A 56903-nucleotide genomic window follows, 5' to 3' on the forward strand; every position below is an offset into this window, starting at 1 on the left:
TCATGTGCATAGATTTTTGTGCATAATCATACTCACATGGGTACGGTGTACACTCATCAAATGCCATGACAATATCCGCACCTATGGTACGCTGGATATCCATAATAGACTCTGGAGTAAAAAAATGCTTACTTCCATCTTTATGCGACTGGAAATGTACTCCTTCCTCCACAATCTTACGATTCTCTGCCAGGGAATAGACCTGATATCCTCCGCTATCAGTCAAAATTGGGCGATCCCAACCATTAAATTTATGCAGCCCTCCAGCTTGCTCAATTATCTCCAACCCAGGGCGCATATAGAGATGATAGGTATTCCCCAAGATAATTTGCGCCTTGATATCATCCACTAACTCACGCTGATGAACAGCTTTGACAGTGCCTGCTGTACCAACAGGCATGAAAATAGGGGTTTGTATTTCTCCATGATCAGTCGTGATGGTACCGGCCCTTGCTGAAGATTTACTATCTGTATTTTTTAGTTCGAACTGCATGCGCCGCAAAAATAGGATTTAATGATCTCTGCTGTATTGTTCTTTTAACCTGAGCTCAATTAAAAACCTTGCCTCAGTTTGAAATGGTTTTGATTAGAAATTTTAACAAAATCTCGAAGGAATATCTGGATATTTCAAGAGGGTTTGGTGAAATTCATAGCAAAAGCAGTCAAATCCGTAGGATAAGCACTTTTCACGCCATCTTTGCTTCGAAAATTCATCAAAATGAAAGGTCATTCCTCATAATTTTCAAAACAAATCTGACGTAAACAATACTTACTGAAGCTAATATTTTTAATCGATCTCAGGTTTTAAGCTTTTCAGATTTGTATGTTATTTACGATCAGGTTTGCTTAATTCACCAAATGATTATGATCATATGTTTAATAATAGGATCAATACACCTTGGAATCGTTGTATTTCATGCACTCGTACTTATTCGATATAAGACGATTGATAGGCCTCATAGTTCTCCCCTTTTATCCATCATTGTTGCTGCTAAAAATGAAGAAAAAAACCTAAAAAAATTAATCCCAAGGTTACTAGAGCAGAAGTATCATGCATTTGAAATCATAATTGGATTAGATCAATGTACCGATGAAAGTTTAAACTATTTGAGAAGTATTAAATCTGAAAAGATCCAAATCATTGACATAGATGAGGTTCCTTCCGATTGGAACTCAAAGAAGTATGCACTGAATGAGTCCATTAGAAATTCAACCGGAGAATGGTTGGTTTTCATCGATGCAGACTGTGTCCCACATTCAAATCAATGGTTAAGCTCCTTCTCAAGTCAAATTCATATGAAAACGAATTTCATTATAGGCGTTTCTCCGTATACAGCCAATACTTCTTTATTATCTCAACACATCGCTTTTGAAGCATTTCAAACAGCATTTTTATATGTATCTAGAGCGCTACTTGGAAAACCGTATATGGCAGTAGGTAGAAATATGGCAATCAGGAAGTCCTATTTTGAGAAAATATCTGGCTATGAAAAAATTAGGTCAATCACTGGAGGGGATGATGACCTTATGATTCAAAATTATGCCTCAAAAGAGAATACAAGGATTCTCTTAGAAAAACAAAGTATTGTTTACACTTTTCCAGATAAACATTGGAAAAACTACTGGAATCAGAAAATCCGACATTACTCTGTTGGTAAAAAATACAAGCCAAAAGACCTATCATTTCTTAGTTTGTTTCATTTTTCCCATCTATTTTTCCTAATCTTCCTCTTTTTTAACCTTTCACACACATATTTCTTACCAACGCTCCTTTTTTACCTATTTATTAAATTAGTGAGTTATAGATTTGTTGCAGGTAAAATGGGAATGAACATTAACTATATGTTGTTTCCCATCGTTGACATGTTATATGCTTTACTCACTCCGGTGATTGCATTACAGTCAAAACTCAAAAAGGACATTAAATGGAAGAACTAAATCGTCAGTTTTCTGATAAGGCACTTCGCGATTTCAAGTTGATAGACTTAGCAACTGAAGGTAATGATGAGGCTGCCTATGCAGAGCTCATGCAACGCTACAAAAAGCCCGTTTACCATATGATCTTAAAGATGGTACGAAACGTTGATGACGCAGAAGACCTAACGATTGAAGCCTTTGCTAAGGCATTTAAAAATCTTAGCAGATTCAAAAAGGATTACACCTTCAGCACGTGGCTCTTTAGAATAGCTACAAACAATGCTATCGACTTCATCCGAAAGAAAAAGTTAAACACCTTTAGCCTGAATAGCACTTTTACTGACGATAGTGGCGAATCTGTCAATATCGATGTTCAAGACAAGAACCTTACACCTGATGAGGAGACGATAAAAGATCAAAAAATAGAATTAGTAAGAATGTTTGTAGACAAGCTTCCTGCTAAGTATCAGCGATTAGTCAAACTTCGCTATTTTGACGAGCTTTCTTATGATGAAATTGCGAAGGAACTTGAGGCTCCATTAGGTACGGTAAAAGCTCAACTGCATAGAGCTCGGGAGCTCATGTATGAGTTGGTAAAGGATAAAAAGAAGCATATCTAATCCTAACCTGTCATTCTGAATTTATTTCAGAATCTTTGTACTTATTTCTAATTGATGCTTAATGAGTTTAGCATCCCTTTAATTCTAGTCAGATCGAAATCATCCATAAATACTTTCCCAATCTTACTGATTCCCAAAAGGATCAGATTGAACAGCTATATCCATTATACGAAGAATGGAATGCCAAAATCAATGTGGTCAGTCGAAAAGATATCGATCAACTCTATGAACGACATGTTTTGCATAGTCTGGCCATCGCAAAATTTATTGACTTTACGAATGGGTCAACTATTCTTGATGTGGGCACTGGAGGTGGTTTTCCCGGAATTCCTCTAGCCATATTATTCCCGGACTGCACCTTCCATTTAGTGGATTCTATAGGCAAAAAGATCACCGTTGTTAATGAAGTCTCCAAAGCTCTCGCATTAACGAATATTACTGCTGAACATCAACGAATGGAAAAAGTGAGGGGAACCTTTGATTTTGTTGTTTCCAGAGCTGTCGCCCAAACCAAGCAACTTTTTATTTGGGCACATCAAAAAATCAGCAAAGAACAAAAAAATGATATTGACAATGGGATGATCCTCTTAAAAGGAGGTGACCTGAATCAAGAAATGAAAGAATTTGGAAGACGGTATGTCGAAAAAGACCTTTCCAATTATTTCAGTGAAGAGTTCTTCGAGACGAAGAAGATTATCTACGTGCCTGTTCATTAAAATGAAAAACCCTTCCTATTTAAAGGAAGAGTCTATTTTATATAATATCATTTTATTTTTTTAGAAATAAAGTGAAAAGCCAACATTCAAGCCAAACGTACTGCTGTCGATGATGTCGTCACCTGACCTCATACCGTAGTTCAATGAGGGCTCGATAGCCACATTATCCACTATCCAGATTGGATATCCTGCCTCAAATGAAAGTACTGTGAAATTTGTCGTAATCTCTGCCTTTGTTGGTGTTATCACCAACAAACCTAGTCGTTTCCATTGTGGTGACTCAAAAAAGGAAATCTATTCTTGGTTTTTAAATAAAATTCCGCTGATGAAAATGGATATTCCTCCGGCAACTCGCACAAGCCTGCTTTTACTGGATTCATGTGGATATAATCTAATTTTTGATTAAAAACATCTGATGAATATAAGTCAACAGATAATGCGTTTCTTTTCCAGAATTGATACTTTCGATCTTTCTTATTGACTTCAAAATATTCAAGAACTTTTGGATGATTCGCAATTAGATCGAATTTGATCTGCTGAGCCACATATTTCAAAAAATCCCGTTGTACAGCTTCTCGTTTATGGGGATCTTGAATTTGCCAAATGAGATGTATATGATTACTCATAATGACAAATCCAAAAACAGCTACTCTTTTTTCTCTGACTAAAAAAGTCAGGCTATCCAGAATGAGTAATTTATATTTATCTGGTTTTAGCAAGTGCCTCCACTCGAAAACAGTTATGGTAATAAAATGTGGATGCTCCAAGGGAAATTCCATTCACAAATTTAGGCAAACTCATATAGTCTTGTTGGTGATAACACCAACAAGGGCTCGGCTCGGTTCTCAACAACAAGGGCTTCAATATAACGAATTGTTACTCCGGTAAATAAATTCTATAAATAACGGATTTATATTCAAAATTTAATAATTTAACATAACGCTATGTTTAATTTAAAATTATTACTATGAAAAAAAGAACACTCACTATTTTCGCAGCATGTCTAATGCTATTTCCACTACTTTCATTTAGTCAGCCATCTGTCTGCGGTGGAAATGGCAGCCCAGATGGAGCACAAGTAAACCGAGATTATGCATTTTGTGTGGACGACCTACCTAGTTTTTGTGAATTACTAAGTTTTCGTGTTGTAAATCAAAACTCCACATCACTTCATCAATTAGTTGGAAATACATTATTTCTTGTTTGGAAACCATCATATGTTGGAACGACACAAACCATAGAGGTTAAATTTAGATGTCAAATAAGCTTTTTAGACTTTACCGAAACAGCAACATTCGATTACACACTTCATAATTAACCTTGACTAAGCATTACAGTTTATAAAATTGTTACTTCTTCAATAAAAACTCCCCTACAACGCATCCTTATTATTCAACATAACGCTATATTAAATTTAAAAATCAATAAAATGAAAAAGACAACACTCACCATTTTCGTAGCATGTATCATGCTACTCCCCTTAACCTCATTTGATTGGATATCTTCCGCTGATCAGGGATTTTTCTATATTCCTATCGATGTTACTGGAGGTAATGGCACTTCTGATGGAGAACAAGTAAATCGGGATTATGAATTTACTGTAGATATCCCTCTTGGGTGTACGCTAGCCAGCTTTAAAGTTTTAGATGGTAATTCAACTTCATCTCAGCAAGTTGTTGGTAATAAACTGTTCTTGGTCTGGAAACCAAGTTATGTCGGAACTACCCAAACTATTGAGGCTGTTTGTTCATGTCCCTATTATTTTCCACCCTCAATGCGCGTAGGAATAGGTTATGAAAATTATACTCTCCATAATTAACTGAACTAAGCTCCCAAAAAGGGTTACAATTCAATAAGGATAACAATTACTAGCATCAGGGGTACCCTTGATGCTATTTCATTTTGATTGTTTCTATTCTAACGCATTAGAAAGAGTAAAAAAAGAGTATGAATCTCTATGATTGTTGATTTACTCAACAACTATCGTTTCAAAAAGTATGGACACAAAAAAACCCTTCCAAATGGAAGGGTTTTAATTTTTTATTTACTTCTTAGAAGTATAGGAAGAATCCTACGTTAACACCAAAAGTAGAAGAATCTTCTAGAAGATCTCCACCTCCAAGTGAATAGTTAAGACTTGGTTCAAGAGCGACAGTTTCACCACCTATGAAGATAGGGTAACCAGCCTCTATATTTATCTGAGTCCCACTTACAGAATCGCCATCACCGAATTTGGCACTTACAGCATCAAATCCTAAACCCGCGTAGAATGTTCCGTTGAAGTAATATCTAGAAAAAAGACCTATTTCCGTAGTATTAAGGGCATCTTCTGATCCAACTTGCTTGATAGAGCTATAACCTAAATTCAGACCTCCGGCAAGATTATCAATAAGAAAATAACCAGCTTTTACATCAAGTATGAAAGTTGAACCATTTTCATCTACTCCATCAACGCTTTGAGAAGAGAATCCAAGGTTAGAAGAAGCTCCTACTACCCATCCACCTTGATCTGTTTGTGCATTAGCCGCAAATCCGAAAACTGCTACTAGCGCGATTGTTAGTAATACTTTTTTCATTTTAGTTTTTATTTTGGTTGTACAATGGATGCAATATAGGCATAGGAAATGAAGTAAAAAATACCCTTATCTGGGTATTTTGTCCATTTATGTAAAAAAATACCTCTCTCACTATCAATAAGATATGGAATGATCCTATATCTTCTACTTACAGTGCAAAAAACACATTAAAAGAAAGCGTATTATTCTTAACATCAGCGTTTCCAAAATCATACACGTTAGATAAACCCGCATTGTATCGCAAGCCTGCTGTCATCGTTGAAGAAAATGCATATCCAGCTCCAATTCCTACGGTAAGATTTACTGCATTTGCATCAGTATCATCGTCACCCAGAATAAGTCCAAGTTGTGGGCCAAATTCAAGCATTAGCTCTTCAAAATTGAGCTTGCCCATGACCCCAAGATTTAGGTTAGTGAAGCTAACATTATCATCTCCTTCAAGAGATAATCCTGCTTCTGGTTGTACAGCAAAGTCTCCTGTAAGCACTTTGTTATAGTAACCGCCAACGTTCAATCCTATTCTAGTATCAGAATCTCCAGCATCACCTCCAAAAGAGGATAGGTTCAAACCAGCACGTATACCGTATCCAGCTTGCTGAGCGCTTAAGCTTGTTCCTATTAGGACAAAAGCTGCGAGTAAAAAGATTTTTGTTAAATTTTTCATAATGTCTAAACTGTTTGAATTAAAATCAGCAACAAACTAAGTCACAATAACCGATATTTAAGTACTCGATTTAAAAAATATGGGTAAACGAAAAATTGTTGTGCTCACTGGCGCTGGAATAAGTGCTGAAAGTGGTTTAAAAACTTTCCGAGATTCGGATGGTCTTTGGGAGGGACATGATGTAACCCAAGTAGCAACACCTGAAGCCTGGAGAAAAAATCAATCTTTGGTACTTGAATTTTACAATCAAAGGAGAAAACAAGCACTCTCAGTGGAACCTAACAATGGGCACAAAGCTTTGGTGGAATTAGAAGAACACTTCGAGGTAGTCATCGTTACCCAAAACATTGACTCTCTTCATGAAAAAGCTGGCAGCACCAATGTACTCCATCTCCACGGTGAAATCACTAAAGTGAGAAGTACTGTAGATCCCGGGTTAGTCTATGAATTGGATGGATGGGAACTGAAAGAGGGAGATAAATGTGCCAAAGGCTCACAACTTAGACCACATATTGTCTGGTTTGGAGAAGCTGTACCTATGATGGATTCTGCAATCGAAGAAGTTCTTTCTGCAGACATCTTCATCGTGGCTGGAACTTCTTTAGTGGTATATCCGGCAGCTGGATTGGTGGATTTTGTGAGGAAAGAAGTCCCAAAGTACATCATTGACCCAAAGATTCCTGCTATTTCAGATAATCGTAATTTTAACTTTTATGAAGAACCTGCAAGCACGGGCCTTCCAAAAGTGCAGCAAGATTTAATTAAAAATCACCTATGAGCAAGACCACATTAGAAACTTTTTATACTGCTTTCCAAAATCATGATGCATCAAAAATGGCAGAATGCTATCACGAAGATGCAACCTTCAGCGATCCAGCATTTCAAAATTTAAATCATAGCGAGGTGACTTCTATGTGGGAAATGCTCATAAAAAGGTCAAAAGGAAAGCTCACAATTGACTACCATTCAGTCATAGGAGATTCAGAAGTAGCTCAATGCACCTGGGAAGCAACATATGAATTTTCGAAGACCGGAAAAAGCGTGCATAACATCATCCACTCTACGATGAAGTTTAAAGATGGACTGATTATCAATCATGAAGATCAATTTGATTTCTGGAGGTGGTCACGAATGGCTCTAGGTCTTCCTGGAATCCTGTTGGGCTGGTCTCCGATTATAAAGTCAAAAGTCAGGAAGACGGCACGGATGTCTTTGGATAAATACATGCAAGAGAATTAATTCTCTTGCATCAAAACATTTAAAAGCTCCTTGTCTTTAGACTCACTATACCCTAACCAATCTAATGTGGATTGAAAGAACATGTTATCTACATCCTTTTGAGGTAAATTCATCTCCGTAATAAATTTCCCAATCTCCAAGTCTCCCAGTGGGAAAGGATAATCCGAACCTAGACAAACTTTCTCAGAGCCTATTAAATCAATTACGTACTTAAGATAAGTCGGATCATGTGTGATACTGTCTACCCAAAATTTTCCCAAATATTCACGAGGATTCACATCGTTGTGGACAGCTACCAAATCAGGACGGCAATTAAACCCATGCTCTAAACGTCCAATGGTTGCAAGAAGCGAGCCTCCTGAATGTGCAAAACACACTCTCAATTTCGGATATCTCTCAAAAACACCTCCAAAGATCATTGAAGCAGCTGCTCTGGCAGTCTCGGCAGGCATCCCTACCAACCATGGAAGCCAGTATTTTTCCATGTATTCCTTGCCCATCATATCCCATGGATGAACTAAAATAGACATTCCTAAGCTCTCACAAGCTTCAAAAAATTCAAAAAAGCGAGGTTTACTCAGGTTATGATTGTTGATGTTGGATCCTATTTGTACTCCTGGGACACCTAAGCTCTTTAATCTTTCAAGTTCCTTAATTGCTAAATCTGGATCTTGCATAGGAACGGTACCAAGTCCGATGTAATTTTTAGGATTTTCTTCTACTACCTGAGCTATATGATCATTGAGAAACATGGAGAGGTCTAGGCAATCGTGAGCGTCTGCCCAATAGCTAAACATGACAGGAATAGTACATATCACTTGAACTTGCGTGTCAAACGCCTCGTATTCTTTTATCCTTCGTTTTTCATCCCAGCAGTTTGATTGTATCTCTCGAAAAAACTTATCTCCCTTCATCATTCTTGCTGCCTCTGGCTTATGGTGCAGCAAATGGATGAAATCGCCGTAACCGAATTTTTCTGCAAAATTCGGAATGCTGTGAGGGAGAATATGCGTGTGCATATCTATTTTCAAACGTGTAGACTTAGCCATTAGACAAAGATAACGAGAATAGGTTATTGACTACTGCAGTGCTTTTCAAGCATTGCTCTGGCTTGCTCCATCCCCAGTTTTTTGGCATTTTTTAGATATAGGCATGCCTTATTTTCTTCTTTAAGATTCAAATATGCCATAGCCGCATTAAACCAAACATTTTCATAACTTCTATCCACAGAAAGATACTGCTCATAAAACCCAATGGCATCTTTGTATTTCTTCTCATGAAACAATGAGTTACCTATCAGGTAGAATGCCTCGGATCGAGTTGGATTCAATTGCATCGCTTTAATAAAATCCCTTCTGGACTGAATGTACTCACCTATTCTCAGAAAAGCCTTACCCCTACTTACATACGCCAGATCATCAAAGGAATTAGCCTCTATTGCCTTGGTATGATAGGTAACAGCAAGGCTAAAGTCTCCACTTTCATAGGCATTAGCTCCAACCAGGTTGAGCATAGGTGTGAAGTTTTCATCTTCAAGCAAAAAAGAAGGTAATTGAGTTGTCTCATCGAGAACCGCGAGATTATACCAAGCATGATAATTTAATGAATCAATTTTTATCGCAATCTTAAGATCTGCAATTGCATCACTATCTCTTCCCATCTTGGCATATAATTGAGATCGGTTGATGAAAGAATCAACAATCGTATCATACTTCAGTGATGAAGAAAAGTCTTTCAATGCTGAGTCCCAATCTCCCGCTTTCTGATATGCCAGTCCTCTATATTGGTAAACTCTATTCAGCATCGATTGAAGCGTCGTTAAGAATGTCCCTTTTGCACCTGTTGGATCAGATGCATAGTAGATCGCCTTGGTTTCAGACCTTGATTGATTTTCGATCACATAAGTAAAATCCTTTATTGCCTGCTCGCTACTAGCGGAGTTATAGTAAATCAGTCCTTTTTGAAAGAAAGCTTCAAGGTTGTCAGGATCTCTTTGAATGACTGCTTCATAATCCGCAAGTGCTCGAAGGGGCTTGTTTTCAACTTCATGAATCATCCCGCTTAGAAAGTAGTCTTCCGCATTAGGCCTTCGTGCTAAATTTTTATTGATGTAAAACCTGGCAGAATCAACTTGATTTTGATTGAGTTTTTTTCTAGCCAGATCATAGTAATCCTGAGAAAAGGAATGACCTGCAGATAATAGTAGTAGGAAGAAAGATAAAAGCAATGCTTTCATAGGGTCAAGTTTCCTTAAGAAAAACGAGCCTTGGAGTATCTAGGTTATAGGACTCGTTGAATTTGCATGCTGCTTTCCTTGCATAGATGATCAAACTTTCCGCTCTCAAGCGTATAAAAGCTAACAGCCATAACAAGAAAAAGTCCAGTGCCCTCAGGTATGATTCGATTGTCGATTGAAATCATTCCTGTCATTGGCTCTGTAGGAATCTTAAGAAGTGGAAGCATCGAACTTTCATACGTTCCAAACTTCCCATGAAGCTCTTTATTGACAGGTTTATAACCTTGCTCTTTTTGATCGAACTGATAATCAGAAAGTGCGATTAGTCTTGCAGTAATTTTGAAATTTGTAGCTCCTTTAGGGCTTTGGAATGTTTTTTCAGGCACAAAAGCTGGAAAATGAAGAATTACTTGACCTCTTTGAGACCCAGGCTTCACAAAGTACTTCGCTCCAAAAATCTTTTCATACGGTGCTTTCGAATTAAATTCGAATCCATTTAGCAAATGTCCATGCTTACTTAAAAAAAGTGGACGAGTTCCTGTTTTCCCTTCTTCCATTTTAGCCAGGTTCCTAAATTGAGCCGTCAGTTTTCCAGAAACATATGTTTCGCATATCTCTGACATTCCTGAGGAAAGAGATTGTCTTAGCGTTTTCGCCATCATTGAAGCCACGCCAAATTCCTTCTGATTGTTTCTAAGTTCCTTATAAGATTCCTTGTTCTTAATTTGGGTAGCAGTGGGCCCACCTTTCTTGGCTATTATTTCTTTTTCTATCCCTTTCAATTTGTATCGTCTGTATCCTTTTGGAATCTCAATTTCAATAGGCGTTCTAGGTGAATCTTTCATTTAGCTGGAGCTATTTACGGTTTGACTTTCTCTTTTTTCGTGACTAAGGGGCGATGAATATAGTCATTTGACCCGTAACAACAAAATTTAACCTTCATCAAATGATTATAAAAGCTGAATACTACTACCTGATAACTACTGAGTTATAAAAACATGATTCTATATGTCAATCATAACGTATTTTGGCTGAACATTTTTTTACTCAAACCACGTTGTATAGCTTTCAATTTAATTATGCTCAAGAAGATTTTACTAGCCTTAATAATTCTTACTGGAAGTTTGTTCGCTTCCTCCTGTAGTAGCAGTTCTCATACGGTGCGAGTGGTGAAGCCTAAAAGGCATTTCTTCCCGTACAATCAGAAAAAACACAGAAAGCGTAAGCGTACCAAAATCGTTCGAATGAAATCCTAACCATGAAATATATCAAACTTGTCATTCTCGTTCTTTTAATAGTCGGATGTGAGGCAAAACAGTCATATTCACCTCCTAAACAAACTATTGGTCCTTTGGGTGAAGAGGCAATGGTATCATCTGCACATCCAATAGCCACGAAAGTGGGTGTAGAAGTTCTCAAAAGTGGTGGAAATGCATTTGATGCCGCTCTTGCCGTGAAGTTTGCATTGGCCGTTGTATTTCCTCGAGCTGGAAATATTGGAGGTGGTGGTTTTGCGCTGTATCGAACGAACGATGGCAGCACTGGCTCCTTAGATTTTAGGGAAAAAGCTCCTCTGATGGGAGATCGCGACATGTATCTGGACTCTTTAGGAAACGTGATAGCTGGATTAAGTACTGTCGGCCACAAAGCGGCAGGAGTTCCTGGATCTGTTGATGGAATTTTAAAGCTTCATGAAAAATTCGGAACTAAACCGCTAACAGAGCTCATACAACCTGCTATTGATTTAGCAGAAAGTGGATTTGCGATCACTCAAGATCAAGCAGATGAATTCAATGCCAAGCGCGAAGTTTTTATTGAAGTAAATGGATCAGATTTCTTCCTTGCGAAGAAGCAATCCTGGAAATTTGGTGATACTATAAAGTTTAATGAACTCGCTAGCACACTTACACGAATACGAGATTTTGGAAGGACAGGGTTTTATGAAGGGGTAGTCGCCGATCATATCGTCACAGAAATGAAAAGAGGTGCTGGTTTAATATCGAAAGAGGATTTAAAGAATTACACATCCAAATGGAGAGATCCTATTATGGGATCCTACAGAGGACATAAGATCATCTCCATGCCTCCTCCTTCGAGTGGTGGGATAGCTTTGATTCAACTCCTACAAGGAGCAGAGCAATATGACATCAAAAGTATGGGGCACAACACTGCCCAGACCATTCATTTGTTAACTGAACTTGAACGACGTGTATATGCTGATAGAGCCACTCATTTGGGAGATCCTGATTTCTATGAAGTTCCTATAAACATGCTACTTAGCCCCGAATATAACAGGGACCGTTTCTCCACCATTTCGCTGGATGAAAAAACAGATTCACAGGAAATCAAAGAAGGTAACGTGGAAATTATTGAAAGTGTAGAGACCACCCATTTTTCCATAGTTGATCCTGAAGGAAGTGCAGTTTCCATAACAACGACATTGAATGCTTTCTTTGGATGCAAGGTATATGTAAAGGGCGCGGGGTTTTTTCTGAATAATGAAATGGATGATTTCAGCTCTAAACCAGGAATTCCAAATCAATTTGGATTGGTTGGGGGAGAGGCCAATGCTATCGCTCCGCAAAAACGCATGCTCAGCAGTATGACTCCAACCATCATCGAGAAAGATGGAAAACTTAAGATGGTATTGGGTACTCCGGGAGGATCTACCATTATTACTTCCGTATTTCAAACTACACTAAATGTCATAGACCATGGCATGGGTATGCAAGATGCTGTGAATGCTACTCGAACACATAGCCAATGGCTTCCTGATAGGATTCTGATCGAAGAACGACCAATTGATAGCTTGGCAATTGAAGAGTTGAAGGAAATGGGACATTCTGTTGAAAGAAGAAGATCAATGGGTAGAATGGATTGTATCCTTGTGAGAGAAGATGGTAAACTTGAGGGTGGAGCTGATTCTTCCAGAGGAGATAATTACGCAAAAGGATTTTAACTAATAAATTTAACTCATGAGAAAAATTTCTTTCACTCTAATCGTGCTTCTTATTGCCGGAAGCATCCATGCTCAAAATGTCATAAAACCCGCCAAAGGGTATAGTGATGATATTGGCAACATGATCACCATGCTTGATGATTTAAAAGGAAGAGTAACCAGAAGTGTATCTAATCTAGATCAGACTGGAACCGATTTTTTGCTTGATGATAATGCCAACAGAATAGGCTCTATGATCATGCATTTAGCTGCAACTGAGGTATACTATCAGAAATACACATTTGAAGGTAGAGGCTTCAATGATGAAGAAAACAAAAAATGGGATGCAGCACTCAGCCTTGGGGATAAAGGAAGAGAAAATCTCAAAGGCCAACCAATTTCCTACTACTTGGAAATCTGGGATGATGTACGTTCAAAAACGAAAGAGCTTCTAAAAGAAAAAGATGACAAATGGTTCTCTAAAAAAGCTTTGAGCGGCTCAATGAACAATCACTGGGCATGGTATCATGTGATGGAACATCAAGCGAACCATATGGGTCAGATAAGGTTGATTTTAGGCCGAATACCTGACTAACACAAGAACGAGGTTCTCTTATTGAGAATCTCTTTTATTTCTTTCTTCCTCCATTTTCTCCCTTTCTATTTCCAAAATTTCATACATTCTATTTGCTTCTTCTACACCTATGTTTTCTGCTTCTAAAGCATTTTTGTATGCATTGGCATAGTCTGGGTATTCTCTATAGCGATACTCTATCCAAGAGTATTTCTCCAATGTAGAAATCCAGAGACATATGATTAAAACTGGAATAATTCTTATCAATGATCTTTTTGCAGATCCCATTTTTTTGTTAAGAAAAAGAATTAAAAATCCAACGGTACATAAGAATAGCCCTCCTTTACCAACAATGAGCATGATAGCACTTCCTGGCAAAACAAGGAGATAGAACATAACACCAACTAAAGCTATAGAAAGTGATAATCCTGCAAAAAATGTAATTATAACGTCAAGTGCATTTAAGTTGGTGTAATTAGATTTTTTAAAGATGTTTCTAAGTTCAAGCCCATTAAATAGAAGGAAACTAAAGTTGAAATAAATGGTGGCCAACATTGCAAGTGAAATTCCAATGAACAATGCCCCTCCGGGTAAAACCGATAATTGAAACACTATTCCAAGGATGAATAGAGCGATCATTACTTTTTCAAAAATTCTCATACTCAAAAGGTTAAAAAATCACATCACCAAAGCCGCGCTACCCAAAACAGCAGCGTCATTCAACGGAAGTCCAGATTTTAAAATCTGGATTTTATCTCTATACAGGTTGTGGATATTGAATTCCATTGTTTCTATTAATGAAGGAAAGAATAGATCACTGGCCGCTGCAATTCCACCAAAAAAAACATATGCCTTTGGGCTTGTGTAGGTAGCCGCATCAGCCAGTTTCAGGCCAAGCCAGTTTCCTGTTTTTCTGTAGACCTCTACACAAAGTTCATCTCCATTTTGAGCTCTAATCGCAATGTCCTTTGGAGTGGTTTCACCTGTTCCGCCAAGATCACGATACGTTTCCAGAATACCTCTGAGAGATACATACGCTTCTAAGCAACCTTTTCTCCCACAGGTACAATTTCGCCCATCTGGAACAAGAATAGAATGCCCCATCTCTCCAGCAAATCCATCGTGCCCATAAATAACCTCACCTCCTGCCACAATTCCACTACCTAGACCCGTACCCAACGTAATGTAGATAAAGTCTTTTAAGTCTTTGGCCACACCAAATTGCATCTCACCAATGGCTCCAGCATTCGCATCGTTTGTAAGTACAGCTGGACATGAAAGTCGTTTTTCAAGCACAGGAGCAATCGGATGCACATCTTTCCATGGCATATTTGGAGCATATTCTATCGTGCCGTTATAATAGTTTCCATTGGGAGCTCCTATTCCCACTCCTTGAATCTTACATTCATGCTTTTCTGCCAGCTTTTCTACCTCTAGGGCCATTTGCTCAATGAACAGATCTATTGAATCACTGGCAAAATCAGCAATCTGAATGATGGATCGATCGATTATGCTTCCCTCCTCCGAAACCAGCCCAATGGTCGTACTAGTTCCACCGATATCTATTCCTGCATAATGCTTCATTTGAACTAATGCTTATATCCTTTCCACCCATACCATGCGATGTAAACAAAGCAGACAATCGTAATCAAAAATGAATGATGAAGACCAATCGAGCTGTCTGCTAAGAGTCCTTGCAATGGCGGCATCAATGCTCCTCCAACAATTGCTGCAACCAAAACACCTGAACCTTTACTGGTTTGTGGTCCGAGATCAGCAATGGCCAACGTGAAAATATTACTCCACATGATAGATAAGAACAATCCAGTCCCTATCAATAGCCACATGGCTACATATCCTCCGGATAAATTGAATCCGATCATCAAAATCACGCATACGATAGCAGATATGCTTAGTAGCTTATGACTGTTGATGAACTTCAAAATGTATGATCCTGCTAACCGCCCAACCATCAAACCTCCCCAATAAAAAGGAAGATATCTTGCTCCTACTTCACGGAATTTAGCAATCTGATCTTTTTCTTCTGTTAGTCCGACAATGTAATTCTGAAATTCAGGAAGGCTGGGGAAAATGTTTTCACTCAAGTAAATCACCAAAAAAGAGGCAATGGTGACTTCAGCTCCTACATATAGGAAAATAGCAATTGCTCCTTTTACTAAATGTGGTCGCTTCCAGATGCTGAGAGTTTCTTCCTTTTCAGCAGCCTCGACTGTTTCTACTACTTCTGGTAATTTCAAAAATCGAAAGACTACTGCTAGCAAAAGTAAAAGCCCTCCTAGCACTAAATAAGGAAGCTGAACAGCTTCAGCCTGCTGCTCAGGAGATAATCCAGCAAGTCCTCTTAGAATAAAATAGCTTCCCGCTAGTGGAGCAATCATCTTTGCTACACTGTTAAAACCTTGCGCCAAATTCAATCGATTTGAAGCTTTATCTGAGTCACCTAAACGAGCCACATAGGGATTAGCTGCAACTTGAAGTAGTGTTACCCCTGAAGCCAAAACGAAAATTGCCCCTAAAAACAAAGGATATGAAATAACAGCGGCCGCTGGGTAAAACAACCAACTTCCGACTGCCATGACCATCAAACCAACAATGATTCCTTTGTGATAGCCAATTCGATTTAATAGCCAAGATGATGGCAAACTGACACAGAAAAAAGCAATGAAGAATGCAAACTGGACTAATGCAGCCTGAAAATTGGATAGCGAAAAAAGACCTTTGAGGTATGGTATAAGTGCTCCATCTAGTTCTGTTAGAAATCCCCAGGTGAAAAAGAGAATCAGCATGTAAAACATGGATGCTCCGTGATTTTGTTTAGCCATTCAGGTATGATTTAGCGTCTATCAATTCATTTTTACCATTAGCCATTTCCGCATAATTGAAGCCAGGGTGGATGGCAAAAGCACCTGTATTCCCGGCAATATCCATGGCGAGATACCCTACCTGAAATGATTTGTAATCTAGTTTGTCTACGATCCGCTGGATAGCATCTTCACATGCTTCCTGTGCTGAAGCCCCTTGTCTTATTAACTCAACTACCAAAAAAGAGCCCAGCGTTTTCATCATGAGCTCACCCATACCTGTAGCTACTGCAGCTCCATAATCATTGTCCACGAAAAGTCCTGCCCCAATAATAGGTGAATCCCCCACTCTTCCGTGCATTTTGTAGGCAAGCCCGCTTGTGGTGCAGGAACCAGAAAGATTACCCTCGGCATCCTGGCAGATCATCCCAATAGTGTCGTGATTTTCCACATTGATGATAGGATTATATTCGGCTGATTTCAACCATTCTTCCCAGGCTTTCTTAGAACTTTCTGTCAACAGATTTTCTTCTGCAAATCCCTGTGCTAGCGCAAAACGTCTGGCTCCCTCACCTGCTAGCATCACATGTGGTGTATCTTCCATTACTTTTCGTGCCACCGCAATGGGATGTTTAATATTCTGAAGAAAGCATACAGCACCAGCATTTCCTTGATGATCCATGATGCATGCATCTAATGTTACATTACCGTCACGATCGGGCAATCCGCCAATTCCAACAGAACTACCATTAGGATCAGCTTCTATAACCATCACGCCTTTCTCCGCTCCGTCCAGTGCCGAACCACCTCCGGATATTATGCGCATGGCCTCCTCATTGGCAGGTAATCCATGGACCCATGTGCTCAACGCTTTTGGTTTGCTTGCACGGACTAATGCAGTGGGTTTTTTCTCCGCACAGCTTGCTCCAACAATACCCACTCCTGCCGTGACGGCAAGAGAATTTTTCAGAAACTTTCTTCTTGATGTCATGATTAGTTGATTACGATTTCATCAGTAAATATCCAGGATTTACCACCTGCACCTTTATGATCAGGTGGGCACACTCCCCTATTTTTTGCGACTACTTTTATGTATCGAGCACTTGCATTCTTATTTACTTCAAAATCTCTTAAAATCACTCCTGTTTCCTTGTAGGAGATATCATTCATCTGATTCCCCAGTGCAGTAAATGATTCTCCATCTTTGGAATAGAAAAATGCAACTTCTTCCGGCATAAATATCCAGGAGTTTTCATCCTGAAGAAATCCAACTTTAACCTCTCCTATTGATTGAACGGAACCAAGATCCACAATTGCTTCCAGATTCACACCCTCATACCCTTGCCAATCACCTGTCCTGAAATCTTCTTGCCCTCTTACAAAATTGATCAATGCATTATCACCGCCCCCTGAGTAGTGATTTGCATACTGCGTACTGAGGCTAATATCCCTGTTTTTCGGAATTTTTAAGAATTCACTCTTCCCTTTCAAGCTTGTTAGATCTCCCTTTTGAGCCCAAACGTATAGGTCCGTAGACTTGGTGATTTCAATTGGAGAATTATATATTTTCCCCGTTTGATCCGTAGCTGAGAAGGCATATCTAATTTCTGAATCATTGGTTGCGCTCGAGAGTGTGATTGTCGTTGCTCCTAAGAAAGCTTTCTCCCCGGTATTTATTGCTGGAATAGCCAGCATCTCAGTTGCAATTTTGGAAGAAGGACGGTTCGTTTTTTCCCTGCTAAAACTGGAAGGGCTGGCAACCATTTCAAAAGTCAATTTTCCTCCATTCATGATATCATCATGTTTGATGTAACCCCTATCGTATTCCTCTCCATTCAATTTAGCTCCAGACACGTAAATATTTTTATTATCATTTTCGGGAGCTTCAATCACGAACGTATTCCCGTTCTCTAATTGAATACTTGCTTTTTTAAACCAAGGGCTTCCCATAATGTAATCTTCACTTCCAGGTGCAACGGGATAAAAACCAAGTGAGCTCATCACCAGCCACGAAGACATTTGACCGCAATCTTCATTTCCCGATAATCCGTCAGGTTGATCATCATACAGTTCATCCATTATCTGGCGCACCAGTTTCTGTGTTTTGTCCGTCCTTCCTACAAAATTGTATAGATATGGAATGTGGTGACTTGGCTCATTTCCATGTGCGTATTGACCTATCAATCCGGTGATATCTGCCTGATCTCGACCTGATGTTTCTGAACTGGCAGAAAAAATATCATCCAGTTTTTTCTCAGCCGCCTCATCACCTCCTAGCATTTCTATCCATGTCTCCAGATCTTGAGGTACGTAATAGCTGTACTGCCAGGAATTTGCTTCAGTATAATTGAAGTTGACTTCTGCAGGTTCAAAAGGGTAAAACCAACGATTGTTGTTTCGTGCACGCATAAACCCTGTTGTCGGATCAAACACATTCTTATAATTCTGTGCCCGTTGATAATAGACTTTTGCCACTTCAGCATTCCCCATTCGATTGGCCATCTCAGCGATTGTCCAATCGTCATAAGCATATTCCAAGGTCTTAGATACGCTTTCCGCTTCAGCATTTGATGGAATGTATCCATTGGATCGGTAATCATCTATGCCTAAACGATCCTGCATAGAACTATGAATCATAGCTTCCATGGCCAAGTCTGTATCGAAGTTGGTGATGCCTTTTGTAAAAGCATCTGAAATCACTGGGACGGCATGATATCCAATCATGCAACCAGTGTAATTTCCAGCCAATTCCCACATGGGCAAACGTCCGCCTTGTTCATATTGATTAAGGAAAGTTTTAATAAAATTTGTAGTTCGTTCACGCTCAATAAGTGTGTATAAAGGATGTGTGGAACGATAGGTATCCCAAAGTGAAAAGACGGTATAATTTGTGAAAGAATTGTCTTGATGAATCTTAAGATCAGTACCTCTATACCTTCCATCAATATCATGAAAGAGGTTAGGAGCTATCATCGTATGATATAGTGCCGAATAGAAAACGGTTTTCTGTTTATCGGTACCTCCTTCTACTTTAATTTTATCTAACTGCTCCGCCCATACATTCTCAGATTCATTTTTCACTGCCTCAAAATCCCAATGATCTAATTCACTGACAAGGTTATTTTTAGCTCCCTCTTCGTCAACAGCAGAGATAGCCACTTTGACTTTTAGCTCAGTTCCATCACCAAAATCCAGTGCTGCTTTCTTTCCATCTTCACTATCCAAATACTCTATTCCCTGAATTGGCTGATCGAATTGAATGTGAAAGAATATATATTGATTCTCCGCCCAAGCTTTACTATGCCTATGTCCTTGAATCTCGTATTCATTGACTTGTGTGATTTCTGAGCTCACCACCATATCACGATGGTCGAGATCAATCAACACTTTCCTATCTGTATCTTCATTAAATGTGTATCGATGAAACCCTGTTCGATCCGTAGATGTAAGGTCTACTTTGATATTATCATCTTCTAGTATCACAGAATAGAAGCCTGGCTTTGCTCTTTCAGTTTTTTTAGAAAAAAGTGAACCATACCCTGGGTTGCTATCCGCTCCGTTATTAAACAATGTTTCCCCAGTATAGGGCATAAGCAATACATCGCCATAGTCTGAAACCCCGGTACCACTTAAATGTGTGTGGCTAAATCCATATACAACGGAATCAGAATAATGATAGCCAGAACATCCGTCCCATCCTGTTAATCGAGTATCCGGGCTTAACTGAACCATTCCAAATGGTCGTGTAGCCCCTGGAAAGGTGTGTCCATGACCACCTGTTCCAATGAAAGGATCTACATAATCAAAGGACGTTTTTTCATTACAAGAAATAATAATGGGTAGGATACAAATACTCAATAAGTATTTTAAAAAATTCAAACTCTTCATATGAAACGGAAATTAACAAAAATGATATAAGCAGCCTAACAAACAATTATTACTGGCAATTTTGAAGTCTCAACTTCTCTTATTTTGCTATTGTTGCCTGTCACTAGTTGCAATACATTATGAAAGCAATCGTTTACGAAGAATTTCAAGGCCCTCTGACTATTAAGAATGTTGGAGAGCATACCCCAAAAGATCATGGAGTAGTTGTAAAAGTCAAAGCGACAGGCCTATGTAGAAGTGATTGGCATGGATGGATGGGACATGACTCGGACATCATTCTACCACATGTACCAGGACATGAGTTGGCTGGAACCATTGAAGCGGTTGGAAAAGATGTTCGAAATTTCAGTGTCGGAGACAGGGTCACTTCTCCTTTCGTATGTGGATGCGGTAGGTGTGCTCAATGCAATTCTGGAAATCATCAAATATGTGATCATCAATCCCAGCCTGGTTTCACACATTGGGGATCATTCGCAGAATATGTGACTTTGGATTTCGCTGACACCAATCTGGTCAAAATACCTGAAGAAATTAGTTACACAACGGCTGCCACTTTAGGCTGTAGATTCATTACCTCCTTTAGAGCAATTGTTGATCAAGGACAAGTCAAAGGTGGGCAATATGTAGTAGTACATGGATGTGGTGGAGTAGGTTTATCCGCAATTATGATTGCCAACGCCTTGGGTGCTCATGTAATCGCAGTTGATATACATGAAGAAACGCTTCAATTCGCAAAGGAATTGGGAGCTTCATCAGTTGTTAATGCAATGGCTAACACACACGTGATTGAAGAAATAATGCACTTAACCCAAGGTGGAGCTCATGTTTCTTTAGATGCTTTGGGGAGTCAAGTAACATGTTTCAATTCAATATCTAGTCTAAGAAAAAGAGGTAAGCATATTCAGGTAGGCTTGATGACAAGCGATCATCAACATCCAAAAATACCTATGGATAAAGTGCTTTCAGATGAACTAGAAATTATTGGAAGTCATGGAATGCAAGCTCATAGATATCCTGAAATGCTAGAGATGATTGAAAATGGGAAATTACATCCAGAAAAACTTATAGAAAAAATGATTTCACTTGAAGAGGCGACTAAAGCTTTGTCAAGCATGAATAAGTTTGAAAACAAAGGTATACTCGTTATAGATTCATTCTAGCAATAAATCAACTAAGCTAAATATTTCAAAAATTTCTCTCTACTTATCTCCTCCGCTCCCAAGCTTACCAAATGTCCCGAATGAACCTGACAATCGAAAAGCTCGCCTCCTCTTTCCTTAAACTTTTGAATAAACTTGATTAATGCCAGCTTCGAAGCATTACTCTCCAATGAAAACATGGATTCACCACAAAACACATTACCCAAATCCACGCCATACATTCCTCCGACAAGTTGGTCCTTTTTCCATACTTCAACTGATTTAGCATGGCCTAGCTCATGTAGTCGGATATAGGCCATTTGCATTTCATCCGTAATCCATGTCCCTTCCTGACCCTTTCGAGATATTTTTTTGCATTCTGCTATGACTCCTTCGAAATCCTGATCGAAGGTTACTTGGAATTTGTCATTGTTAAGCACTCTCTTCATTGATTTGGAAATATGCAGGCGGCCCGGAAAAAGGACAAATCTTGGGTTGGGGCTCCACCATACAATGGGCTCCCCTTCACTAAACCATGGAAATATTCCCAACCGATAAGCAATCATCAGTCGCTCAGGCAACAGGTCACCTCCTACGGCCACAATACCATCTTCGGCACCTTCTACCGGAGGGAATATTAGATCGTCTGTGAGTCGATAGATTGGCATGACATCAAAACTAAGTCCACTCCTTCAACCTACTTCCATACCAGCTATACAATTCACCATCTACAAGTAGGCACTTAGTTTTTGGCCATTTATTTTCAGCCAAGAAGATGTGTTCTTCCTTGAAAGGGAAAGGTTCAGAGCTAAACAAAATGTAGTCAGGATCTAAGGTTTCTATTTCTTCATCCGTAATTTCAGGATACCGACAATCCTGAATCAGGTTTTCATATCCAAGATGTTTGAGTAAGTGATCAATAAACGTATCTTTCCCTGCGGCCATCCATGGACTTTTCCAGATAAGGTAAATCACCTTTCCTGATTTTGTCCTTTTGACAACTTCCATGGCTTTTTCACAGTCTTCTACCGTTTCTTGAGTAATCTCTCTTTTATCACAAATGCTTCCAAGAGCAGTCATCATAGCAAAAGCATCTTCGAGCGTATAGATGTCACTCATCCAAACTGGAAAATCTTTTTCCAGCATTTCTATGCCTTCCCGGTAATTTTCTTCCTTATTACCGATAATTAAATCGGGTTTTAGATCTCTAATGGCATCAAATCTGAAGTTTTTAGTGCCTCCAATTATCGGTATATCTGCTAATTGCTCTTTTGGATGGATACAAAACTTAGTTCTTCCCACTACAGGAGCACCAATATCAATCAAGAACTCTGTTTGAGAAGGAACTAACGAAATGATTCGCTTGGGAAGAGAAGAGAAAGTGACCTTCCGACCCATCTGATCGTAAACAGTCTGGAGGTCACTCATGAATTTATTTGAAGTAAGTAAAATCCTGGCCGTCTTTGATTTGAACTACAGCCTCATAAATCAACTTGATCACGTTCTCTACATCATTCTTATGAACAGTTTCCACTGTGGTATGCATATACTTCAATGGAAGAGAAATTAGCGCTGAGGCTACTCCTATATCAGAATAGGCAAACGCATCTGTATCTGTTCCAGTAGTCCTAGAAGCTGCCATTCGTTGGTATGGAATTTTATTTTTCTCGGCTACATCGAGAATCATGTCGCGCAAATTATTTTGAACTGCAGGCCCATAGGTAACTGCAGGCCCATTCCCAGCAGTCATGTCTCCACTAGTAATCTTATCATACATGGGAGATTGCGTATCATGAGTCACATCCGTTACAATAGCCATATCTGGCTTTATCCTCCGTGAGATCATTTCAGCTCCTCTCAGTCCAATTTCTTCTTGAACAGAATTCACAACATATAATCCGAAAGGAAGCTTTACTTTGTTCTCTGAGATTCGTCTAGCTACCTCTGCGATCATGAACCCTCCTGCCCTGTTATCAAGCGCTCGTCCAACAAAATATTTATCGTTCATTTCAAAAAGCTCATCCTGGAAAGTAGCCACAGTTCCTACATGGATGCCCATTTTTTCCACTTCTTCTTTCGATTCAGCTCCTACGTCAATACAAATATTCTTTAAAGTAGGATTATCTTCCTTGTCTTTTCTTACATGTATTGCTGGCCAGCCAAATACACCTTTTACTACTCCTTCTTTTGTATGAAGATTTACACGCATAGAGGGTGCAATCTGATGATCTGACCCTCCATTTCTCACCACGTAGATGTAGCCTTTGTCAGTGATGTAATTTACAAACCAACTGATCTCATCCGCATGAGCTTCGATTACCACCTTGTACTTAGCGTCCGGGTTTATCACACCATAAACACTGCCGTATGTATCCACTTCATAATCGTCTACGTAGGGCTTTAAGTAATCCAACCATATTTTCTGCCCCTCCATTTCAAAGCCAGTAGGCGCTGCATTATTTAAGTATTTAAAAAGAAAGTCTCTGCTTTTCTTATCCATAATTAAGTTTCAAGTCTATTGCTTCAGGCTTCAAGTTTTTTTAAGTAGCCAGAAAGCATTTTTTGTTCTTCTATTACTAATTCTAATATAGTATCAACTCTTCGTTTTCCAACAAGGTTTAATCTTGCAAAGTTTCTCATTCTTGCAGCTTAAAGCTTACTCCTAGATACTTTTCACTAATCCTCCATCAATGAGGAAATCTTGTCCTGTAATGTATTCTGATTTATCTGAAGCCAAAAATAAAGCTAGTTCTGCCACCTCATCAGGAGTTCCCTGTCGAAGCATTGGAATTTCATTGATTATTTCTTGGTCCGCTTTATAACTATTAATGAAACCTGGCAGGATATTGTTCATTCGAACACCTGATGCTCCATATTTAGTTGCAAAAAGCTTTGTAAAAGCGCTCAATGCTGTTCGTGCAACTGAGGAAATAGGAAAGTTCAATGATGGCTCTTTTGCACCAAAAGTGGAAATATTGATAATGGCTCCTCCCCCACTCATGCGAGAAGTAACTAGTCTAGACATCCTTACCACATTCATCAGTGCAAGATTGAATCCTTCCTGCCATTGGTCATCTGTCAATTCCAATAATTCACCTTTCGGTGGATGTCCCGTATTATTGACCACCACGTCTATCTGTCCGTAAGTTTCCAATGTCGCATCCACCAATCTAGTTAGATCTTCTACATTATCTGTCGATCCTTGTACCGCAATACCTCCCAATCGACTTGCCAGATCATGTATTTCTGAAGAACGCGATAAAATAGCGAGTTGATAACCCTCATCTGCCAATTTCTCAGCACATGCCAGTCCCATCCCCTTACTTGCTGCTGTTATAATTGCTGTTTTCATTTCTTTCTACCAGTGAAATTTTCGGTCGTCTACTTTTAGATTTTCAGGCACAAAATAGTCTACCAATGTTGTCCGTTTTTGAGTTGTCTGCGCATGGTTAAATTGAAGAATCATCAAACTATCTGTCAGCTTCTTGATTCTAAATAATTTAAAATCTTCCTCAATATTCATCATTTCAGGAATTTGATCGCTATTGAGTTTAATGTAAAAACCTCCTTCTGCATCTTTCACGAAAGACCATTTTCCAATCATGGGCTCACCACAATCGTCCATTCTACCTTTTGAGCTTGTATTAAAATCACCGCTAAAAGTAAAAGACTGCCTGTGGGCTATAAAGCAATCACCCATATTCATGCGAGTACCATTGTTAAACCGTCTTGCTATTTTCCAGGTTTTGATAGAATCTCCACTAACCATAGCTTTCGCATTCTCCGGAAGATGAAACAGCCTCTCTGATTCATTTGAGCAACCAAGTAATACGAGATATATCAATCCTCCAAGAACTACTCTCATGTACTTAAAGTGGAATATTACCGTGTTTCTTTCTAGGAAGCTTATCGGCCTTGTTCTCCAACATACTAAAAGCATGAATCAGTTTTGTTCGAGTTTCATGAGGCATAATGACCTCATCTACAAATCCTCTTGATGCAGCGATATATGGGTTAGCAAATTTCGCCGTGTATTCATTGATCTTTTCCTGATGCATAGCATTCGAATCCTCTGCATTTTGGATCTCCCTCTTGAAGATAATTTCTGAAGCTCCTTGCGCTCCCATCACCGCAATTTCTGCAGTAGGCCATGCATAATTCATATCTGAGCCAATATGCTTGGAGTTCATTACATCATACGCCCCTCCATAAGCCTTTCGGGTAATTACTGAGATTCTTGGTACAGTCGCTTCACTGAATGCATATAAAAGTTTTGCACCATTCGTTATGATTCCGTTCCACTCTTGGTCAGTACCAGGCAGAAATCCCGGAACATCTACCAATACCAATAGTGGCACATTGAAGCTATCACAAAAACGAACAAACCTACCGGCTTTAGTGCTCGACTGAATGTCCAAAACACCTGCCATACTCATTGGCTGATTTGCTACTATCCCAATACTTCTTCCAGCTAGTCTTGCAAAACCACAAATAATGTTTTCTGCAAAATCTTTGTGCACTTCCAAAAAGCTATCTGAATCAATGACCCCATTAATTACCTCATGCATGTCATAGGGTTGATTGGGATTATCTGGAAGGATATCATCCAATTTATCTCGAGTCTCGTCACCAATTTCATAAGCTAATTTTGGTGGCTCCTCTTCACAATTTGAAGGGATATAACTCATCAATTGCTTGATCTGTCGTATACACTCCGCTTCATTCATGCAAGCAAAATGGGTAACACCACTCTTGGATGCATGCGTTTGCGCTCCGCCCAACTCTTCGCTTGTCACCTCCTCTTGAGTGACCGTTTTCACTACGTTTGGTCCCGTAACGAACATATAGCTACTTTGCTCCACCATGAAAATGAAGTCTGTTATAGCAGGAGAATACACAGCTCCACCAGCACATGGTCCTAAGATTGCAGAGATTTGAGGCACAACACCTGATGCTAAAGTGTTTTTATAAAAAATATCTGCATATCCTCCAAGCGACACTACTCCTTCTTGAATACGTGCACCTCCGGAATCGTTCAATCCGATAACAGGCGCACCATTCTTCATGGCCATATCCATGATCTTTACGATCTTTTCTGCGAAAGTTTCAGACAATGAACCACCAAATACTGTGAAGTCTTGACTGAACACGTAGGTCAGTCTTCCGTCTATCGTACCATAACCAGTAACAACACCATCCCCAAGTATTTTTTGTTTTTCCATCCCAAAATCTGTCGCTCTGTGAGTGACAAATTTGCCTATTTCTTCAAAAGATCCTTCATCTAAAAGAAGGTCTATTCGCTCTCTGGCTGTTAATTTGCCTTTTTCGTGTTGCTTGGCAATTCGGTCTTCACCACCTCCTTTCAAAGCTTCTTCATTCTTCGATTCTAACAAAGAATTCTTTTCAGCTTTGGTTTGAATATTCGTTGCAGTTTTTGGTTTTTCGTTGCTCATATCTTTTGGAAAGTCCCAAAGATAAAATACAATATTTATCGGAGTAAATAGAAAGTATTTATCCTTTATTTATCTCCCAAAATATTCAGGTAAATTGCGCCCCTTGAATTGAGCATGATGAAATTCCATGCTTTCGCTTTTAATAAAACACAAATACACATGAAAGTAGCAATCATTGATATGGGTACCAATACCTTTCATCTGCTTTTGGCAGAAGTCAATGAAGACTCGCATGAAATCATTCATCGGGAACGCAAAGCTGTCAAAGTGGGTGAGAAAGGAATAAATAACGGGAAAATTACTCCTGAAGCCTGGGACAGAGCTTTAAAAGCTTTGGGTGAATTCAAACACACTATTGAGGACGCGGGTATTACACAAATTTACGCTACAGCTACAAGTGCCATACGCAGCGCGGCAAATGGTGAGGCCCTGACAATTGAAATTGAAAAACAAACAGGCATAAAAACCCAAATTATTTCTGGAACTAGAGAGGCTGAATTGATCCTTCATGGTGTGAAATGTGCACTCGATTTAGGGGACAAGAAGCACTTGATCATGGACATTGGCGGTGGTAGCATAGAATTCATAATCGCAGATCAAAAAGAAACCTATTGGCTTAAGAGTTTTGAAATTGGTGGTCAACGCTTAGTTGAAATGTTTCATAAAAGTGATCCCATCAAAATGGAAGAAATGATGGAACTCGCCAACTATTTCGAAAAAGAATTGAAAGAACTACATGACGCCATGAATACCTTCAATCCTCAGATTTTGGTTGGCTGTTCTGGCACTTTCGATACGCTAAGTGATATTTTCTGTGAAGGTATGGGAATGACTAAAGATGAAGACGCTACTGAACATCCTCTTCCAACCAAGGGCTTTGAAATTATTTTTAAAGAGCTTATCACCAAAGATCGCGAAACACGATTAACCATTCCTGGTATGATTGAAATGCGGGTGGATATGATCGTTGTTGCTTGTATTCTTGTAGACTACTTGCTCCATTCATTTAATTTGAAAAGCATACGAATTTCAGCGTACGCTCTCAAGGAAGGAGTGCTTATGCATACACTGGATAAATTGAGAGAAACAAGCAATACCTCCAATTAGGTATTGCTAAACGCCTACATCTTTTTAACTTTTGCTCCCTAAACCTACCCAAACCATGAAATACTTGATTGGAATAGTCCTTCTATCTCTTAGTCTGTTATCTTATTCGCAGGATTCTGATTTTAACAGCCTCATTTATGAAGTCAAAAACAACTTATTGGAAGTGAAAACTGGAGGTGAAACCTATACGCAAGAATTAGAATTATTGAACTACTCCGTTCTTAAATATACGCTGATCGAGGTGAATGAAAAGGGGGATAGAAAAGAAGAAAGCTTTGAATTTAATGTTGCCGACTTAGATCCGTACGTGGTGAGAGAAGAAACCAAGAAAGACATTATTTATCTCAGCATGACGGTAGGTAATGGGCAAAAATTCATAAAAAAATATGAAGATGGAGAAGTAAAAGGATATGAAGAATCCATATCAATGGTTACTAAAGATATTGACAATGCAAGAATCTTAAAAGATCTTATCAAAAAGGCAATCCCCTTAGCAAAGGCTATTATGAGTAAAAAACTATCGGTCAATACTTATGATGAAATGGCTAATTGGCTCACAAAAAACATAGTCAATGCAGAAAGCAGTGGAAAGACGTATAACCAAACATTATATAAACAAGAAGACTTTCCGGCCAATTTCCGATTTGTCCAAACTGTGGTTACATCAAAATCATCTCAGGAAAAACAATACATTTTCAATCTTTCAGATATTAATATCAATAGTTTAAAGTTCAACATATCTGGCTCAAGTTTTTCGCTTGATTTTAAAACTAATCGTAAGCAAAAAGTCATTAAAGTTTTAGAAGATAGTGCCCCAAAGGGCTTTGAAGATGAAATTGAAATCTTTACCAACAATGTAGAAGAGGCCAGAGATCTGAAGAATATCTTAACTAAGGCTGTCCCTTTGTCTGATGAAATGGTAAAATCTTCAATCCCAAGGTTCGAATCGATGAATACTGCACTTGAATATCTTGGCAAGCATGTACAAAACATCGATTATGGAGATGAATCGCTGGAACAGTTAATAGAAGGTGATTGCTTGATGGAGTTAACTCTAATAGACGCAGATGCCAAATCAACAAAAAAAATAGTTTCAACATTTAATCTCATTGATATCAACAAGGATCTAATAGATTATGATGTCTCTTCTGATAAAATGTTTGTTGAATTTTCAACAAAAGAATCTCTGGACCTGATGAAAAGGTTTGAAAATGATGAGTTTGACGGGTATGGTGATGATCTAAAGATCTACGTTGAAAACGTGGAGATTGCTCGAAGAATTAAAGCCTCTCTGGAGGGTCTAATCAAAATATGTGAACGTGACTATGTTGATCCTTTCGCTGATATGAATATATCTCAGAAGATTAACTGGCTTACCATGAACCTCGGAGAGGCCAGAATTGGGGATAAGACAGTCAATCAAACTTTCGAAAGACTGGATGAATCTGATACTGAGAAAATTAAGCTCATAAAGCTTGAGGTGAATACTAAAGGGAGTACGGAAGAAATCTTTGAATTCAATTTTGCGGATATCAATCTTAAAAGTATTCAGTATAAAATTGGCAGTAAAACATTATCCATTTCGTTTGAAACCAAATTCAAGGAAGATATCATCAAATATTATAAGAACGGTGAAATCGAGAACTATCAAGATGGGTTCGAGCTTAGCATGACAGATATTGAGACAGCTAGGAATGTCATTTTGGTTTTCAATCATATCATAGCCGAGCTTAATGAGTAATTTCGTCGAATGATTTTTTCAGCAGAAGAACTAAAACGCTTTGCGACACAGGTATTTGTGAAAATCGGATGTCCGCAAGAGGAAGCCAATCAAGCAGCAGATGTCCTTATAAACGCAGATTTAAGAGGTGTTGATTCTCATGGGATGGCGAGACTATCAGGTTACATAAGGCTACATGAAAAAAATCGTCTAAATGCTACACCAAAAATCAAAACTGTACATGAAACACCCTCTACAGCGGTAGTTGATGGTGATTTAGGCTTAGGGCTAGTAGTAGGTCCTCATTCCATGAGACTCGCTATTGAAAAAGCTAAAAATGTAGGTTCCGGTTGGGTCGCAGTTAAAAACTCTAATCATTATGGTATAGCAGGTTATCATTCTATGATGGCTCTAGATGAAGACTGCATTGGCATCTCTCTCACAAATGCAAGCCCTTTGGTTTCTCCTACTTTTTCAAAAGAGCGATTGCTAGGAACAAACCCAATTTCCATTGCTATACCTACGAAAAATCAACCCCCATTCGTACTTGATATGGCTACAACAACTGCTGCAAACGGTAAATTGGAAGTTCTTCAACGAAAAGGACTGGATGCTCCAGAAGGGTGGTTACAAGATAAACAAGGTCACATTACCACAGATGCCAAAGGGCTTGTAAATGGAGGTTCTATGCGCCCTTTAGGTGGAGATCGAGAACATGGATCGCATAAAGGATATGCTTTAGGAGCAGTGGTAGATATACTTTCCGCTGTACTTTCAGGTGCTAATTATGGGCCTTGGGTTCCTCCATTTGTCGCATTTATTGATCCTGCACCTAATCCTGTGGGTGAAGGATTGGGACATTTTTTTGGAGCAATGAGAATTGATGCCTTTAGAGATGGGGAAGAGTTTAAATCCCATATGGATAATTGGATTGAACGATTCAGAGAATCTGAAACGGTTAATCCTGATGACAAGGTCTTGATACCTGGTGACCCGGAACGTGAAATGGCTCAAGAACGCCTGAAGAATGGGATTGACTTGTTAGATCCTGTGGTAAAAGATCTGAGAGAACTCGGTGAAAAATTGGATGTAACTTTAGGAAGCTAGATAATTGGAGGTTAGACCTTAGATGATACAACTATGGCAGAACTAAAAACACAACCTACACTCCTAAATGTTGATGAATTTATAGATTCCGTCGAACCTGAATGGAAACGTGATGACGCACGTAAAGTCTTAGAACTCACTAAGAAAATCACAGGAAAGCTACCAACGATGTGGGGAAATTCTATTATCGGATTTGGAAGGTATCACTACAAGTATAAAAGTGGCAGGGAAGGAGATTGGTTTTTGGCAGGGTTTTCGCCAAGAAAGCAGAGTATGACCATTTACATTACCGGCGGATTTGAAGGGCAGGAAGATTTACTTGAAAAACTTGGTAAGCACAAAAAAAGTGTTGGATGCCTATATGTGAAAAAACTTACCGATATAGACATGAAGGTTCTTGAACAAATGATCTTAAAATCTATAGCAAAGCTAAAAAAGAGGTATGAAGAGTATAATTAGCCTCTTGCTAATTACCGTGTCCTTTGCTGCCTTATCACAAAGAGTTCAGTTCGAGGATCCAGATCTTACATTCAGTTTCAAGAAACCAAAAGGATGGGAGGTGTTTGATGATGGCTACCTGGTTAAAGTCAGTCCCTCAATCAATGACTCTTCAAGAAATTATTTTACAATCACTTACTTTGAAGATTCTCAACCATTTGGAGGTGTAAACTTACTGCATTCTGCAACTGCTCTTCAGCAAGAAAAAGGCGCTTACAAAACAACAGGAATAAAGATTGATGGAGTTCAAGCAAAATACTCCGAGCAAAAAAATAAGAATACTTTGGTTAGGTTATACACCTTCTACAAATACGACCAACGATTTGAAATATATACATCAATATTTCCTAGCGATAATTCAACGATTTCTAGAAAGACACGAAAGATTGTTCGTTCAATTCAAATAGAAAAGTAAACGATTCCTTTACCGAGTCATTTGCTCATTTCATCGGCATTTTATATCCTCCTAGCCAAAGCTTCCTGATAAAGAACATAGCCACATTTAGCTTTGGCTCACTTAACGTTTATTATCATGGATTACTTCAGAAAAGCCACTAACACTTCTCCCACCGTCATCATGGATTCTCGCAACAAATCTGCTCTTGTTAAAGGCAAACTGTTATGTGGAGATATAAGCGTTTATAATGAAGTAACATCGGAAATAAAAAATCGCCTTCAGAAGTTCGAGTACGCTGATTTTAACATTCAATTGCAAGTCTTTAATACGAAAGCTGCAAAATCCATATTAGAAATATTGCGATCTATCAAAAACACCAAACGTAAATCTCCGAGAGTATATTGGTTAAGCGACAATCCAGAAATGATGGAAATGGGCAGGGATTATGGTGATTTACTAGATATGGAAATTGAAGTATTGGCGAACTAATCAAAAAATACCCACTCCAACTCCTGCTCGAATAACCCACGGACTTGTGTAAGGACTAGGCTCAGTTGCATCGTATAACACATTGTACAATGCCATAAGGCTAAAGGAAGCTTTTGAACTTAATTGCTCAGCATATCCAGCGCCAACCAAAAGGCTATTGTACCCCTCTCGTGTCTTTCTCTCAGGAGATACTTGAACCACGTATTCAAATGACAATCTCTCAAATTCCGAATAGGCAAAAAACTGACTTATTACGTTATACCTTGTAAATACACTCCACCCATAATTATTGATAGAGATATCAGGGTTTTTGATTTTGACATATTGATATGAAATACCTAATCCTGCTGAAAAACGCTCAGTGATTTTGTATCCTAATTGAGGAGCTAAACTTAGGTTTGTTTGATTTGAACCTGCGCTAAAACCAAAGCCACCTCCATAGTAAATTCTATCTGCCAGCTTATTTTGAGCAATTACACCTGTGGTTATGATTAACGCTATAGTAAACAAAATTGACCTCATCAGTCTTCTTTTACGACAATGAACAGATCCTCGTTATCCTTTTTCATTAAATACTTTTCTCTCGCCATCTTTTCTAATAAATCTGGATTTGTATTCAATGCAGCTTGATCATTCTTCACTTGCATGATCCTGTCAACATAGAATACACGTGATTCTTCTAATTCAGCCTTTTTATTCGAAAGCTCAACTTGAAGAAACAAATCGTTACTATCAATTAATGCTAGCCATACGATAAAGAATAGCGTAGAAAGGAAATAAAAATTCTTAAAGAAGGACGGAATTCGATCTAATAATTGTTTCATGTGTTGATTGATTTTTTTCAACGGTACACATGGAATTCGCATGAATAATATTTTCCCAAGTGAATAATACCTTAATCATGCTCATTTCATCTGCTTTGAATTAGTGGGTGGTCTGGTTTTCAAAGCTGCAGCAGAATGATGTAAAGATAACGTAAATCCATCATTTAAGGATACCTCTCTATATCAAAAAGTAAATAGTGGCACTCAGAAAGAACATTGAGGAATACAAAAACTTACCCCAGAATAGCTATAGAGTCCTAACATGGAGGCTAAAAACATAAGAATTGTGGTTATTAAATAACCTTTTCTTCTTCTTTGTTCATCCATTATCCTCAATCATCTTTTTTATCGCACGTTCCCCTCTTCGCCATCTTATTAGGTTAAACACAATGATAGCTATCCACGTGATCAGCATCAACCAATCATCAAGATCAGATTTCTCACCGATCATACTCAAATGAATCATTTTTCTGATTCTTAAAACAATAATGACAAGTCCAAGAATAGAAATGAATATCAACCCAGTAGCTTGGTTCTGTTTATCCCTCATTTTTTTCTTTTTCTCCATGGACACTAAAAAATATAGCCGGGAAAATCTCGAATCTGTTCAAAGTCATTTTCACCCTTCTCCCAAATGAAATGGTTCATTCCATTCGTTATAGAAAGGTATTTAGCATCCAAGATCTTATTGTATGTTGCGACTTGACTAACTACTTTTTGATTAAGTTTAACTTTTGGAGCCTTACATTCCACTAGCATAAAAACTTTCCCTTCTCTATCCAATACCATGATATCTGATCGCTTCTGATTCTTGAAATAACTCATTGTATGCTCAAGTTTGAACATGCCTTTCGGATACTTCAGATGATTGATCAAAAGGTTTAAAAAGTGCTGTCGGACCCATTCCTCAGGCGTCAGGAAAATCCATTTTTTTCTTATCAAGCAGAATATCGAATGCTCGTCTAGCTGATAATCATACATCGGCAACTTGAGTACTTGCATTCTTCAATTTTACCTGAGACAAGAAAATGATTCCTAGAATGAAGAAAGAAGCAAGAGCCAATGTACTGTTTCGCATGCTCCCTGTCACTTGTTCTATATACCCATACACGAATGTTCCAATCACTATCGACACATTATAGGTAACATCGTAAAAGCTAAAAAACGAAGCAGTATCCACGGTATCCTGAGGCATAATCTTAGAGTATGTAGCTCGCGAAAGTGACTGTATACCTCCCATGACCAGTCCTACAACAGCCGCAAGAGCAAAGAATTCCAGTTCGGATTTCACAAAATACGCACCAAAACAACACCCAATCCATATGAAAATCTGAATAGACAATGATCGAATATTTCCCTGTTTCTTAGAAACATATGCGAAAAGAAAAGCACCCGCGATTGCAACAAATTGTATCAAAAGGACCGTCATGATTAGACTGGAAGCTTCCATTTTAAGCTCTTTAGAACCAAAAGTTGCTGCCAGGTACATAACAGTTTGTACTCCCATATTGTAGAAAAAAAACGCAAAAAGAAACTTTCGCATGCCATTCATTTCTTTTAACTGTTTCCATACTTTTTGTAATTCTATGTATCCATTGGTCAGATAATGACCTTCTGGTTTTCTACCATGTACATTTTCGGGAAGCTTTGAAATAGCATAAAGAGAGAATCCAATCCACCAGACTCCTACTGTCAAGAATGCAACACGTGAAGCAATTCCAGCATCAGTCATCCCAAATACTTCTGGCATTTGAACCATTACTAGGTTTAGAATCAAAAGAATTACACTTCCCATATAGCCATAGGCATATCCTTTTGCACTTACTATATCTCGTTTATCTTCTGTCACGATTTCACTCAAGAATGCGTCATAGAAAACCAGACTTCCTGAATAACCTACGCTTGCCATAATAGAACAGAAGATGCCCCACTCAATATTCTCTCCAGTAAAAAAGAAAAGTCCTAGGCATGAGAATGAGCCTATGAACATAAATAGCTTCAAAAAGAATTTTTTCTTACCGGCGTAATCTGCAATACCTGATAAGATAGGCAGTATAACCGCTACCAGTAAAAATGAGAGCGAAAGTGCATATGAGTATAGCACTGAGTTTACAATCTCAAAACCAAAGGCTTGAATACGATCTCCTCCGTTTGCATTTACAGCAACATTTTGAAAGTAGATCGGAAAAATAGCAGAAGTTATGGTAAGTGAGTAAACTGAATTGGCCCAGTCATACATACACCAGGCACGAATCGTTTTCTTATCGTTAAGCATAGAAGATCAAGTTGATGCGGCAATATAGGTAATGAGATTTTTAGATTTAACTTGGCCGAATGAATTTCGACCTTAAACTAGAAAAACTTCACAGACAGAATATCCCAACAGCACGTCTCCCTTCTGGAACCGTGATTGAAATTCCAATTTTTTCGTATGAATCAAAAAATCCTGGCCCCACTCTATTATTGATGGCAGGGATGCACGGGGATGAAATAAATGGGGTTGAAATCATGCGCAGGGTTATTAGCCAAGAGCTTTACAAGATAAATAAGGGAAGAGTCATCATGATACCTATATTCAATGTTTTCGGATTCATAAATTTCAGTAGAGAAGTGCCTGATGGCAAAGATGTGAATAGATCATTTCCAGGCTCAAAGAATGGATCTTTAGCAAGTCAGTTTGCTTACTTTATGACTCATGAGATAATACCTCATATAGACTTTGGCATTGATTTTCATACAGGAGGTAAACTCATCAATAACTATCCTCAGGTAAGAGGAATGCTAGATGACTCCAAGAGTGAAGCATTAGCAAATGCGTTTGCAGCGCCGTTTATTATCAACTCACCATTTCGTGACAAGTCACTAAGAAGAGAGGTCGGGAAATTGGGGAAAAGTATTCTTGTATACGAAGCAGGAGAATCTTTAAAACTTAGAAAACCTGCAATTGACGAAGGAATTGATGGAATGAAACGAGTAATGAAACACTTAGACATGATCGATGAGGCTCCTTCTCCCTCCAGACCCCATGTAAAGATTAGTAAATCCTCATGGTCAAGAGCAAGTAGAGCTGGACTACACTACGCGAAAGCTAGAAACGGTGCGTTTGTCAAAAAGGGTGAAGTAATGGGCGTGATATCAGATCCCTTTGGAGAATATGAAAAAGCTATAAAAGCTTCCCAGGATTGTTATATCTTGAGTATAAATAATAATCCTGTGGTGAACAGAGGAGATGCTTTATTTCATACTGGAATTGTTTGAGAATTGATCACTGAACTTAATCATACTAATATAGGAATTGCTCATAAAATCCATGAGGTATTTCAAGTATCCTATATGGTTGAAGCAAAATTGCTAAATGCCAAAGACTTTCCCCCTCTAAAAAGATCCATCGAAGATCTTCTGAATGCTGAATCTGAGTTTTATGGGTACCATGATGGAACCACAATAGTAGCTGTATTAGAAGTGAAAAGTGAAGAGGAAGTTACACATATCCAAAGCTTAGTTGTAGACCCTCAATTCTTCAGAAAAGGCATTGCAAGTAAACTTCTTGATTTCTTATTTACCTCATTTGAATCCTCATTATTTACTGTTGAGACTGGTGCTGAAAATAAACCAGCCATCGCATTATATGAGCGTTTTGGCTTTGAAAAAGTTCAACAATGGATGACAGAGGTGGGAATAGAAAAGGTCAGGTTCTCATTAAAACCTAATTAAAATTCTTTCATTAGCTAGATTTTCTAATTTATTCTACTCTATGTATAATGAGTCTTGACCTTGTTTCCATTCCTGGAATCTTCTATTCCTTAATCTGACTTTGATATTGTTTATACCACTCAGTATAGTCTGCAACATCTTGATGGCGAACGATCTTTCCGTCCTTTATCTCAAGCACAATAGCTAGTGGTAGTTCCATTGAAAGTGATCGGATTTCTCCTTCAATCTTAGGGGAATAGGTGTACTTCAAAATCCCATAGGTAAAGTGTACTACTCCTACTCCATATGACTTCTCTATTTCATATTCAATCCCTGATAAACTAGCAAATCCTTCCTTCAGAAAAGCTATTATATCCTCTCTTCCAGTTCTCTTAGCATAATCCCTACCTTGTCCAAAAAAAGACATGGTAGCATCATCGAAGATGGTCCTATCACTATAGAATTCTCCTATTTCGTCAAATTTCATAGAGGTATACATATCAAGGTATTTAGCTGCCGTTTCAGTAGTATTTTGAGCAACCGTAGAAATAAACCCAACACATATAAAGAGAGTAAATAGCAAATCTTTTTTCATCATCTAATTTTTTACTCAATAATACATATTGATTATCCTTCTTTACCAATTAGAATATTGTGATTTGTTGTGATTTGTAAATCCATACGGATTAACAGTTGCTACCAATAAATAGTAATGGTTTGATTCCTAGTATTGTTAAATAAAAGCATCTATGAAAAAATCATTTGCAGGAATACTATTCCACTTGTTCGTTCTAAATCTTACTATAGCTCAGCTCAATCGAGCTAGCCTCGAGAACACCCAATCTTTTGAGTTCTTCTCAGCAGAAGTGAAAGATTCTTTCAATATCAGTGTGGCATTCCCATATGATTATCATCAATCCAATAAGGATTATACCACACTATATGTGCTTGATGCAAATGTCACATTCGGGATGGTTAGAGATATTCAATTGCTTATGTCATTTGAGCCTGAAAATAAGCCCTTACTGATTGTGGGCATTGGATATAAAGACTTTAACAATTGGCTTTCAAATCGATCTCGGGATTACGTTAATAAAGTCTCTGATTTAGATCAAGGCTCAAAATTTCTATCGTTTCTCAAAAATGAATTGATACCCCATATTGACATGGAGTATCGAACCTCGGCCAAAAAAATTATATATGGCCATTCTACTGCTGGATTATTTGGCTTGAGTGTATTGCTTAACACGACCCTATTTGATGGATATATAATAACCAGCCCTTCAATTGACGAGGATAAGAACTACATTATTGATTTAGAAGAAAGTAACAAAACTAGGAAACTGGTTGGGAAGATATTTATCTCCTATGGGAGCAAAGAAGATGAGCTCTTCAAACAGAAATGCTTTCAATTCATTGAGAAATTAAAATCAAGAAATCATCAAAAGCTCTATATTATGTCTACTGAATCAAAGGGCTCTCACATGACTTCAATGGCTCCTTCTTTTGTAGAAGGGTTGCAGTTTGTTACTAAAGAATAGTAGAGTTCAGAGATTGATTAATGTTTGGAATTCTGAGTATTTATGAATCAACTATGTGAAATCATTTATATAGTGTTTCTTCTTCTTAAACTCTGAAGGAGTGATTCCTTCCTTCTTTTTAAATGCTGTATAGAAAGTTGGCTTTGATTTGAATCCAACCTCATTGGCTATTGCTTCAATCGTATATATACTCTTCTCAGGTGAGACAATGAATTTCTTGGCCAATTCTATTCGATAGTTATTCACAAAGTCATTAAATCCATAACCAAAGCGATCGTTAATTGCTTGTGAGATGTGATGTAAATTCATATCTAGTTCGTCTGCTACCATTCTCTGAGTCAGGCTTTCATTTAGATATGGGGATTTATTTTCAAAATATTGCTCAAGCTTGTCTACACAATTATCAACTGTCTCATTATTCAATGTAGACTTCCTGTATTTTAACATACCAGATGGGTTGATTAGAAGTTTTTGATTAGTAAATCCGATATAACTGATACCGAAAATATGAAAAACTAAAAACCCATTAAGAAGTGAGAAGGAATTCGCTGCTGTATCAAAGAACAGATTAAATAAAATCATGGAAAGACCAAATGCCGGAAAAGCTGAATAGCCCATAATCAAATACTTGATCCATTTAATCTGAGTCCTCCTTGCTTCCAGGTTAGAAACGGAAGTATTCCCGATGTGCTTCTTCTTAAAATCTCTAAGTAATCGAAAGCATAGTGATAAATACAAAATTGCATGCGAATACCAGATATTATTAAGTACCAGTGAGCTCAATCTATAATCTCCAACAGTCATTTGAAAGCTATTTTGCCAAGCAATAAGTGCTGAATAAGTGATTTCGGCCATAAAAAATGGCGATAATAGAATAAAAATGACAAGAGCGGGAATAAAGTGAAGTACTCTCTCTTTAAATCCCGTTGAAGACACATCTAATATAGATTCAACATATAGGTAAAGAACTGGGCCGTATAAAAATAAAGTTGTCTCCCCAAATCCAGCAAAAAACCAAAACTTAGCGATTAACCCGTTTCTAATAAGGAAAAAAGTAGAGAGATCTACAATGAACACCAGTATTAGCATAAAACCATAAAATGCAGATTTACTAGTCTTAATACTTGGAGCTATAAGAGTGAGAATAAATAATCCTTGAACTATACCAAGTACCGAAATAGCTTTTTCAACGTCCATTGTCTATTTTGAGTATTAAAGTTGACAAACTCTAAACATCACTGAAAATCAAAAACCTAATCTTCCACCACTTCAAACTCCACCCTCCTGTTTAACTTTCTCGTTTCTTCAGATTCATTACTAGCTATTGGTTGATTTCCTCCAAATCCTTTCCCACTTACACGATAAGGACTAATACCTTGATTGATAATGTATTCCTTTACGGATTTTACTCTTGCTTCTGAAAGCTGAATATTCTTTACTGGATCGCCAGTGTTATCCGTATGTCCTTTAAGCAAAATCTTGATCTTAGGGTTATCATTCATTACTTCCACCACAAGGTTCAGTTCTTTCTCTGATCCTTCTATCATGCTTGATGTTCCTCGATGGAATAATACATGATCCAAGGTAATCACACTTCCTTTTGCCACAGAAGCCAGCTCAATGATATTCTCTCCTATCATCAATTGTTCATCTAATGTTATTACACTAGGAAGATATCCTAAGGATTTCAATTCTGCTTCCTCTCCTGTCAGCGAATCAATCTTAAATAATCCATTTACTTCCATTCTTTTGACATCTCCCACAATCATTTCAGCAGGCAGCACCTCTCCACTCTTGGAATCCACTACTTTCAATAAGATTGAAGAAGGCATTTCAGGCATATCCTCATCTTGAGAAATAAACACCTCTTCTAACTGAGTGGTATCCTCTTCAATTTCTTCCTGAAACTTAACCCGCATGATATCTCCATATCCATCACTGTCCTGAGAACTAACATAGTACGCCCACTGATCACCGTCCAGATAGCCAAAAGAAGTTTCAGCGCCGGTTGTGTTTACCCTATCGCCTAGGTTTATTGGTGCACTCCAATTTCTCCAGGAGTTATCTTGGCGGACAGAATAGAAAATATCAAAACTTCCTTCTCCTCCTCTTCCATTTGTAGCAAAGAACAAAGTGCGATTATCCTCGGCTAAAAAAGGTGTGACTTCCTGAAATTCTGTGTTTAAAGAGTAGCCTAAGTTTTTTGGGCTATCCCAACTTCCATCTGCTTTTCTCTTTACCACATACAAATCCTCAACACCGTACGTGTTATTTGATTCCATACTAAGAATCATGTATTTCCCATCCTTTGAGATACAGCCACTTTGTACTGATGACTTATTTTTTAAAAATGGAACATCGACACGCTGCGGTTTCATATTGGCAGATTCTGTGCGGTAAACCTCCCCTTTGTAAACACCTAATTCTAACGTCACTTTATTAAAATATATCCATTGATCAGAAAAGCCAATAGGGCTCACCATACCCGGTGTATCCAGCCAGTCTGTAAAAAGAATTATTTCCTGCCCATCGATATTTTGTTCCTCAATAAATGAGTCGGACAAACCACTACGATCTTGCGTAAAAGCTATTCTTCTGGATACCGGATCAAGAGTCAAGTAATTTTGGCCATAGTAAGTGTTTAATGAATCCACCGGAATCCCATTACTTTCAAAGGTTACCTGAGCTATAGTGCCTATGCTCAAAAAGACGAAAAAGATTATTATTGAACTTTTCAACTATTTATTTTAATTTTTTTGTGATTATTATTTGAATATATGAATATTCTGATATATAATTGTACTTGTAAAGTTTCTCTATTGGTTAGTTGGTGACAAAGCTAAACAGCTAGTGAATTATTTGTTTGAAGTCCGGTGTGGTTAGCCGGACTTTCTTTTTTTATTCACTTTTTTACTTACATAGTTATTATCAGCAATAACGAATCTCCAAGGCTTTAACGCATCTTCTTCTGCATATTCTACTCCAATTCTTGTATCCGATAATATTTCCATTTTTTCTTTCTCTTCCGGCTCAACGATCCACATACGATCTTCTAGCAGATCAGTCCCAGTTAGTTCTGTGCTTATCCCCATAGCTTGCGAGAGAGTTCCAGGCCCTGATGATAATTTCGCTTTTGTAAATTTTCTTCTTTCCATCATTTCATCCATACCTACCAATGGCTCAAGTGCGCGAATAAGAACGGCATCAGCCTTCCCTTCAACATTGGTCACCACATTCACCAAATGATGAATTCCATAGCATAAATAGACATAAGCATAGCCACCATCACCATACATTACTTCTGTTCGGGGAGTCCTTTTTCCATTGGCATGACAAGCCTTATCTCCTCTGCCACAGTAAGCTTCAGTTTCCACAATTTTACCTGCTGCTAAAATCCCGTCCATATGGGTTACAAGAACCTTACCGAGTAAATCTTTTGCTATTTCCACGACATCCTCTCTTTGATAAAACGATCTTGGGAGTTTTTCGTAAACGGATGTATTAATTTCGAGAACCATAAAACCTTTTAACTAACATGAAAAGAATTACAAATCTAATCTCACTATGTGTTTTGGTAGCGTTTGGTGCCACAGCGCAGATTTCCACCCCTCAACCCAGCCCAGCTGGATCAGTAAGTTCAACAGTAGGCCTAACCGAAATCAAAATAGACTATTTCAGACCTGGTAAAAAGGGAAGAGATATCTTTGGAAGTGGTGATCAATTCCTTGAACAGTATGGTACTGTTTGGAGAACAGGGGCTAATAGTGGAACAATCATCTCCTTCAGCACAGATGTAAAGGTTGCAGGACAGGATGTAAAAGCTGGAGAATATCAAATCGTGTCAATTCCTGGAAAGAGTGAATGGCAAATGATGCTTCATACCGAAATGATCGGTGGAGATATGACAAGCTACAGTGAAGATAAAGTAGCTGCAAAAGCCACTGTTAAAACAATGATGAGCGATAAGGTAGTTGAAAGAATGACTTTCCAAATTTCAGATATTTCTGCTGACAATACTTCGGCAAATATCCATTTCGCATGGGATAATCATTCATTCAAAGTACCCGTTACAGTGAATTTTCATGATGCTGTAATGAAAGATATTACTGCTAAAACTCAGGTTAATCCTCAGAATTATACTGCTGCGGCTAACTATTACTTAGAAACTGGTGAAAACTTAGAAAAAGCTCTTGAGTGGATGAATAGCTATTTAGCTATTGGCAAAAATTCAGGTGAGTTTTGGCATATACACACCAAAGCAAGAATTCTAGCTAAAATGGGCAACAAGAAAGAAGCAATAGCTACTGCTAAGGACTCAATGGAAAAAGCGAAAAACTTTGAAAGAGGTGATTTCGGTTACGTTAAAAGAAATGAAGACCTAATTTCATCATTGAAATAATCTTTAAATCAAACCATTAAGAAGCGCAAGATTAACTTGCGCTTTTTTTATGTCCGGTAATTTCCTGAATGATTAGACTGATAATAATAGTACTTCCACATCCGATAAGGTTGTACCAAAGGTAGCTGAGTGTAAATACACCAGCTTCCGTCATGAAGTGGACCACAATAACTCCTGTCTGAGCAATCAAAGCAGCAATAAAGACTGCATTACCCATTACCCGCTTGAAGAAAAAAGCAACAAGAAAGATTCCTAGCACTGTTCCATAGAATATTGAGCCAATAATATTTACTGCCTCAATGAGATTCTCTGAATTCTTTGCCAAGATTGCAAACAGGATTGCGAGTACTCCCCATGCGAATGTCAGAACCTTGGAAGTATTTAAGTAATGATGAGGAGATCCATCTTTCTTAATAGCTCGCTTATAAAAGTCTACTGATGTAGTAGATGCCAATGCATTTAGTTCAGAAGAAGTAGAAGACATAGCTGCGGAGAAGATTACCGCAATCAATAACCCTATCAGCCCGTGTGGTAAATAAGTGATGATGAAGGTTAGAAATACGTAATCAGAGTCCTTCGTTTCCAACGTCTCATCAGCTTTTAAAATAACTTCTTTCGCTTGTTGCCTGATTTGAACCGATTTAGCATCTGCTTCTTTCAGTTCCGAAGCAAAAAGCTGTCGTTGTTCATCTGAAATTGATTCTTTCGCAAGATTCAGTGCTGCATTTTTCCTTTCACCAAGTGCAAGTGTATATTCATTGTTTAATGAATTAAATTCTTCTGCGTATTCAGAATTTTCAACAATTTCTACAGAAGCTTCTTTAAAATGAATCGGCGGATTGTAGAAGATGAAAAACACATATACCATTACCCCAACAAAGAGTATAAAAAATTGCATTGGTATTTTGAGGAGCGCATTGAACATTAATCCCATCCGGCTTTCCGCGGCACTTGTACCACCCAAGTAACGCTGTACCTGAGACTGATCTGTCCCGAAGTATGAAAGTGCGAGGAAGAAGCCCCCTGTAAGACCTGACCATATAGTGTATCTCTCTCCTGCATCTGTACTAAAGTTTACAGCTTCTAGTTTTCCAAGGTTTCCAGCTATCTCTAGTGCTCCTCCAAAGGTCGTATGATCATTGATATAGCCTATAATCATAAAGAAAGCAGCAAACATTCCTGCCATGATTACAGCCATCTGCTGCTTTTGTGTAATGGAGACAGCTTTAGTTCCTCCAGAAACTGTGTAGATAATAACTAAAATACCAGTTCCTAATATAGTAGTAGTCAAGTCCCAATGAAGAATAGAGGAAATGATAATGGCAGGTGCATAGATGGTAATACCAGCAGCTAATCCCCTTTGAACGAGAAAAATTGCAGCGCCTAAATATCTTGTTTTCAAATCAAACCTTTTCTCAAGAAATTCATAGGCTGTATATACCTTAAGGCGATAAAAAATAGGGATAAATACCGCTGACACCACAATTAAGGCAATAGGGAGGCCAAAATAATTTTGCACAAACCCCATTCCACTTTCATAAGCTTGACCTGGTGTAGAAATAAACGTGATAGCACTAGCTTGGGTAGCCATTACTGAAAGGCCAATGGTTCCCCACTTCATGGAGTTTCCTCCCAAAAGATATCCCTCTATATCCTTCTGACCTCTCGTTTTATAAACACCGTATGCTACAATAAATAATAACGTGCCGAATAGCACAATCAGGTCCAGATTGTTCATCAATAGGAGGCACTAAATAGGTAAAACAATAAGATTAGGACAGCCAACCATCCTGCAACAAAAAAATACAAATACCTCCACTTTTTGAAAAATGGCGGCTTGTCAATGTTTTTTTCCGAAATCAATTCTGTCATTTACCTAGTGATATCAAGTTTACAAAAATTCGATAGGCTCCTGGTACCCCTGCTGGTAATTCTCTAAACCAGCTATACCCTGAGTATACATAGTATCCTTCTCCGTACTTTGCGACTAATAGGCCTCCATTTTTTGGACTTTCACCTGGATCATTGCTCTCCAAGATCGGTACAAATTCCTCAGACCATTCACTTGGAAAATAAAGTCCGCGCTCCTGAACCCATCCTTCAAAATCTTTTTGAGAGATTTTATTTGGAGTATTTAATGTGACATGATTGGAATCAAGCATTTTGACTGGGGCATCCTCTACAGCTACTCTATCTCTAGATAGCTTTAAGGGAAATGGTGCAATTTCTTGTGTTACAAGTCTATGGCTGGTATTGTATTGAATGATCAAATTCCCCCCTGACTTTACATAGTCAAACAGATCTGTGTTTTTATAAGACAACCAGTCAACCGTATTAAAAGCCCTAATACCTAATATTACCGCATCGTATTTTGCAAGATTTTCTTGATTGATGTCGTCCTTTTCAAGCATTTCCACCATATATCCAACCTGCTCAAGATTTTGAGGAATTGCATCGCCTGCGCCTTCGATGTAGCCTATAAGATTTCCCCTTTTCTTTAAATCTACTTTCACTACTTTCACATTAGCCTTTGGATATAATGTCTGTTTAGGTATGTGACCATAGTCTATCACAGACAATCCTTTTTGGTACATTCTACCCCCAATCTCCGCTTGAGCCTCGATTAAACCTTCTGAAGAACTTGAAGGGGGTGTGATTGTAAAACTGAAAATTTGCTCTTCTCCTTTCTGCGAAAGATTAAAATCATAGGTTGATGGAGAAATATCCCAATCTTTAGGTGCTTTTAACCCAACTGTACCTTGAGCGTTACTTCTTCCAGAAATAACCCTGACATCTACCGATTTTGATTGATCGTCAGCAAAGACAAGAACGCCTCCTGATACATTTACCATCACAGGAGGTCCTATCGCTATAGGCTCAGTAATTTCTCCCTCTACCGGATCTGTTCGTTTAAATACCACTGGCACGTTAAGCACTACCTCTTCTCCATTGAGGCTGATAGTAATCTTACCAGAAATAGCCGGAGCATTCTCTGGGTTTCCAATTTTCTCCTGATCATTTACAGTATACATCCCTAAACTTCCCTCCTCTCTTAACCAGTAAGGGTGCGTGTATTTCATGCCTTTGGGAAGGACAAAATTCATCTCCGAGAAAAAAGGCTTATTGTCCAGGAGAGGAGCTTTAAGTGAAATCGCATTTCTCCATTGGGAAAGCTCTAATTGCTCAACGTTCATATCTATATTACTACGATTAACGAGCTCAAGTGCAATGGAGATAGAGTCACCAATTGCATAATTGGGCTGATCTGACCTCAGAGAGACATATAATCCAGAGGCTGCCACAATCAATTCATTGATTTCTTTTTTCTTTATTTCTTTCCAAAAATCATCATCTAGTTTTTCTAACGCTTCCCGCGCTCCCATTAATGGAGCCACAATAAGTGAGGGGTTAGTTTCATCGTAAAGGTCAATCGCTTTTTTGATGTAGAATGCTACTTCTTTAGATCCCTTCACTCGTTCCCATGATGTATCGATTCCTCCAAAAGGCTCTTTTGTCTCTTCGCCATCCCATTGCTCCAAATATTCTATTTGTTCTCCCCTCGATCCTGATGAGCCAAACCCTTGACTCTTATGCATACTTCTGCTTCTAGCTGCTATTTCAGAGTATGATTCACCTAATAATGTATTGTACTGTCCTACATCAATTTTCTTCAAATTTGTAGTGTCTTTGTCAGAGTTGCGGAACCACCACCATCCGGTATTCCAGAATATTTTCTTTGGAGCCCAAACATCCACATAAGCTAACTGATCGGAAAAAGCATCTTTGTCTCCGCTCAATTTGAATGCCTCTCTAGCCAAAATTGCACTGGCGGTGTGATGGCCATGAGATCTTCCATCATGATTAAATCTTGTTACAACGATATCCGGTCTAAACTTCCGAAAAGCCCACACGAAATCAGCCAACACTTTTTCTCTATCCCAAATGGTAAACGTTTCATCAGGATTTTTTGAATAGCCAAAATCATTTGCTCTCGAAAAAAACTGTTGTCCTCCATCTGTTCTTCTCGCAGCAAGTAGTTCTTGAGTTCTAATCAACCCCAAGCCTTCTCTAATTTCCGGGCCTATTAAGTTTTGCCCCCCATCCCCACGTGTTGCAGACAAATATGCTGTTCTCATAAGCTCCTCATTGGCATAGTAGGCGATCAGTCGAGTGTTTTCGTCATCTGGATGAGCAGCTACGTAAAGTACAGTTCCAAGTACATTCAGCTTTTCAAGTTTTTGTCTAATCTCCCCCGGTTCATATTTTTTTTGGCTAGAAGCCAGAATAGGGAATAAGAAGACAGCCAGTACAAGATAACTGGCAAGGTTTCGGGTTTTCATATTTAGGTTTTCGTTCGGGTCTGTTACGGTTAAAGAATCAGAAAGTTATCTGAATTATTCGAGTGGTTGATTTAAATCATATTTCATCTATTCAATAATGGTTACATTTAATGAAGCCTAAATCATCACCGTGAAATTAGCTACTCCTACACCGAAAGTATATATCGGTAGTCATGAAGAGAGTATGGCCAAGGCACTTAATCTTGGCTTTCTTATCCTGTTCATCACGCTACCCATTATTCTCTTACAGCAAGTTCTGAAGAATGAGTACGTAAGTGCCTCTCTTGTTGCATTTGGGTGTTTATCCGCAATAATAGTCAGGTTCATTTTTGTAAGGGGATTTTTGAGGTCATCCATTTACCTATTTGTTCTGTCTTTTACGTTGATTGTAACAGGTATATGTACATTCGGAAATGGCATCAATGATATATCAATTATCAGCTACCCAATTTTAATTGGTTTTTCCAGTGTGATTCTTCATCGTAAAGAGCTTTACGTCACAACAGCACTTAGCTTAATAGGAGTTGTCTGGTTAGTTTTCGGCGACCTTTGGAATTTGTATGACCCCATTGCAGTGACAAATAGCCTGTTAAGCGACTTTATTGTAACAAGCACCATAGTAGTTCTTGGTGGTTATGTCGCTTCCACACTTACCTTTAATATGAAAACCTCCCTTGAGAAAGCGCAGGAACAAACTCAAAAAAGCAGAAAGGACTCTGAAATCTTAGGCTCGGAAGTAGAAAGTAAAGAGCAGATTATCTATGAAATAAATAGGAAAGTAATAGATAGCCTACGATTTATTAGGGGCTTTATTGGCTTACAAGAAAACTCAACAAAAAATATTCTGGCTTACCAGAGCCTAAAAATCAAAATTCTGGCTGTAGAAACCATTCATGAACAATTGATTGAGACAACTAACTACAATGTGATTGAAGTCAAACGCCTGACACAGCAGTTAATAAAAAAGTATACGCATGTAAAAAAACTAAACATAGATTCAATCGGACTTTCTTTTACAAGGAGATTTTCTGCTACAATGGATATTGATGGAGCAATTGCGCTAGCTATCTGCGTCATAACTATGATTGATTCTATCAAGAGTGAAAAATTAAGATTCCAGAAAGATTTAGACCAGTTAACTATTCATTTTTACACAGACAAAAACGATGATTCGCATGTAAAAGACCAAGTATTATTATTAATGATTCAGCAATTGAAAGGGCAGATTCAATGGTCTGTCGAAAACCATGCTTTCGAGCTACTGGTGCCCCTAAAAAGAATTGAATCATGAGAATAAGAGAGTGGTTAATTCCTCCAAAATCGCTTGATGAAATTGCTAAAAAAGAAATAGCATCTCTTCTAAAGCAAGTACTAGTAGTGGTACCCGTCGTTTCGATTATCGTTTCACTTACGTTTCTGATAAATGATCAGGTTGCTGTTGGAAGATTGATACTATTAATCCCTATCATATCTATCATCTGTCAGCGAATGTTAGCTCTAGGTCACATCCATTTTGCGATGATCACTACACTATTAACGCTTACTTCTATCACAACTTCAGTGGCTATACAAACCCAAGGACTTCATAGTACTGCAATTGTGGTCTTTCCTGTTATTGTACTGTTCTCAAGCTTGATAATGAACCTCAAAGGAGTTGTGGTCATCACCACATCTATTATTGTTTGTCTAGGTATAATTACTTTGACAAGCCCACCCATTATCAGCATAAACGATAAATCAACGTTTCAACACATCAGAGACTATGTCATTGTCGCAAGCATTTTATTAACCAATGTCTTTGTTACCATAAGCTTTACCAGCTTAACGAAGCGATCTCTAAGAAGGGCTACTGAGGAGTTAGGGAATCAAGAAAAGATCAAAAAAAATATTCAAGAAAGCCTAATGATCAAAAAAAAATTATTGCGCGAAGTACACCATCGGGTGAAAAATAGCCTAGCAATGGTCAACAGCTTGATAGAACTGGAGGCTATGATCATACAAGGTGGAAAGAATGAATTTCAAGCGTTAAAAGACATGGTTCAAACCATCGGGCGTGCACATGATCCTCTTTATCAAGATCAAGAGTATGGGAAAGTTCCCATTAAGTCCTATGTTGAAAAAATATCTTCCAATTTCTCTCAAACAAATAACCTTGAGGAGATAGAGATGGATATTGAAGATGGTCCATTATCACATGAAAATGCACTCTCATTGGGAATTATACTACAGGGAGTATTTTCACTGCTAAAAGCTTTAGAAATTAAAAAAGCTACTATTAAAATTGAGCTAGATAATTCAAAATCAGAAATGATTTTAGCAGCTAAACTAACTACACCAAAAGAATTGATTACAGAACAGTTCCTAGAGACAGCACTTATTCATATGCTCGTATCTGAACAAAATGGACATATCAGATACATCAATAAAAATATTAACATTAGCCTTCCTTTGAGCCAAAGGGAAGCACAATGAGACTTATCCTAATTTACTAAAGTCCTTTACGTCAGCATCTGTCTTCAAAATGCGTTGAAACGTTTCATTCAAATCTTCAAAATCCCATGGCTTTGTTACAAAATCATGAATCCCAAAATCTCCAATTGTTTCAAACAAATCAGCACGTTTGATAAATCCACTTAGTATCATACGCTTGATATCAGGTGCAAATGAAAATACATCTTTAAGTAACTCTACCCCTGACATATGAGGCATCCTATGATCGGTCACTATCAGATCTATTTTTTCCTTTTTGATTACAACCAAAGCCTCCTGTGGGCCAAGAGCTGTGTGAACATTATAAAGCCTCCTAAAAGTGGATTTAAAACCTCTAAGGTTAGGCATTTCGTCATCTACGTATAGAATAGTGTACTCTTTTTCAACTTTAGCCGACTGACGTGCCGCTCTTCTAGCTGCTCTACGTTCCGCTCGTTCTTCTGCTGTGAGTGTTTCCATGGGCATTGATGTTAACTACAAAAATAAAAGAAATACCGAGGATCAAATATCTATTTTTAAGTAAGTAAAATACTTACCTGCTTAAAATCATGACTAATCACCTTTAAAAATTGGCTCTAGCTCAACTTTAAACAAGCTATGAGGCTTTCTGAATTGTGAGGTTGAATACAGTACCCTTACCTTCTGGGTTATCTGTAGAATTTATGGAACCTCCGTTTTGTTCAATCAAGTCTTTGCAAATAAACAAACCAACACCAGAGCTTTTCTCATTATCTGTACCCGGGCGCTTATTATCCTTTTTCATTTGAAATAAATTTTCTTTCATAGAAGCAGGAATGCCTATTCCATTATCCCTAAAACTCACCTCAAGAAACTTTCCATTTTCAAAAACTTCGATATCAATAGTTCCACCCTTTTCTGTGAACTTAACAGCATTCGAAAGAAGATTTCGGACAACTACTTTAATTGCATTTTTATCAAAAAGGCAAACACCATCTGTCTTTCCAGTAAAACTTAATGATATCTCCTTTGTGTCAATGTGATGCCGCATTTGACCTATTGCAGGCACTAAAATTTCTTCCACTTTAATTTCTTCTTGTTCGATCTTTTTATTCTGAGAGGCAGCATGCCCCCACTCTATTAGCTCATCAAGCATCTGAATAGAATGATCCACACCTGAATCCACATTTGCCATAAATTCTTTGGCCTTATCAATACCTATTTGCTCAGACTGGAATAAGGAAACAATGCTTTTTAAATTTCCAAGAGGGCCTCTCAAATCATGACTAATTATACGTATCAATGTCTCTCTCAATAGGTTAGATCTTGATAACTGAGACGTCTTTTCTTCTACTCGCTTTTCAAGATTCTTATTCAGCTCCTGATTTTCTTTAAACGATTTGGCAAAAATTTCAGATAAAGCAATTGATTGGAAAAACAAGAACACGATAAATCCAGAATTAACAAGATTTGGTCCAGCATCTATAAAAACCACACCAGATACCTTAAGTAATTCAGCCATCACAAAAAGGAAACAAAAGGCTGCCCCCATAAGGACATACAAAGATCCTGTCTGATGCTTTTTTACTGCTTTACCCAGAATCGCGAAGACAAGCACATATGAAAGAAGAATAATGATATTATAAATATCCAGTGTATGATAGAAAATTTTGTAAGGAGTGAGGAGAACGAATAGAATAAAACCACCAGTCACGACAAGAAACGCATTGACAAATTTTCTAAAAATTTGAAAAGTGTATAGACTGTTAAAGAAAAGAAGCATTATTGGGACTCCTGCATAACCGCAGAAGAACTCAATTTTTCTACCCATGGTAAGAGAAATGTTAGGGAAAAATGTGTAAAATATCATTGAGCCATCATCAACTAATGTCGCTCGCATGAATATTACAAAACAGATCAAGCTTAGATATAAATAATATCTTCTCCTGACTTGAAGAAATAAAACAATATTGTAGGCCGCAAAAATTGCAATGCTTCCTATTTCCAACAATTCAATTTGCTCCTGCATATATTATTTAAATAACTGGATTGACGTAGGCAATTAAGGAAGCAACTCAATAATAGCCAAAAACCCATCGTATATTTTCGACTACTGCAGGACATATCTACATATTTTTATATCTTTAGCTAACCTCAAAAGATCAATCTATGTCAATGTACTGTTTAGCATGGAAGTACAAAGTATCTTCCAATCAAGCAAAATTTGAAGAAGAATATGGCCGTAATGGTCGCTGGTTCAAGTTTTTTGAGTCCTGTGATGATTACTTAGGCAATGAGCTCATGAAAGGAGCAGATGGAACGACATACATACTTATTGATAAGTGGATGTCAAAAGCCGACTATCAGGATTTTATCGACGAAAACAAGGCTACCTACGACGATCTAAGTGAAAACAACAAAACTCTTTATGATAATGAAGAGCAATTAGGAGAGTTTGATTTACTCCAGTAGGTAAACTTCAATATACTTGTATCGTTTGAGAGGTTGATCAAACCAACTTAAACATGTCTATATAGACTACTTAAGTTTATAAAACTTGAAAGTGGATGGAAATAGTGGCTCAAGATTTATCACAAGCATTAAGAATTGCCTACCGAATTAAACAATAATGTTTCGATATAGCATATTCTAATGATTATCAGAAAGGCAACAAAAAAAGATGTCCCGTCCATTGTAGCTATGTTATCAGATGATGAATTGGGACAAAAAAGAGAGGATTATAGAATCCCCTTGCCTGAAAAATATTTCGCAGCTTTTGATCTTATAAGTCAAGACACCAATCAAAATCTGATAGTTGCGGAAGATGAAAGTGGCATAATTGGGACCGCCCAACTTAGTTTCATTCAATATTTAACATATCAGGGAGGGATAAGAGCACAAATTGAAGCTGTAAGAGTACGAATAGATAAAAGAGGCTCAGGTCTCGGGGAAGAACTATTCCTTTGGATGATTGCGCATGCAAAAAATCAAGGCGCGCATCTACTTCAACTCACCACAGACAAGCAGAGACCTGATGCATTAAGATTCTATGAGAAATTAGGATTTAAATCCTCCCATCAAGGGATGAAAATGCACTTCTAAATCAACTACTTTTGACTCGTGAACCTATTAAGCGCACTTGCCTCTGAAGTTAATATTCTACTAATTATTAGTTTAGTCATCGTTGTTCTTGGATTACTGCTGAAGAGATTCAAGCAACCATATATTATTGCCTACATACTATCAGGAGTAATCCTAGGCCCTCATGGGTTTGAAGTTGTAACAGACTTGGAAGTTGCGCAGCATCTAGGAGAGATAGGCCTCATCATCCTAATGTTTTTCATTGGAATGGAGATATCACTTCCGGATTTTCTAAAAAGATGGAAAGTGGCTTTTTTCGGGACAGGCATGCAGGTCATTTTCAGCCTTTTGCTCATGTTCTTGCTAGGTAGCTTTCTTGACTGGTCTTTAAACAGAATAATACTTCTTGGATTCATTATCTCCATCAGTAGTTCAGCAGTTGTCATCAAACTTATTCAAGATCAAACCCACCCAGATAGCAAAACAAGTCAAAATGTAATAAGTATACTATTAACTCAAGACATTCTGATTGTTCCTATGATTATTGTACTAACGATTCTTGGTGGTGGATCGCTTGATGTAAAGCAACTATCACTACAAATCATTGGCGGCATTCTCATTATAGCCATACTCATTTATCTACTAAAGAAGCAGAAAATCAAACTTCCTTTTGAAAAAATTCTTAGCGAGGATCATGAACTACAAATTTTCGCAGGTCTTATTGCTTGCTTTGGAATGGCATTGCTCACTTCTCTCTTTGAGCTTTCGGCTAGTTTAGGAGCTCTTGTATCTGGAATACTAATCAATGCATCGAGTTCCAACAAATGGCTTCATGATAGTTTACATTCTTTTCGGGTGGTATTGATTTCAATCTTCTTCATATCAGTAGGAATGCTTATTGATCTCTCTTTTCTAAAAGAACACCTTTTAGCCATCAGTTTTTTAGTCTTGATCATTTACATTTCTAATCATGGAATCAATACAATTTCTTTACGCTTGTTAGGGAACACCTGGAAAGAAAGCATTCTAGGAGGATCATTCTTAGCTCAGGTTGGAGAATTCAGCTTTGTATTAGCCACCATAGGTCTTCAACAAAATATCATTACAAATTATACCTATCAGATCACCATCATCGTAATTGCAATTACTATTTTCATAAGTCCCTTTTGGGTTTTGCTCACCCAGAGGTTGCTAAGTAGTCAAAAATAATTCTCTCAGCTGCGCAAGTTTTTTTTAGGAACAGCATCCAAATGCTAACCCCCTAAATCTGTATTCAGGGAATTGAGACGATACTTTTGCTTTGTCAACTATCTAGGCTCAAGTGAACGAATCAGACTTTCGGGAAATCGTATTTGAAAATCAAGACCGTGTATACAACACGTGTCTAGGCTTTATGAAAAATGCCGAGGAGGCCCAGGATATGGCTCAGGAAGTTTTTATACATGTGTATCAGAACATAGCAAAGTTTAAAGGTGAATCTAAACTTAGCACATGGATTTATCGAATTTCTACCAACAAGTGCTTGGAAGAAATCAGAAAGAAAAGCAGACAAAAACGAGCTGGACAACTATCTGACATTTCAGATGAAGTAATACAAAATAAAGCCGCTGACTTTTTCCACCCTGGAGTAGCATTAGAAGATCAGGAACGAGCAACCATCCTTTTTGAAGCCATTGAAAAATTACCAGATCCACAAAAGGTTGCTTTCACTCTATCCAAGATTGAGCAACTTTCTTATGAGGAAATAAGTAAAGTCATGGAGAAAAGTATTAGTTCAATAGAATCTCTTCTTTTCAGAGCTAAGAAAAATTTGCAGAAATTACTCACTCACTACTATGAAACCATTTGACATTGAAAGAGAAGTTGAACTCACACTCAGTAGTCTTGATAGACTAGAGAAGATTGAGGCTCCTGTTAATTTCGTAGACGTTCTTACGTCTAAGATGATTTTTTCAGAGGATCAAATCCGATGGATCAATCGAGCCAAATTAGCATTGGCAGCTATGATAACTCTGGCAATCATAAATGGAGCCCTTATGATAAAAAGCAATGAAAAAAAGGATTTGATGCTGCAATCAATAGCCAAGGAATACAACCTAAGGGGAAATATATGAAATGAAAACACTTACCGCTCGCCTAATAGTCATAGCCGTCATCATTATGGTTCTACTAAATGGAGGATTATTAATCCTACTATGGAATAGTCAAGCCGCGCCTAATAAAAGAGAACTACCCTCCATTGAAGAGATTAACAATTTTATTATTGTCGAAATGGGGTATGATAATCAAACAGCAGATGCTTTTATAAAAATTGCAGAAACTCATCGCTCCAACCAACATAAATTCCAAGGAAAATATCGCGAATTGAAACGTGAGTTAAACATGTCAATGCTTGAACAAGATGACGAGCGTGTGAATATCATACTAGATGACCTAGCTGCTATTGTAAAGAAAAAAGAACTCGAGCTATACAGGTTCTTTTCAGAAGTTATGAAAATATCAAGCCCAGAGCAACAAAGAAGTTTCGGGAGAATTTTTCGAGAAGCTACGGGTGCTCCAGAATACGAACGTATCCCGATGGATAGAGATAACACTAGGCCTCCACATCCCCCCAAACACTAGATTTTGCATATGAAAAGAATCCTTGATCAATCAGAATGGGAGAGGTGATATTGTTATGATAAATACTTCCTGTCCCAAGTCCGTGATGTTCTTCATTTTTCGGATATAGACTTGCAAATTGAGCAATGGCATTTAGCCCTAAATTAGACTCCAGATACGAAGTAATCCACCATTCAATTCCATGCATCTCCGCCAAATCAATCCACTCTTTCACTGAAGAAAAGCCTCCGTGTAAAGTAGGTTTTAATACTAGATAATGAGGCTTTAACTCTTGCAATAAATCTACTCGATCTCTCGAAGAATTAATTCCAATAAGTTCCTCATCAAGCGCTATTGGGATCTCACTCCGGTTGCAAATCAATTCCATTGCCTCTGGCTGCATGGGCATTATGGGTTGCTCTATCGAGTGAATGTTATACTTACTTAAGTCTCTAAGTTTAAAAAGAACCTCATTCGTATGAAATGCTCCATTTGCATCCAATCGAATAATTAAATCATCAGAAATCTTTCTTAGTGACTTGATGACCTCCAATTCACTTTCAAAATCTAGTGCTCCAACTTTTAGTTTTATACAGTTAAAACCTGCTTCTAGTTTTTCAGCTACCTGTTCTTGCATAAAATTTTTGTCCCCCATCCATACAAGTCCATTGATTGGTATTTTTAGTTTCTGAAGGTCTTTTCTAAAAATGTATTTGCTTCCACCATTGACAAAGTCCAGGAATGCCACCTCTAGTCCAAAACGAACGCTAGGATATTGATCTGAAACAAGATCTGTTGCCAGAGCAAAAGCCTCTTCCTCTGTCTTAGGTGCGTTTCTGTTTTTCACAGCCTCTATAAGGGCTTGGAGCAAATCCGGAACTTCTTCTACATCTTCCGGGCTTAATCGACCAATCGGTGCTACTTCGCCTATACCCTTATTTCCTTCTTGATCATACACCTTCAAAAACCAAACCTTACGATTCTCCATGGAACCACGGCTGGTTCGAGCTGAGAATTTAAAATCAAGAACATACGGCTTAACTTCGAGGCTTAACATGAATCTAAAATTAGAAGATTTTTTATACGAACTCCCTGACGAACGGATTGCTAAACACCCACCCGCACACAGGGGTGGATCTAAGCTTCTTTGTTATAACAAGGGAAGCATCTCACACCACGAATTTAAGGACATTATAGACCTGATTCCTAAAGGTTCATTATTAGTTTTTAATGATACCAAAGTCATTCCTGCACGAATTATTATGCATAAAGAAAGTGGTGCCAGAATTGAAATTTTTTTACTCGAACCTCTGCTACCGTCACAGGTTCATGAAGAAGTCATGAACTCATGTAAGTCCTGCATGTGGAAATGTATGATTGGAAATGCAAAAAAATGGAAAATAGGTAGCGAGTTATGCCTCCATGAGCTGAAGCTAAAGGCAACCAGAAAAGGTCAAAATGAGGTGTGTTTTGAATGGGCAAATTCGTTCACTTTTTCGGATATTCTTACTGAGATAGGGAAAATTCCCCTTCCACCATACATTGATAGGGATGTAAATGAGAGTGATCCGGATAGATATCAAACCGTTTATTCCAAAATGAAGGGAGCGGTAGCTGCTCCAACAGCTGGATTACATTTCACGAATGAGATCATAGAATCGATTATTAAAAAAGAGATAGACACAGACTACCTCACCCTTCATGTATCCGCCGGTACTTTTCAGCCTATAAAAAGTAATGACATAGCCGAGCATCCTATGCATAATGAACAGGTCTGGATAAGTAAATCCAATCTGGAAAATATCATAAGGGCAAAAAAAGTGATTGCAGTTGGCACCACCTCCATGCGCACAATGGAAAGCCTATATTGGTACGG

At 38.1% G+C, this 56903-nt stretch carries 62 protein-coding genes (2 of these 62 only partly in view); 29 read left to right on the forward strand and 33 right to left on the reverse strand.

Features of this window, described 5'->3' with window-relative positions:
* On the reverse strand, nucleotides 1-493 hold the start of the coding sequence (gene tgt / locus ABJQ32_10510; GenBank protein MEP5290074.1) for a tRNA guanosine(34) transglycosylase Tgt. Its footprint begins 638 nt before the window's first position; only the first 493 of its 1131 coding nucleotides appear in the window; it begins with the start codon at nucleotides 491-493; its stop codon lies off the left edge, out of view.
* Nucleotides 494-864: 371 nt separating this feature from the next.
* Here tgt and ABJQ32_10515 point away from each other — a divergent pair, with 371 nt between their 5' ends.
* From ABJQ32_10515 to rsmG, 3 genes are all read left to right on the forward strand, one after another.
* Nucleotides 865-1938, forward strand: coding sequence for a glycosyltransferase (locus ABJQ32_10515; protein ID MEP5290075.1), 1074 nt, complete (start codon nucleotides 865-867; stop codon nucleotides 1936-1938).
* Nucleotides 1926-2537, forward strand: coding sequence for a sigma-70 family RNA polymerase sigma factor (locus ABJQ32_10520; protein ID MEP5290076.1), 612 nt, complete (start codon nucleotides 1926-1928; stop codon nucleotides 2535-2537). Before ABJQ32_10515 ends, ABJQ32_10520 begins: the two co-directional genes overlap by 13 nt.
* Nucleotides 2538-2683: 146 nt before the next feature.
* Nucleotides 2684-3253: a 16S rRNA (guanine(527)-N(7))-methyltransferase RsmG gene (gene rsmG, locus ABJQ32_10525; protein ID MEP5290077.1), complete on the forward strand. Its 570-nt coding sequence runs from the start codon at nucleotides 2684-2686 to the stop codon at nucleotides 3251-3253.
* A 60-nt stretch (nucleotides 3254-3313) separates the two neighbouring features.
* Here the strand turns inward: rsmG and ABJQ32_10530 are convergent, their stop codons facing one another.
* Both ABJQ32_10530 and ABJQ32_10535 read right to left on the reverse strand, forming a co-directional pair.
* Entirely contained in the window at nucleotides 3314-3502 is a 189-nt protein-coding gene (locus ABJQ32_10530; GenBank protein MEP5290078.1) for a hypothetical protein, read from the reverse strand.
* 8 nt (nucleotides 3503-3510) lie between these two features.
* Nucleotides 3511-4032: a hypothetical protein gene (locus ABJQ32_10535; GenBank protein MEP5290079.1), complete on the reverse strand. Its 522-nt coding sequence runs from the start codon at nucleotides 4030-4032 to the stop codon at nucleotides 3511-3513.
* A gap of 188 nt (nucleotides 4033-4220) precedes the next feature.
* On the opposite strand from ABJQ32_10535, the gene ABJQ32_10540 reads away from it, so the two are divergent.
* Both ABJQ32_10540 and ABJQ32_10545 read left to right on the forward strand, forming a co-directional pair.
* Nucleotides 4221-4571 (forward strand): hypothetical protein, encoded by a 351-nt coding sequence (locus tag ABJQ32_10540; GenBank protein ID MEP5290080.1) that lies wholly within the window; start codon nucleotides 4221-4223, stop codon nucleotides 4569-4571.
* 111 nt (nucleotides 4572-4682) lie between these two features.
* Nucleotides 4683-5072, forward strand: coding sequence for a hypothetical protein (locus ABJQ32_10545; protein ID MEP5290081.1), 390 nt, complete (start codon nucleotides 4683-4685; stop codon nucleotides 5070-5072).
* Between the two features lie 232 nt (nucleotides 5073-5304).
* On the opposite strand, the gene ABJQ32_10550 is transcribed toward ABJQ32_10545, so the two are convergent.
* Together ABJQ32_10550 and ABJQ32_10555 are read right to left on the reverse strand one after the other, a co-directional pair.
* Nucleotides 5305-5829 (reverse strand): hypothetical protein, encoded by a 525-nt coding sequence (locus ABJQ32_10550; protein ID MEP5290082.1) that lies wholly within the window; start codon nucleotides 5827-5829, stop codon nucleotides 5305-5307.
* Nucleotides 5830-5977: 148 nt separating this feature from the next.
* Entirely contained in the window at nucleotides 5978-6493 is a 516-nt protein-coding gene (locus ABJQ32_10555) for an outer membrane beta-barrel protein (protein MEP5290083.1), read from the reverse strand.
* A gap of 79 nt (nucleotides 6494-6572) precedes the next feature.
* On the opposite strand from ABJQ32_10555, the gene ABJQ32_10560 reads away from it, so the two are divergent.
* Complete coding sequence (locus ABJQ32_10560) at nucleotides 6573-7271, forward strand: NAD-dependent deacylase (protein ID MEP5290084.1); 699 nt, start codon at nucleotides 6573-6575, stop codon at nucleotides 7269-7271.
* Complete coding sequence (locus ABJQ32_10565) at nucleotides 7268-7732, forward strand: nuclear transport factor 2 family protein (protein ID MEP5290085.1); 465 nt, start codon at nucleotides 7268-7270, stop codon at nucleotides 7730-7732. Before ABJQ32_10560 ends, ABJQ32_10565 begins: the two co-directional genes overlap by 4 nt.
* On the opposite strand, the gene ABJQ32_10570 is transcribed toward ABJQ32_10565, so the two are convergent.
* From ABJQ32_10570 to ABJQ32_10580, 3 genes are read right to left on the reverse strand one after another with little or no spacing between them, the layout of a single operon-like run.
* Nucleotides 7729-8781, reverse strand: coding sequence for an amidohydrolase family protein (locus ABJQ32_10570; protein MEP5290086.1), 1053 nt, complete (start codon nucleotides 8779-8781; stop codon nucleotides 7729-7731). The genes ABJQ32_10565 and ABJQ32_10570 overlap by 4 nt on opposite strands.
* A gap of 23 nt (nucleotides 8782-8804) precedes the next feature.
* Entirely contained in the window at nucleotides 8805-9968 is a 1164-nt protein-coding gene (locus ABJQ32_10575) for a tetratricopeptide repeat protein (protein MEP5290087.1), read from the reverse strand.
* A gap of 44 nt (nucleotides 9969-10012) precedes the next feature.
* Nucleotides 10013-10813: a hypothetical protein gene (locus tag ABJQ32_10580; GenBank protein ID MEP5290088.1), complete on the reverse strand. Its 801-nt coding sequence runs from the start codon at nucleotides 10811-10813 to the stop codon at nucleotides 10013-10015.
* Nucleotides 10814-11226: 413 nt separating this feature from the next.
* Between ABJQ32_10580 and ggt the strand changes: the two genes are divergently transcribed.
* Together ggt and ABJQ32_10590 are read left to right on the forward strand one after the other, a co-directional pair.
* Nucleotides 11227-12927, forward strand: a complete 1701-nt coding sequence (gene ggt / locus ABJQ32_10585; GenBank protein ID MEP5290089.1) for a gamma-glutamyltransferase — start codon at nucleotides 11227-11229, stop codon at nucleotides 12925-12927.
* A 16-nt stretch (nucleotides 12928-12943) separates the two neighbouring features.
* On the forward strand, nucleotides 12944-13501 hold the full coding sequence (locus ABJQ32_10590; protein MEP5290090.1) for a DUF664 domain-containing protein: 558 nt from the start codon (nucleotides 12944-12946) through the stop codon (nucleotides 13499-13501).
* An 18-nt stretch (nucleotides 13502-13519) separates the two neighbouring features.
* Here the strand turns inward: ABJQ32_10590 and ABJQ32_10595 are convergent, their stop codons facing one another.
* From ABJQ32_10595 to ABJQ32_10615, 5 genes are read right to left on the reverse strand one after another with little or no spacing between them, the layout of a single operon-like run.
* Nucleotides 13520-14140, reverse strand: a complete 621-nt coding sequence (locus ABJQ32_10595; protein ID MEP5290091.1) for a hypothetical protein — start codon at nucleotides 14138-14140, stop codon at nucleotides 13520-13522.
* Between the two features lie 18 nt (nucleotides 14141-14158).
* On the reverse strand, nucleotides 14159-15064 hold the full coding sequence (locus tag ABJQ32_10600) for an ROK family protein (protein MEP5290092.1): 906 nt from the start codon (nucleotides 15062-15064) through the stop codon (nucleotides 14159-14161).
* A 5-nt stretch (nucleotides 15065-15069) separates the two neighbouring features.
* A complete protein-coding gene (locus ABJQ32_10605; GenBank protein MEP5290093.1) occupies nucleotides 15070-16323 on the reverse strand; it encodes a sugar MFS transporter in 1254 nt (417 codons plus the stop codon).
* Nucleotides 16316-17293, reverse strand: coding sequence for a N(4)-(beta-N-acetylglucosaminyl)-L-asparaginase (locus ABJQ32_10610; protein MEP5290094.1), 978 nt, complete (start codon nucleotides 17291-17293; stop codon nucleotides 16316-16318). The genes ABJQ32_10605 and ABJQ32_10610 overlap by 8 nt, the downstream gene beginning before the upstream one ends.
* A 2-nt stretch (nucleotides 17294-17295) precedes the next feature.
* Complete coding sequence (locus tag ABJQ32_10615) at nucleotides 17296-20190, reverse strand: GH92 family glycosyl hydrolase (GenBank protein ID MEP5290095.1); 2895 nt, start codon at nucleotides 20188-20190, stop codon at nucleotides 17296-17298.
* 119 nt (nucleotides 20191-20309) lie between these two features.
* Between ABJQ32_10615 and ABJQ32_10620 the strand changes: the two genes are divergently transcribed.
* Nucleotides 20310-21350, forward strand: a complete 1041-nt coding sequence (locus ABJQ32_10620; protein ID MEP5290096.1) for a zinc-dependent alcohol dehydrogenase family protein — start codon at nucleotides 20310-20312, stop codon at nucleotides 21348-21350.
* A gap of 11 nt (nucleotides 21351-21361) precedes the next feature.
* Here ABJQ32_10620 and aat read toward each other — a convergent pair whose 3' ends face one another.
* The 6 genes from aat to ABJQ32_10650 form a co-directional block, all read right to left on the reverse strand.
* A complete protein-coding gene (gene aat / locus ABJQ32_10625; GenBank protein ID MEP5290097.1) occupies nucleotides 21362-21997 on the reverse strand; it encodes a leucyl/phenylalanyl-tRNA--protein transferase in 636 nt (211 codons plus the stop codon).
* Nucleotides 21998-22007: 10 nt separating this feature from the next.
* A complete protein-coding gene (locus tag ABJQ32_10630; protein ID MEP5290098.1) occupies nucleotides 22008-22757 on the reverse strand; it encodes a helical backbone metal receptor in 750 nt (249 codons plus the stop codon).
* Nucleotides 22758-22761: 4 nt separating this feature from the next.
* A complete protein-coding gene (locus ABJQ32_10635) occupies nucleotides 22762-23829 on the reverse strand; it encodes a M42 family metallopeptidase (GenBank protein MEP5290099.1) in 1068 nt (355 codons plus the stop codon).
* Between the two features lie 162 nt (nucleotides 23830-23991).
* Nucleotides 23992-24681 (reverse strand): SDR family oxidoreductase, encoded by a 690-nt coding sequence (locus tag ABJQ32_10640; protein ID MEP5290100.1) that lies wholly within the window; start codon nucleotides 24679-24681, stop codon nucleotides 23992-23994.
* Nucleotides 24682-24687: 6 nt separating this feature from the next.
* Nucleotides 24688-25194 (reverse strand): hypothetical protein, encoded by a 507-nt coding sequence (locus tag ABJQ32_10645; protein ID MEP5290101.1) that lies wholly within the window; start codon nucleotides 25192-25194, stop codon nucleotides 24688-24690.
* A 4-nt stretch (nucleotides 25195-25198) separates the two neighbouring features.
* A complete protein-coding gene (locus ABJQ32_10650; GenBank protein ID MEP5290102.1) occupies nucleotides 25199-26782 on the reverse strand; it encodes an acyl-CoA carboxylase subunit beta in 1584 nt (527 codons plus the stop codon).
* A gap of 159 nt (nucleotides 26783-26941) precedes the next feature.
* Here ABJQ32_10650 and ABJQ32_10655 point away from each other — a divergent pair, with 159 nt between their 5' ends.
* From ABJQ32_10655 to ABJQ32_10680, 6 genes are all read left to right on the forward strand, one after another.
* Nucleotides 26942-27889: a hypothetical protein gene (locus tag ABJQ32_10655; protein MEP5290103.1), complete on the forward strand. Its 948-nt coding sequence runs from the start codon at nucleotides 26942-26944 to the stop codon at nucleotides 27887-27889.
* 55 nt (nucleotides 27890-27944) lie between these two features.
* On the forward strand, nucleotides 27945-29630 hold the full coding sequence (locus ABJQ32_10660; GenBank protein ID MEP5290104.1) for a hypothetical protein: 1686 nt from the start codon (nucleotides 27945-27947) through the stop codon (nucleotides 29628-29630).
* 9 nt (nucleotides 29631-29639) lie between these two features.
* Nucleotides 29640-30716 (forward strand): Ldh family oxidoreductase, encoded by a 1077-nt coding sequence (locus tag ABJQ32_10665; GenBank protein ID MEP5290105.1) that lies wholly within the window; start codon nucleotides 29640-29642, stop codon nucleotides 30714-30716.
* Nucleotides 30717-30749: 33 nt separating this feature from the next.
* The gene (locus tag ABJQ32_10670; GenBank protein ID MEP5290106.1) at nucleotides 30750-31175 is read left to right on the forward strand and encodes a DUF1801 domain-containing protein; all 426 of its coding nucleotides are present in this window, start codon (nucleotides 30750-30752) and stop codon (nucleotides 31173-31175) included.
* Nucleotides 31159-31629, forward strand: coding sequence for a hypothetical protein (locus tag ABJQ32_10675; GenBank protein MEP5290107.1), 471 nt, complete (start codon nucleotides 31159-31161; stop codon nucleotides 31627-31629). Before ABJQ32_10670 ends, ABJQ32_10675 begins: the two co-directional genes overlap by 17 nt.
* 117 nt (nucleotides 31630-31746) lie before the next feature.
* Nucleotides 31747-32100, forward strand: coding sequence for a SiaC family regulatory phosphoprotein (locus ABJQ32_10680; protein MEP5290108.1), 354 nt, complete (start codon nucleotides 31747-31749; stop codon nucleotides 32098-32100).
* On the opposite strand, the gene ABJQ32_10685 is transcribed toward ABJQ32_10680, so the two are convergent.
* From ABJQ32_10685 to ABJQ32_10705, 5 genes are all read right to left on the reverse strand, one after another.
* The gene (locus tag ABJQ32_10685) at nucleotides 32101-32622 is read right to left on the reverse strand and encodes a hypothetical protein (GenBank protein ID MEP5290109.1); all 522 of its coding nucleotides are present in this window, start codon (nucleotides 32620-32622) and stop codon (nucleotides 32101-32103) included.
* On the reverse strand, nucleotides 32622-32924 hold the full coding sequence (locus ABJQ32_10690) for a septum formation initiator family protein (GenBank protein ID MEP5290110.1): 303 nt from the start codon (nucleotides 32922-32924) through the stop codon (nucleotides 32622-32624). Before ABJQ32_10690 ends, ABJQ32_10685 begins: the two co-directional genes overlap by 1 nt.
* Nucleotides 32925-33243: 319 nt before the next feature.
* Entirely contained in the window at nucleotides 33244-33474 is a 231-nt protein-coding gene (locus ABJQ32_10695; protein ID MEP5290111.1) for a hypothetical protein, read from the reverse strand.
* A gap of 23 nt (nucleotides 33475-33497) precedes the next feature.
* A complete protein-coding gene (locus ABJQ32_10700) occupies nucleotides 33498-33926 on the reverse strand; it encodes a type I restriction enzyme HsdR N-terminal domain-containing protein (protein MEP5290112.1) in 429 nt (142 codons plus the stop codon).
* Nucleotides 33898-35199: an MFS transporter gene (locus ABJQ32_10705; protein MEP5290113.1), complete on the reverse strand. Its 1302-nt coding sequence runs from the start codon at nucleotides 35197-35199 to the stop codon at nucleotides 33898-33900. Before ABJQ32_10705 ends, ABJQ32_10700 begins: the two co-directional genes overlap by 29 nt.
* Nucleotides 35200-35258: 59 nt before the next feature.
* Between ABJQ32_10705 and ABJQ32_10710 the strand changes: the two genes are divergently transcribed.
* Together ABJQ32_10710 and ABJQ32_10715 are read left to right on the forward strand one after the other, a co-directional pair.
* Nucleotides 35259-36182: a succinylglutamate desuccinylase/aspartoacylase family protein gene (locus ABJQ32_10710; protein ID MEP5290114.1), complete on the forward strand. Its 924-nt coding sequence runs from the start codon at nucleotides 35259-35261 to the stop codon at nucleotides 36180-36182.
* Nucleotides 36183-36185: 3 nt separating this feature from the next.
* Complete coding sequence (locus ABJQ32_10715; GenBank protein ID MEP5290115.1) at nucleotides 36186-36638, forward strand: GNAT family N-acetyltransferase; 453 nt, start codon at nucleotides 36186-36188, stop codon at nucleotides 36636-36638.
* A gap of 82 nt (nucleotides 36639-36720) precedes the next feature.
* Here ABJQ32_10715 and ABJQ32_10720 read toward each other — a convergent pair whose 3' ends face one another.
* Complete coding sequence (locus ABJQ32_10720; GenBank protein ID MEP5290116.1) at nucleotides 36721-37212, reverse strand: nuclear transport factor 2 family protein; 492 nt, start codon at nucleotides 37210-37212, stop codon at nucleotides 36721-36723.
* 154 nt (nucleotides 37213-37366) lie between these two features.
* On the opposite strand from ABJQ32_10720, the gene ABJQ32_10725 reads away from it, so the two are divergent.
* Complete coding sequence (locus ABJQ32_10725) at nucleotides 37367-38158, forward strand: alpha/beta hydrolase-fold protein (protein ID MEP5290117.1); 792 nt, start codon at nucleotides 37367-37369, stop codon at nucleotides 38156-38158.
* A gap of 51 nt (nucleotides 38159-38209) precedes the next feature.
* Here ABJQ32_10725 and ABJQ32_10730 read toward each other — a convergent pair whose 3' ends face one another.
* The 3 genes from ABJQ32_10730 to ABJQ32_10740 form a co-directional block, all read right to left on the reverse strand.
* The gene (locus tag ABJQ32_10730) at nucleotides 38210-39355 is read right to left on the reverse strand and encodes a helix-turn-helix domain-containing protein (GenBank protein MEP5290118.1); all 1146 of its coding nucleotides are present in this window, start codon (nucleotides 39353-39355) and stop codon (nucleotides 38210-38212) included.
* 56 nt (nucleotides 39356-39411) lie between these two features.
* Nucleotides 39412-40896 carry an OmpA family protein gene (locus tag ABJQ32_10735; protein MEP5290119.1) on the reverse strand — a complete coding sequence of 495 codons (1485 nt, stop codon included), beginning with the start codon at nucleotides 40894-40896 and terminating at the stop codon, nucleotides 39412-39414.
* A 141-nt stretch (nucleotides 40897-41037) separates the two neighbouring features.
* Nucleotides 41038-41676, reverse strand: a complete 639-nt coding sequence (locus ABJQ32_10740) for a DNA-3-methyladenine glycosylase (protein MEP5290120.1) — start codon at nucleotides 41674-41676, stop codon at nucleotides 41038-41040.
* 17 nt (nucleotides 41677-41693) lie between these two features.
* Between ABJQ32_10740 and ABJQ32_10745 the strand changes: the two genes are divergently transcribed.
* Entirely contained in the window at nucleotides 41694-42557 is an 864-nt protein-coding gene (locus ABJQ32_10745; protein ID MEP5290121.1) for a DUF2911 domain-containing protein, read from the forward strand.
* A gap of 31 nt (nucleotides 42558-42588) precedes the next feature.
* Here ABJQ32_10745 and ABJQ32_10750 read toward each other — a convergent pair whose 3' ends face one another.
* Both ABJQ32_10750 and ABJQ32_10755 read right to left on the reverse strand, forming a co-directional pair.
* Entirely contained in the window at nucleotides 42589-44295 is a 1707-nt protein-coding gene (locus ABJQ32_10750) for a sodium:solute symporter (protein MEP5290122.1), read from the reverse strand.
* A 130-nt stretch (nucleotides 44296-44425) separates the two neighbouring features.
* Nucleotides 44426-46897 carry a PIG-L family deacetylase gene (locus ABJQ32_10755; protein MEP5290123.1) on the reverse strand — a complete coding sequence of 824 codons (2472 nt, stop codon included), beginning with the start codon at nucleotides 46895-46897 and terminating at the stop codon, nucleotides 44426-44428.
* Between the two features lie 130 nt (nucleotides 46898-47027).
* Here ABJQ32_10755 and ABJQ32_10760 point away from each other — a divergent pair, with 130 nt between their 5' ends.
* Nucleotides 47028-48188, forward strand: a complete 1161-nt coding sequence (locus ABJQ32_10760; GenBank protein ID MEP5290124.1) for a hypothetical protein — start codon at nucleotides 47028-47030, stop codon at nucleotides 48186-48188.
* Nucleotides 48185-49369 (forward strand): sensor histidine kinase, encoded by a 1185-nt coding sequence (locus tag ABJQ32_10765; protein MEP5290125.1) that lies wholly within the window; start codon nucleotides 48185-48187, stop codon nucleotides 49367-49369. The genes ABJQ32_10760 and ABJQ32_10765 overlap by 4 nt, the downstream gene beginning before the upstream one ends.
* Before the next feature lie 3 nt (nucleotides 49370-49372).
* On the opposite strand, the gene ABJQ32_10770 is transcribed toward ABJQ32_10765, so the two are convergent.
* Both ABJQ32_10770 and ABJQ32_10775 read right to left on the reverse strand, forming a co-directional pair.
* Complete coding sequence (locus ABJQ32_10770) at nucleotides 49373-49846, reverse strand: response regulator (GenBank protein MEP5290126.1); 474 nt, start codon at nucleotides 49844-49846, stop codon at nucleotides 49373-49375.
* Between the two features lie 136 nt (nucleotides 49847-49982).
* Nucleotides 49983-51374 carry a sensor histidine kinase gene (locus ABJQ32_10775; protein MEP5290127.1) on the reverse strand — a complete coding sequence of 464 codons (1392 nt, stop codon included), beginning with the start codon at nucleotides 51372-51374 and terminating at the stop codon, nucleotides 49983-49985.
* A 146-nt stretch (nucleotides 51375-51520) separates the two neighbouring features.
* On the opposite strand from ABJQ32_10775, the gene ABJQ32_10780 reads away from it, so the two are divergent.
* The 6 genes from ABJQ32_10780 (at nucleotide 51521) to ABJQ32_10805 (ending at nucleotide 55048) form a co-directional block, all read left to right on the forward strand.
* Nucleotides 51521-51817 carry a hypothetical protein gene (locus ABJQ32_10780; protein MEP5290128.1) on the forward strand — a complete coding sequence of 99 codons (297 nt, stop codon included), beginning with the start codon at nucleotides 51521-51523 and terminating at the stop codon, nucleotides 51815-51817.
* A 180-nt stretch (nucleotides 51818-51997) separates the two neighbouring features.
* Nucleotides 51998-52447: a GNAT family N-acetyltransferase gene (locus tag ABJQ32_10785; GenBank protein MEP5290129.1), complete on the forward strand. Its 450-nt coding sequence runs from the start codon at nucleotides 51998-52000 to the stop codon at nucleotides 52445-52447.
* 18 nt (nucleotides 52448-52465) lie between these two features.
* The gene (locus tag ABJQ32_10790) at nucleotides 52466-53635 is read left to right on the forward strand and encodes a cation:proton antiporter (protein ID MEP5290130.1); all 1170 of its coding nucleotides are present in this window, start codon (nucleotides 52466-52468) and stop codon (nucleotides 53633-53635) included.
* Nucleotides 53636-53747: 112 nt separating this feature from the next.
* Nucleotides 53748-54275 (forward strand): RNA polymerase sigma factor, encoded by a 528-nt coding sequence (locus ABJQ32_10795; protein MEP5290131.1) that lies wholly within the window; start codon nucleotides 53748-53750, stop codon nucleotides 54273-54275.
* The gene (locus tag ABJQ32_10800) at nucleotides 54262-54540 is read left to right on the forward strand and encodes a hypothetical protein (GenBank protein MEP5290132.1); all 279 of its coding nucleotides are present in this window, start codon (nucleotides 54262-54264) and stop codon (nucleotides 54538-54540) included. Before ABJQ32_10795 ends, ABJQ32_10800 begins: the two co-directional genes overlap by 14 nt.
* Nucleotide 54541: 1 nt before the next feature.
* Nucleotides 54542-55048 carry a hypothetical protein gene (locus ABJQ32_10805; protein ID MEP5290133.1) on the forward strand — a complete coding sequence of 169 codons (507 nt, stop codon included), beginning with the start codon at nucleotides 54542-54544 and terminating at the stop codon, nucleotides 55046-55048.
* Here the strand turns inward: ABJQ32_10805 and menC are convergent.
* Nucleotides 55020-56084, reverse strand: coding sequence for an o-succinylbenzoate synthase (gene menC, locus ABJQ32_10810; protein ID MEP5290134.1), 1065 nt, complete (start codon nucleotides 56082-56084; stop codon nucleotides 55020-55022). The two genes, ABJQ32_10805 and menC, sit on opposite strands and share 29 nt — an antisense overlap.
* Here menC and ABJQ32_10815 point away from each other — a divergent pair.
* A protein-coding gene (locus tag ABJQ32_10815; protein MEP5290135.1) for an S-adenosylmethionine:tRNA ribosyltransferase-isomerase crosses the window boundary here: on the forward strand, nucleotides 56083-56903 show its 5' portion. Its footprint extends 340 nt past the window's final position; only the first 821 of its 1161 coding nucleotides appear in the window; the start codon lies at nucleotides 56083-56085; the stop codon falls past the right edge of the window. The genes menC and ABJQ32_10815 overlap by 2 nt on opposite strands.

This window comes from Marinobacter alexandrii (assembly GCA_039984955.1).
Lineage (GTDB): Bacteria > Bacteroidota > Bacteroidia > Cytophagales > Cyclobacteriaceae > Ekhidna.

What these genes read in the sequence shown, in the direction of transcription:
- ABJQ32_10515 (MEP5290075.1), top strand. Translation starts at nt 865, where the DNA reads ATGATCATATGTTTAATAATAGGATCAATACACCTTGGAATCGTTGTA.
- ABJQ32_10520 (MEP5290076.1), top strand. Translation starts at nt 1,926, where the DNA reads ATGGAAGAACTAAATCGTCAGTTTTCTGATAAGGCACTTCGCGATTTC.
- ABJQ32_10535 (MEP5290079.1), bottom strand. Translation starts at nt 4,032, where the DNA reads ATGGAATTTCCCTTGGAGCATCCACATTTTATTACCATAACTGTTTTC.
- ABJQ32_10540 (MEP5290080.1), top strand. Translation starts at nt 4,221, where the DNA reads ATGAAAAAAAGAACACTCACTATTTTCGCAGCATGTCTAATGCTATTT.
- ABJQ32_10545 (MEP5290081.1), top strand. Translation starts at nt 4,683, where the DNA reads ATGAAAAAGACAACACTCACCATTTTCGTAGCATGTATCATGCTACTC.
- ABJQ32_10550 (MEP5290082.1), bottom strand. Translation starts at nt 5,829, where the DNA reads ATGAAAAAAGTATTACTAACAATCGCGCTAGTAGCAGTTTTCGGATTT.
- ABJQ32_10555 (MEP5290083.1), bottom strand. Translation starts at nt 6,493, where the DNA reads ATGAAAAATTTAACAAAAATCTTTTTACTCGCAGCTTTTGTCCTAATA.
- ABJQ32_10560 (MEP5290084.1), top strand. Translation starts at nt 6,573, where the DNA reads ATGGGTAAACGAAAAATTGTTGTGCTCACTGGCGCTGGAATAAGTGCT.
- ABJQ32_10565 (MEP5290085.1), top strand. Translation starts at nt 7,268, where the DNA reads ATGAGCAAGACCACATTAGAAACTTTTTATACTGCTTTCCAAAATCAT.
- ABJQ32_10570 (MEP5290086.1), bottom strand. Translation starts at nt 8,781, where the DNA reads ATGGCTAAGTCTACACGTTTGAAAATAGATATGCACACGCATATTCTC.
- ABJQ32_10575 (MEP5290087.1), bottom strand. Translation starts at nt 9,968, where the DNA reads ATGAAAGCATTGCTTTTATCTTTCTTCCTACTACTATTATCTGCAGGT.
- ABJQ32_10580 (MEP5290088.1), bottom strand. Translation starts at nt 10,813, where the DNA reads ATGAAAGATTCACCTAGAACGCCTATTGAAATTGAGATTCCAAAAGGA.
- ggt (MEP5290089.1), top strand. Translation starts at nt 11,227, where the DNA reads ATGAAATATATCAAACTTGTCATTCTCGTTCTTTTAATAGTCGGATGT.
- ABJQ32_10590 (MEP5290090.1), top strand. Translation starts at nt 12,944, where the DNA reads ATGAGAAAAATTTCTTTCACTCTAATCGTGCTTCTTATTGCCGGAAGC.
- ABJQ32_10595 (MEP5290091.1), bottom strand. Translation starts at nt 14,140, where the DNA reads ATGAGAATTTTTGAAAAAGTAATGATCGCTCTATTCATCCTTGGAATA.
- ABJQ32_10600 (MEP5290092.1), bottom strand. Translation starts at nt 15,064, where the DNA reads ATGAAGCATTATGCAGGAATAGATATCGGTGGAACTAGTACGACCATT.
- ABJQ32_10605 (MEP5290093.1), bottom strand. Translation starts at nt 16,323, where the DNA reads ATGGCTAAACAAAATCACGGAGCATCCATGTTTTACATGCTGATTCTC.
- ABJQ32_10610 (MEP5290094.1), bottom strand. Translation starts at nt 17,293, where the DNA reads ATGACATCAAGAAGAAAGTTTCTGAAAAATTCTCTTGCCGTCACGGCA.
- ABJQ32_10615 (MEP5290095.1), bottom strand. Translation starts at nt 20,190, where the DNA reads ATGAAGAGTTTGAATTTTTTAAAATACTTATTGAGTATTTGTATCCTA.
- ABJQ32_10620 (MEP5290096.1), top strand. Translation starts at nt 20,310, where the DNA reads ATGAAAGCAATCGTTTACGAAGAATTTCAAGGCCCTCTGACTATTAAG.
- aat (MEP5290097.1), bottom strand. Translation starts at nt 21,997, where the DNA reads ATGCCAATCTATCGACTCACAGACGATCTAATATTCCCTCCGGTAGAA.
- ABJQ32_10630 (MEP5290098.1), bottom strand. Translation starts at nt 22,757, where the DNA reads ATGAGTGACCTCCAGACTGTTTACGATCAGATGGGTCGGAAGGTCACT.
- ABJQ32_10635 (MEP5290099.1), bottom strand. Translation starts at nt 23,829, where the DNA reads ATGGATAAGAAAAGCAGAGACTTTCTTTTTAAATACTTAAATAATGCA.
- ABJQ32_10640 (MEP5290100.1), bottom strand. Translation starts at nt 24,681, where the DNA reads ATGAAAACAGCAATTATAACAGCAGCAAGTAAGGGGATGGGACTGGCA.
- ABJQ32_10645 (MEP5290101.1), bottom strand. Translation starts at nt 25,194, where the DNA reads ATGAGAGTAGTTCTTGGAGGATTGATATATCTCGTATTACTTGGTTGC.
- ABJQ32_10650 (MEP5290102.1), bottom strand. Translation starts at nt 26,782, where the DNA reads ATGAGCAACGAAAAACCAAAAACTGCAACGAATATTCAAACCAAAGCT.
- ABJQ32_10655 (MEP5290103.1), top strand. Translation starts at nt 26,942, where the DNA reads ATGAAAGTAGCAATCATTGATATGGGTACCAATACCTTTCATCTGCTT.
- ABJQ32_10660 (MEP5290104.1), top strand. Translation starts at nt 27,945, where the DNA reads ATGAAATACTTGATTGGAATAGTCCTTCTATCTCTTAGTCTGTTATCT.
- ABJQ32_10665 (MEP5290105.1), top strand. Translation starts at nt 29,640, where the DNA reads ATGATTTTTTCAGCAGAAGAACTAAAACGCTTTGCGACACAGGTATTT.
- ABJQ32_10670 (MEP5290106.1), top strand. Translation starts at nt 30,750, where the DNA reads ATGGCAGAACTAAAAACACAACCTACACTCCTAAATGTTGATGAATTT.
- ABJQ32_10675 (MEP5290107.1), top strand. Translation starts at nt 31,159, where the DNA reads ATGAAGAGTATAATTAGCCTCTTGCTAATTACCGTGTCCTTTGCTGCC.
- ABJQ32_10680 (MEP5290108.1), top strand. Translation starts at nt 31,747, where the DNA reads ATGGATTACTTCAGAAAAGCCACTAACACTTCTCCCACCGTCATCATG.
- ABJQ32_10685 (MEP5290109.1), bottom strand. Translation starts at nt 32,622, where the DNA reads ATGAGGTCAATTTTGTTTACTATAGCGTTAATCATAACCACAGGTGTA.
- ABJQ32_10690 (MEP5290110.1), bottom strand. Translation starts at nt 32,924, where the DNA reads ATGAAACAATTATTAGATCGAATTCCGTCCTTCTTTAAGAATTTTTAT.
- ABJQ32_10695 (MEP5290111.1), bottom strand. Translation starts at nt 33,474, where the DNA reads ATGAGGGATAAACAGAACCAAGCTACTGGGTTGATATTCATTTCTATT.
- ABJQ32_10700 (MEP5290112.1), bottom strand. Translation starts at nt 33,926, where the DNA reads ATGCAAGTACTCAAGTTGCCGATGTATGATTATCAGCTAGACGAGCAT.
- ABJQ32_10705 (MEP5290113.1), bottom strand. Translation starts at nt 35,199, where the DNA reads ATGCTTAACGATAAGAAAACGATTCGTGCCTGGTGTATGTATGACTGG.
- ABJQ32_10710 (MEP5290114.1), top strand. Translation starts at nt 35,259, where the DNA reads ATGAATTTCGACCTTAAACTAGAAAAACTTCACAGACAGAATATCCCA.
- ABJQ32_10720 (MEP5290116.1), bottom strand. Translation starts at nt 37,212, where the DNA reads ATGAAAAAAGATTTGCTATTTACTCTCTTTATATGTGTTGGGTTTATT.
- ABJQ32_10725 (MEP5290117.1), top strand. Translation starts at nt 37,367, where the DNA reads ATGAAAAAATCATTTGCAGGAATACTATTCCACTTGTTCGTTCTAAAT.
- ABJQ32_10730 (MEP5290118.1), bottom strand. Translation starts at nt 39,355, where the DNA reads ATGGACGTTGAAAAAGCTATTTCGGTACTTGGTATAGTTCAAGGATTA.
- ABJQ32_10740 (MEP5290120.1), bottom strand. Translation starts at nt 41,676, where the DNA reads ATGGTTCTCGAAATTAATACATCCGTTTACGAAAAACTCCCAAGATCG.
- ABJQ32_10745 (MEP5290121.1), top strand. Translation starts at nt 41,694, where the DNA reads ATGAAAAGAATTACAAATCTAATCTCACTATGTGTTTTGGTAGCGTTT.
- ABJQ32_10750 (MEP5290122.1), bottom strand. Translation starts at nt 44,295, where the DNA reads ATGAACAATCTGGACCTGATTGTGCTATTCGGCACGTTATTATTTATT.
- ABJQ32_10755 (MEP5290123.1), bottom strand. Translation starts at nt 46,897, where the DNA reads ATGAAAACCCGAAACCTTGCCAGTTATCTTGTACTGGCTGTCTTCTTA.
- ABJQ32_10765 (MEP5290125.1), top strand. Translation starts at nt 48,185, where the DNA reads ATGAGAATAAGAGAGTGGTTAATTCCTCCAAAATCGCTTGATGAAATT.
- ABJQ32_10770 (MEP5290126.1), bottom strand. Translation starts at nt 49,846, where the DNA reads ATGGAAACACTCACAGCAGAAGAACGAGCGGAACGTAGAGCAGCTAGA.
- ABJQ32_10775 (MEP5290127.1), bottom strand. Translation starts at nt 51,374, where the DNA reads ATGCAGGAGCAAATTGAATTGTTGGAAATAGGAAGCATTGCAATTTTT.
- ABJQ32_10780 (MEP5290128.1), top strand. Translation starts at nt 51,521, where the DNA reads ATGTACTGTTTAGCATGGAAGTACAAAGTATCTTCCAATCAAGCAAAA.
- ABJQ32_10785 (MEP5290129.1), top strand. Translation starts at nt 51,998, where the DNA reads ATGATTATCAGAAAGGCAACAAAAAAAGATGTCCCGTCCATTGTAGCT.
- ABJQ32_10800 (MEP5290132.1), top strand. Translation starts at nt 54,262, where the DNA reads ATGAAACCATTTGACATTGAAAGAGAAGTTGAACTCACACTCAGTAGT.
- ABJQ32_10805 (MEP5290133.1), top strand. Translation starts at nt 54,542, where the DNA reads ATGAAAACACTTACCGCTCGCCTAATAGTCATAGCCGTCATCATTATG.
- menC (MEP5290134.1), bottom strand. Translation starts at nt 56,084, where the DNA reads ATGTTAAGCCTCGAAGTTAAGCCGTATGTTCTTGATTTTAAATTCTCA.